The sequence below is a fragment of the Desulfoplanes sp. PS50 genome, from assembly GCF_053851535.1.
Genome location: NZ_JBSPZA010000009.1, coordinates 1 through 57,671 on the forward strand (window position 1 = coordinate 1; position 57,671 = coordinate 57,671).

At 50.9% G+C, this 57,671-nt stretch carries 53 protein-coding genes, 1 pseudogene and 2 riboswitches (1 of these 56 running past the window's edge); of the genes and pseudogenes, 23 read left to right on the forward strand and 31 right to left on the reverse strand.

Annotated elements, in window-relative coordinates; translation table 11 throughout:
* Positions 1–253 precede the first annotated feature (253 nt).
* Positions 254–445 (reverse strand): annotated as a pseudogene (locus tag ACTVJH_RS05655) (AAA family ATPase); the annotation flags it as partial.
* Between the two features lie 287 nt (positions 446–732).
* On the opposite strand from ACTVJH_RS05655, the gene ACTVJH_RS05660 reads away from it, so the two are divergent.
* The 3 genes from ACTVJH_RS05660 to ACTVJH_RS05670 all read left to right on the forward strand — a co-directional run bounded on the left by ACTVJH_RS05660 (position 733) and on the right by ACTVJH_RS05670 (position 3,250).
* A complete protein-coding gene (locus ACTVJH_RS05660) occupies positions 733–1,968 on the forward strand; it encodes an ATP-binding protein (RefSeq protein WP_455988352.1) in 1,236 nt (411 codons plus the stop codon).
* 861 nt (positions 1,969–2,829) lie between these two features.
* Entirely contained in the window at positions 2,830–3,054 is a 225-nt protein-coding gene (locus ACTVJH_RS05665; protein ID WP_455988354.1) for a type II toxin-antitoxin system HicB family antitoxin, read from the forward strand.
* Positions 3,047–3,250 (forward strand): type II toxin-antitoxin system HicA family toxin, encoded by a 204-nt coding sequence (locus tag ACTVJH_RS05670; protein ID WP_455988356.1) that lies wholly within the window; start codon positions 3,047–3,049, stop codon positions 3,248–3,250. Before ACTVJH_RS05665 ends, ACTVJH_RS05670 begins: the two co-directional genes overlap by 8 nt.
* Before the next feature lie 52 nt (positions 3,251–3,302).
* On the opposite strand, the gene ACTVJH_RS05675 is transcribed toward ACTVJH_RS05670, so the two are convergent.
* The 11 genes from ACTVJH_RS05675 to ACTVJH_RS05725 all read right to left on the reverse strand — a co-directional run bounded on the left by ACTVJH_RS05675 (position 3,303) and on the right by ACTVJH_RS05725 (position 14,093).
* Positions 3,303–4,220, reverse strand: coding sequence for a transposase (locus tag ACTVJH_RS05675; protein ID WP_455988358.1), 918 nt, complete (start codon positions 4,218–4,220; stop codon positions 3,303–3,305).
* 97 nt (positions 4,221–4,317) lie between these two features.
* Entirely contained in the window at positions 4,318–4,782 is a 465-nt protein-coding gene (locus ACTVJH_RS05680; protein ID WP_455988360.1) for a transposase, read from the reverse strand.
* A gap of 444 nt (positions 4,783–5,226) precedes the next feature.
* Positions 5,227–6,468: a replication-associated recombination protein A gene (locus ACTVJH_RS05685; RefSeq protein ID WP_455988362.1), complete on the reverse strand. Its 1,242-nt coding sequence runs from the start codon at positions 6,466–6,468 to the stop codon at positions 5,227–5,229.
* 158 nt (positions 6,469–6,626) lie between these two features.
* A complete protein-coding gene (locus ACTVJH_RS05690; protein WP_455988364.1) occupies positions 6,627–6,929 on the reverse strand; it encodes an addiction module antidote protein in 303 nt (100 codons plus the stop codon).
* A 114-nt stretch (positions 6,930–7,043) separates the two neighbouring features.
* On the reverse strand, positions 7,044–7,868 hold the full coding sequence (locus tag ACTVJH_RS05695; RefSeq protein ID WP_455988365.1) for an MBL fold metallo-hydrolase: 825 nt from the start codon (positions 7,866–7,868) through the stop codon (positions 7,044–7,046).
* A 255-nt stretch (positions 7,869–8,123) separates the two neighbouring features.
* Positions 8,124–9,752 (reverse strand): citramalate synthase, encoded by a 1,629-nt coding sequence (gene cimA, locus ACTVJH_RS05700; protein WP_455988367.1) that lies wholly within the window; start codon positions 9,750–9,752, stop codon positions 8,124–8,126.
* 41 nt (positions 9,753–9,793) lie between these two features.
* Positions 9,794–11,041, reverse strand: coding sequence for an aspartate kinase (locus ACTVJH_RS05705; RefSeq protein WP_455988369.1), 1,248 nt, complete (start codon positions 11,039–11,041; stop codon positions 9,794–9,796).
* 161 nt (positions 11,042–11,202) lie between these two features.
* Entirely contained in the window at positions 11,203–11,691 is a 489-nt protein-coding gene (tsaE, locus tag ACTVJH_RS05710; protein WP_455988371.1) for a tRNA (adenosine(37)-N6)-threonylcarbamoyltransferase complex ATPase subunit type 1 TsaE, read from the reverse strand.
* A complete protein-coding gene (locus ACTVJH_RS05715) occupies positions 11,688–12,137 on the reverse strand; it encodes a CBS domain-containing protein (protein ID WP_455988373.1) in 450 nt (149 codons plus the stop codon). The genes tsaE and ACTVJH_RS05715 overlap by 4 nt, the downstream gene beginning before the upstream one ends.
* Positions 12,124–13,722 (reverse strand): NAD(P)H-hydrate dehydratase, encoded by a 1,599-nt coding sequence (locus ACTVJH_RS05720; protein ID WP_455988375.1) that lies wholly within the window; start codon positions 13,720–13,722, stop codon positions 12,124–12,126. Before ACTVJH_RS05720 ends, ACTVJH_RS05715 begins: the two co-directional genes overlap by 14 nt.
* Complete coding sequence (locus tag ACTVJH_RS05725; RefSeq protein WP_455988551.1) at positions 13,719–14,093, reverse strand: holo-[acyl-carrier-protein] synthase; 375 nt, start codon at positions 14,091–14,093, stop codon at positions 13,719–13,721. Before ACTVJH_RS05725 ends, ACTVJH_RS05720 begins: the two co-directional genes overlap by 4 nt.
* A gap of 212 nt (positions 14,094–14,305) precedes the next feature.
* Positions 14,306–14,380: riboswitch (cyclic di-GMP riboswitch) on the forward strand.
* A 126-nt stretch (positions 14,381–14,506) separates the two neighbouring features.
* On the opposite strand from ACTVJH_RS05725, the gene ACTVJH_RS05730 reads away from it, so the two are divergent.
* From ACTVJH_RS05730 to ACTVJH_RS05770, 9 genes are all read left to right on the forward strand, one after another.
* Positions 14,507–15,094, forward strand: coding sequence for a GspH/FimT family pseudopilin (locus ACTVJH_RS05730; RefSeq protein WP_455988377.1), 588 nt, complete (start codon positions 14,507–14,509; stop codon positions 15,092–15,094).
* Positions 15,095–15,096: 2 nt separating this feature from the next.
* Positions 15,097–15,678: a PilW family protein gene (locus tag ACTVJH_RS05735; protein WP_455988379.1), complete on the forward strand. Its 582-nt coding sequence runs from the start codon at positions 15,097–15,099 to the stop codon at positions 15,676–15,678.
* Positions 15,675–16,040, forward strand: a complete 366-nt coding sequence (locus ACTVJH_RS05740; protein ID WP_455988381.1) for a type IV pilus modification PilV family protein — start codon at positions 15,675–15,677, stop codon at positions 16,038–16,040. Before ACTVJH_RS05735 ends, ACTVJH_RS05740 begins: the two co-directional genes overlap by 4 nt.
* Positions 16,033–16,536, forward strand: coding sequence for a pilus assembly PilX family protein (locus ACTVJH_RS05745; protein WP_455988383.1), 504 nt, complete (start codon positions 16,033–16,035; stop codon positions 16,534–16,536). The genes ACTVJH_RS05740 and ACTVJH_RS05745 overlap by 8 nt, the downstream gene beginning before the upstream one ends.
* A 19-nt stretch (positions 16,537–16,555) precedes the next feature.
* The gene (locus ACTVJH_RS05750; RefSeq protein ID WP_455988385.1) at positions 16,556–20,701 is read left to right on the forward strand and encodes a pilus assembly protein; all 4,146 of its coding nucleotides are present in this window, start codon (positions 16,556–16,558) and stop codon (positions 20,699–20,701) included.
* A 12-nt stretch (positions 20,702–20,713) separates the two neighbouring features.
* Complete coding sequence (locus ACTVJH_RS05755; RefSeq protein ID WP_455988387.1) at positions 20,714–21,007, forward strand: hypothetical protein; 294 nt, start codon at positions 20,714–20,716, stop codon at positions 21,005–21,007.
* Between the two features lie 569 nt (positions 21,008–21,576).
* Positions 21,577–22,035, forward strand: coding sequence for a septal ring lytic transglycosylase RlpA family protein (locus tag ACTVJH_RS05760; RefSeq protein WP_455988389.1), 459 nt, complete (start codon positions 21,577–21,579; stop codon positions 22,033–22,035).
* Positions 22,036–22,668, forward strand: coding sequence for a hypothetical protein (locus tag ACTVJH_RS05765; RefSeq protein ID WP_455988391.1), 633 nt, complete (start codon positions 22,036–22,038; stop codon positions 22,666–22,668). It begins immediately after the preceding gene.
* Between the two features lie 330 nt (positions 22,669–22,998).
* The gene (locus tag ACTVJH_RS05770) at positions 22,999–23,391 is read left to right on the forward strand and encodes an SAM-dependent methyltransferase (protein WP_455988393.1); all 393 of its coding nucleotides are present in this window, start codon (positions 22,999–23,001) and stop codon (positions 23,389–23,391) included.
* A gap of 93 nt (positions 23,392–23,484) precedes the next feature.
* Here the strand turns inward: ACTVJH_RS05770 and ACTVJH_RS05775 are convergent, their stop codons facing one another.
* Both ACTVJH_RS05775 and ACTVJH_RS05780 read right to left on the reverse strand, forming a co-directional pair.
* Positions 23,485–24,138: an alpha/beta hydrolase gene (locus tag ACTVJH_RS05775; RefSeq protein ID WP_455988395.1), complete on the reverse strand. Its 654-nt coding sequence runs from the start codon at positions 24,136–24,138 to the stop codon at positions 23,485–23,487.
* Positions 24,135–25,496: a M23 family metallopeptidase gene (locus tag ACTVJH_RS05780; RefSeq protein WP_455988397.1), complete on the reverse strand. Its 1,362-nt coding sequence runs from the start codon at positions 25,494–25,496 to the stop codon at positions 24,135–24,137. Before ACTVJH_RS05780 ends, ACTVJH_RS05775 begins: the two co-directional genes overlap by 4 nt.
* A gap of 514 nt (positions 25,497–26,010) precedes the next feature.
* Here ACTVJH_RS05780 and hysB point away from each other — a divergent pair.
* From hysB to ACTVJH_RS05815, 7 genes are all read left to right on the forward strand, one after another.
* Positions 26,011–26,943 (forward strand): NiFeSe hydrogenase small subunit, encoded by a 933-nt coding sequence (hysB, locus tag ACTVJH_RS05785; RefSeq protein WP_455988399.1) that lies wholly within the window; start codon positions 26,011–26,013, stop codon positions 26,941–26,943.
* 37 nt (positions 26,944–26,980) lie between these two features.
* Positions 26,981–28,480: a NiFeSe hydrogenase large subunit HysA gene (hysA, locus tag ACTVJH_RS05790; RefSeq protein ID WP_455988401.1), complete on the forward strand. Its 1,500-nt coding sequence runs from the start codon at positions 26,981–26,983 to the stop codon at positions 28,478–28,480.
* Between the two features lie 180 nt (positions 28,481–28,660).
* Complete coding sequence (gene hysD, locus ACTVJH_RS05795; RefSeq protein WP_455988403.1) at positions 28,661–29,131, forward strand: NiFeSe hydrogenase maturation protease; 471 nt, start codon at positions 28,661–28,663, stop codon at positions 29,129–29,131.
* Positions 29,132–29,151: 20 nt separating this feature from the next.
* Positions 29,152–29,700, forward strand: a complete 549-nt coding sequence (locus ACTVJH_RS05800; RefSeq protein ID WP_455988405.1) for a glycine cleavage system protein R — start codon at positions 29,152–29,154, stop codon at positions 29,698–29,700.
* A gap of 332 nt (positions 29,701–30,032) precedes the next feature.
* Positions 30,033–31,406 (forward strand): DUF711 family protein, encoded by a 1,374-nt coding sequence (locus tag ACTVJH_RS05805; protein ID WP_455988407.1) that lies wholly within the window; start codon positions 30,033–30,035, stop codon positions 31,404–31,406.
* A gap of 413 nt (positions 31,407–31,819) precedes the next feature.
* Positions 31,820–32,257, forward strand: a complete 438-nt coding sequence (locus ACTVJH_RS05810) for a hypothetical protein (RefSeq protein ID WP_455988409.1) — start codon at positions 31,820–31,822, stop codon at positions 32,255–32,257.
* An 83-nt stretch (positions 32,258–32,340) separates the two neighbouring features.
* On the forward strand, positions 32,341–33,237 hold the full coding sequence (locus ACTVJH_RS05815; protein ID WP_455988411.1) for a DUF362 domain-containing protein: 897 nt from the start codon (positions 32,341–32,343) through the stop codon (positions 33,235–33,237).
* Between the two features lie 351 nt (positions 33,238–33,588).
* Here ACTVJH_RS05815 and ACTVJH_RS05820 read toward each other — a convergent pair whose 3' ends face one another.
* From ACTVJH_RS05820 to ACTVJH_RS05870, 11 genes are all read right to left on the reverse strand, one after another.
* Positions 33,589–34,830 (reverse strand): dicarboxylate/amino acid:cation symporter, encoded by a 1,242-nt coding sequence (locus ACTVJH_RS05820; protein ID WP_455988413.1) that lies wholly within the window; start codon positions 34,828–34,830, stop codon positions 33,589–33,591.
* 116 nt (positions 34,831–34,946) lie between these two features.
* A complete protein-coding gene (gene cuyB, locus ACTVJH_RS05825) occupies positions 34,947–35,657 on the reverse strand; it encodes a cysteate racemase (protein WP_455988415.1) in 711 nt (236 codons plus the stop codon).
* A gap of 71 nt (positions 35,658–35,728) precedes the next feature.
* Entirely contained in the window at positions 35,729–36,745 is a 1,017-nt protein-coding gene (gene cuyA, locus ACTVJH_RS05830) for a D-cysteate sulfo-lyase (RefSeq protein WP_455988417.1), read from the reverse strand.
* Positions 36,746–36,769: 24 nt separating this feature from the next.
* Positions 36,770–37,162, reverse strand: a complete 393-nt coding sequence (locus ACTVJH_RS05835) for a RidA family protein (protein ID WP_455988419.1) — start codon at positions 37,160–37,162, stop codon at positions 36,770–36,772.
* Positions 37,163–37,203: 41 nt separating this feature from the next.
* Complete coding sequence (locus tag ACTVJH_RS05840) at positions 37,204–37,872, reverse strand: helix-turn-helix transcriptional regulator (protein ID WP_455988421.1); 669 nt, start codon at positions 37,870–37,872, stop codon at positions 37,204–37,206.
* Between the two features lie 237 nt (positions 37,873–38,109).
* The gene (locus tag ACTVJH_RS05845) at positions 38,110–38,799 is read right to left on the reverse strand and encodes a DUF2238 domain-containing protein (protein WP_455988423.1); all 690 of its coding nucleotides are present in this window, start codon (positions 38,797–38,799) and stop codon (positions 38,110–38,112) included.
* The gene (locus tag ACTVJH_RS05850; protein ID WP_455988425.1) at positions 38,786–40,177 is read right to left on the reverse strand and encodes a sigma-54 interaction domain-containing protein; all 1,392 of its coding nucleotides are present in this window, start codon (positions 40,175–40,177) and stop codon (positions 38,786–38,788) included. Before ACTVJH_RS05850 ends, ACTVJH_RS05845 begins: the two co-directional genes overlap by 14 nt.
* Positions 40,178–40,334: 157 nt before the next feature.
* A complete protein-coding gene (gene hypB, locus ACTVJH_RS05855; RefSeq protein ID WP_455988427.1) occupies positions 40,335–40,997 on the reverse strand; it encodes a hydrogenase nickel incorporation protein HypB in 663 nt (220 codons plus the stop codon).
* 123 nt (positions 40,998–41,120) lie between these two features.
* Complete coding sequence (locus tag ACTVJH_RS05860) at positions 41,121–41,474, reverse strand: hydrogenase maturation nickel metallochaperone HypA/HybF (RefSeq protein WP_455988429.1); 354 nt, start codon at positions 41,472–41,474, stop codon at positions 41,121–41,123.
* 137 nt (positions 41,475–41,611) lie between these two features.
* Entirely contained in the window at positions 41,612–42,625 is a 1,014-nt protein-coding gene (gene amrS / locus ACTVJH_RS05865; RefSeq protein WP_455988431.1) for an AmmeMemoRadiSam system radical SAM enzyme, read from the reverse strand.
* A gap of 250 nt (positions 42,626–42,875) precedes the next feature.
* The gene (locus tag ACTVJH_RS05870; RefSeq protein WP_455988433.1) at positions 42,876–44,912 is read right to left on the reverse strand and encodes a fibronectin type III domain-containing protein; all 2,037 of its coding nucleotides are present in this window, start codon (positions 44,910–44,912) and stop codon (positions 42,876–42,878) included.
* Between the two features lie 62 nt (positions 44,913–44,974).
* A riboswitch (cyclic di-GMP riboswitch) is annotated at positions 44,975–45,059 on the reverse strand.
* Positions 45,060–45,383: 324 nt separating this feature from the next.
* Between ACTVJH_RS05870 and ACTVJH_RS05875 the strand changes: the two genes are divergently transcribed.
* Positions 45,384–46,754 (forward strand): sigma 54-interacting transcriptional regulator, encoded by a 1,371-nt coding sequence (locus ACTVJH_RS05875; RefSeq protein WP_455988435.1) that lies wholly within the window; start codon positions 45,384–45,386, stop codon positions 46,752–46,754.
* A gap of 18 nt (positions 46,755–46,772) precedes the next feature.
* On the opposite strand, the gene ACTVJH_RS05880 is transcribed toward ACTVJH_RS05875, so the two are convergent.
* The 5 genes from ACTVJH_RS05880 to ACTVJH_RS05900 form a co-directional block, all read right to left on the reverse strand.
* Entirely contained in the window at positions 46,773–48,047 is a 1,275-nt protein-coding gene (locus ACTVJH_RS05880; protein ID WP_455988437.1) for an ExeA family protein, read from the reverse strand.
* Positions 48,048–48,063: 16 nt separating this feature from the next.
* A complete protein-coding gene (locus tag ACTVJH_RS05885) occupies positions 48,064–48,852 on the reverse strand; it encodes a polysaccharide biosynthesis tyrosine autokinase (RefSeq protein ID WP_455988439.1) in 789 nt (262 codons plus the stop codon).
* A gap of 233 nt (positions 48,853–49,085) precedes the next feature.
* Positions 49,086–50,795: a GumC family protein gene (locus tag ACTVJH_RS05890; RefSeq protein WP_455988441.1), complete on the reverse strand. Its 1,710-nt coding sequence runs from the start codon at positions 50,793–50,795 to the stop codon at positions 49,086–49,088.
* 42 nt (positions 50,796–50,837) lie between these two features.
* Positions 50,838–51,944: a hypothetical protein gene (locus tag ACTVJH_RS05895; protein ID WP_455988443.1), complete on the reverse strand. Its 1,107-nt coding sequence runs from the start codon at positions 51,942–51,944 to the stop codon at positions 50,838–50,840.
* 243 nt (positions 51,945–52,187) lie between these two features.
* Entirely contained in the window at positions 52,188–52,754 is a 567-nt protein-coding gene (locus ACTVJH_RS05900) for a polysaccharide biosynthesis/export family protein (protein ID WP_455988445.1), read from the reverse strand.
* A gap of 472 nt (positions 52,755–53,226) precedes the next feature.
* Here ACTVJH_RS05900 and ACTVJH_RS05905 point away from each other — a divergent pair, with 472 nt between their 5' ends.
* Positions 53,227–54,684, forward strand: a complete 1,458-nt coding sequence (locus ACTVJH_RS05905; RefSeq protein WP_455988447.1) for a sigma-54-dependent transcriptional regulator — start codon at positions 53,227–53,229, stop codon at positions 54,682–54,684.
* 127 nt (positions 54,685–54,811) lie between these two features.
* On the opposite strand, the gene ACTVJH_RS05910 is transcribed toward ACTVJH_RS05905, so the two are convergent.
* Positions 54,812–55,501 carry a VPLPA-CTERM sorting domain-containing protein gene (locus ACTVJH_RS05910; protein ID WP_455988449.1) on the reverse strand — a complete coding sequence of 230 codons (690 nt, stop codon included), beginning with the start codon at positions 55,499–55,501 and terminating at the stop codon, positions 54,812–54,814.
* Positions 55,502–55,832: 331 nt separating this feature from the next.
* Between ACTVJH_RS05910 and ACTVJH_RS05915 the strand changes: the two genes are divergently transcribed.
* Together ACTVJH_RS05915 and ACTVJH_RS05920 are read left to right on the forward strand one after the other, a co-directional pair.
* A complete protein-coding gene (locus ACTVJH_RS05915) occupies positions 55,833–56,606 on the forward strand; it encodes a hypothetical protein (RefSeq protein WP_455988451.1) in 774 nt (257 codons plus the stop codon).
* Between the two features lie 21 nt (positions 56,607–56,627).
* A protein-coding gene (locus tag ACTVJH_RS05920; RefSeq protein WP_455988453.1) for a DEAD/DEAH box helicase crosses the window boundary here: on the forward strand, positions 56,628–57,671 show its 5' portion. Its footprint extends 108 nt past the window's final position; 1,044 of the gene's 1,152 nt are visible here — the first part of the coding sequence; the start codon lies at positions 56,628–56,630; its stop codon lies beyond the right edge, outside the window.

Consider the following 57,671-nt stretch of genomic DNA (forward strand, 5'->3'; position numbering starts at 1 on the left):
ACTGATCAAGCAGATAATGGCATATATTCGCAACTATAACGAGCTGTGGGCCAAGCCTTTTAAGTGGACTTACACCGGGAAGCCACTGACTAAATAACGGTATAGAAATTTAGCGGACGCAACACTAGGCTCGGGTTCCTTCTTTCCTGCCATAGAGGTAAATTTTCAAAACTCCGTGAAAACAGTTCTATCAATCTACCCCTTAATCTTATAACCGCTTAAACTTAAAACCTAAAACTGTGGCTTGGTCATATTAGTCGTTGGATGGCGATTTTTTGCGCTGCGCAGGAGTAGGCTTGGCCCGTTTTCTGGTTTTGAGCCAGTTCTGCAGGCGGGGTTCTTCGCCCTGGTTTTTGGGCTGGTAGAAGCGTCGGACACTGACTTCTGCGGGCAGGTACTCCTGATCGATCCAGGAATCGGGATAGGCGTGGGGGTATTTGTAGCCTTTGCCGTAGCCTCATTTTTGTATAAAGGTGTGTTCTCTGTGTGGGTGGTAAATGACAGGGATGCCTGATTCTTTGTCATTGGAGCAAATGGACAGGCTAGCTGCTGCACGTGTCGGTCAGTAAACGCAGTGCCGAGCAGACGCTCGGCGTTCCCAGGAGGGAAAAACAAGGCTTGGACATCACGTCATACCAGGTGCGTTACCTTGAACAGCAGGCCCTTCGGAATCCAATAAAGGCCAAAAATTTCTTTGACATCCGTATTTTTTAAACATAGCTTTTAAATATTATGGATAAAAATAGATTTCTTGCAAACAAAATCAATGCCCTGCTGGAAATGTTTCCGCTTGTGGCTGTTATTGGACCCAGACAGTGCGGCAAGTCAACACTGGTCCAGAATCTGCGTCCGAACTGGAAATATTATGATCTGGAAAGGCCGGATGATTACCAGCTCATCACTTCTGATCCGCTTGGGTTTTTCAAGCGCAGACCTGAAAACATTATACTAGATGAGGCTCAGCAGTATCCGGAACTGTTCAAAATTCTACGAGCAGTTATCGATTCTGATCGCCGGGCAAGCGGTCGTTATCTGCTGACAGGTTCGAGTTCACCTGAAATAGTGAAAGGTCTGGCAGAAACCCTGGCCGGTCGTATGGTCACGGTGGAGCTGTGGCCTTTTAAGGCCGGAGAATTTTACGAGCGTCCTCTTTCAAAGCTGTATGGCGCTCTTCCAGACACAAACAAGCTGGAAACCGTGCTTGCCAGTAAGCCGGAATTAAGCAGTGAACACGTTTATAATCACTGGTTGTGGGGAGGTTATCCGGAGCCGCGTATCAAAAGTCAGCTCCTGCCGGAATTTTCAGGATTGTGGATGGATAGTTATTTCGGTCAATATCTGGACCGGGATATAAGCCGCCTTTTTCCCGGCCTGAACAGGCATGCCTTCAGGATGTTCATTCAAGCCTTGTCGTTTCATTCCGGACATATCCTGAATCAGTCGGAACTGGCCAGAGCTATCGAGGTCAGTTCACCTACAGTCAAACACTATCTGGAAATTCTCCATCATACCTTTGTGTGGAGAAATGTACGCAGTTTTGAAAAAAACAGCCTCAAAAAAATTCAAAAAATGCCCAAGGGCTTTTTTCGGGACTCAGGTATTTTACATCACCTTCTGAAATTAACAGAACTTGATACATTACTGATTCATCCTATGGCCGGATATTCATTTGAAAGTTTTATCATCGAAGAAATCATCCGTGGCTTTCAGTCAACCCTCACTTCCGGTATGGACTATTATTTTTATCGCACCAAAGATAAATCTGAAGTAGATCTTGTCATCGAAGGCAGCTTTGGACTCCTACCCATTGAAATCAAATTGGGACATACAATTGATCAGCGAAAACTGACAGGTCTTAAAAATTTTATGTCTGACACCAACAGCAGATTAGGCATCGTCGTCAATAATGCCGACCGAGCTGAATATCTAACAGATACTATTATCCAAATTCCGGCAGGTTACTGGTAGGCACCTGCAGGTTTAGTACCTTACTCGTGAAAGTCTGCCATAAAAAACAAGAAAATTTGATTCGCTATCAAAGGCATTAGACGCCCGTTCGCAAGCTCACTCGACGGGGCTTTGCACAAGGTCTGCTAAGGCTCGCAAGCTCGCTAAGCATTCACTTCCCCAGACAAAGGTCTGGACAAAGACATCGGACGGAGTTCTTTTCCCTGGCGGACAGTCGCCAGGGAAAAACAGCCGGTGCTGCGCACGAGAACTACAATTTTTCTGATCCACGAAGTGGTGACGCTTTCCGGCCGGCGACAGTCCGGCGGCCGGAAGATCAGTTGTCCAGGGTCGTTGTCCAATCCTTTGTCTGCGAATGTCGAGGAAGTGAATGCTTAGCGAGCGCAGCGAGGTTAGCAGACCTTGTGCAAAGCCGCAGCGGGCGTCTAATGCCTTTTTTGGGTTGTGGGCGCTAGCCCGCATTGGTACCTTACTCCGATAGCAGAAAAGCTCGAACCGTTTCAGCTCGAAATTTTTCTTCCGCTCCTTCTTCACGATCTCAAGTGGACCCCAAGAGCCGGACATGCGGGATATTTGACCTCATTCAGTGGTTAAGCTGCTTACATAATTAAACTCGCTACATAATGTCCCTTATGCTCGTCGCTGAATAAATCGTGAGACGAACCTTGACCTTGTGGAGATTTCACATAAATATGAAAGAATAATTGATGATAAACGAATTTTATATCGTATAAATGTGCTGATAGATATCGAGATACTCAAGCATTCCGAGTATGCGGAAGAATATGAAGCTCAGGATGAAGAGGTCCAGCTTGCAGGGTGCATCTCGCTTTAGCGGTTCACAAAAATTGGAGGAAAACCATGAATCAGGATTTTTATGTTGTAATAGAAAAAGACGAGGATGGATATTATGTAGGCGAAGTTCCAGCCCTGAAAGGATGCTATTCCCAGGGTCTGTCTATCGAGGAACTGATGCACAATATGCGCGAGGTTATTGAAATGTGTCTTGAAGATGAGCAGGTAGTTACAAATGAGTTTATTGGAGTTCAGAAAGTGAGTATTGGAAATGAACCTGCCAATGCTTAAAGCTGATCATGTAATCAAGGCTTTAAAAAATTACGGTTTTGTTGTTATACGCCAAAAAGGAAGCCATGTCAGACTTCGCCATGAGGATGGCAGGGTGACATCTGTACCTGATCACCCAGGACACGATATCGGTAAAGGTCTGCTCAGAAAAATACTGCGGGATACAGAACTCACATTTTCAGATTTGCTTGAGTAATTTGTCGCAATTCCCACCCGTTTCATACTCCACAACAACAAAAAGTGTTCCCTCACACCCGCAATCGCTTCATGGAGTACACCCCATCCGTCCCACCCAGCGAGGTGAATTTCCGCTCATCCTTGGATGTAAGCAGATGTTTCACCTGGTCAAATACCTCCTGCACGAACTCCTTTGATCCCAATATCCCCGCATCGCTGAAGTATCTGGTCCGATAGCAAAAGAGTTCGAAGCGTTTCAGCTCGAAATTCTTCTTCCGCTCCTTCTTCACGATCTTCGAGTCCATGGGTTTGCCCTTGCCCGTATTCATTGCTCCGGTTTCGTAGACGAATTGTCTATATGTGCGAACGATTTCAGATGGATCGAACTCGTTCCACTCCTTCATGCCGAAATCTATGGACAAGAGATCGTCCTTGTTTGCGGTCTGAACATGGTAGCCCAGGGAGCACCACCTGTAGGCCTCAGGACGTTTGACAATACCTGCACGTACGGGATTGAGATCCACATAGGCCAGTAGATTGACCAGGGAGAAACCATTCTGCACGATCAGGGATTTGAAACGGTCCCCCCAGAAATAGCCTTTTCGGTTGTGGCGTTTGTTGTAGAAACGCGTGAACCCCTGTTTGATGTCCTTGATGAATGTGGAAAGGGATGACCACCGAGTACGGAATCGTTCAATGGTCGTATCGCCAAACGCACGTCCTTCGGGAAACCATTTCTCCAGACGCTCCCGCATCTCGTCATCAGTAAGATGATCGGCAGGATGCATACGGACTACCAGATGAAAATGATTGGACATGATACAAAAGCCAAGAACATCAGCAAAATAGAACCGGCTGAGCATCTTGGTCAAATTGAGCAGATAGTCCTTCTCGGGAGCCTCAAGAGGATACCCGGGCAAGGCTGTCCGGGAGATTACATGGTAGATGGTTGGAACGTCAGTGCGAATAAACCGGGCTATACGTGGCATATGGCGTACCTCCGGGATGAAGGGAGGAGGATGAAAAAAAGGGGTGGAGTGGACAGACTGGGGGTGAAAAGAGCCGTATCGAAAAATTCAAAGCGGATCAAGTGCAAATAGCCTGTCCCTTAGCTCTTCTCTGCACGATCAGGGATTTGAAACGGTCCCCCCAGAAATAGCCTTTTCGGTTGTGGCGTTTGTTGTAGAAACGCGTGAACCCCTGTTTGATGTCCTTGATGAATGTGGAAAGGGATGACCACCGAGTACGGAATCGTTCAATGGTCGTATCGCCAAACGCACGTCCTTCGGGAAACCATTTCTCCAGACGCTCCCGCATCTCGTCATCAGTAAGATGATCGGCAGGATGCATACGGACTACCAGATGAAAATGATTGGACATGATACAAAAGCCAAGAACATCAGCAAAATAGAACCGGCTGAGCATCTTGGTCAAATTGAGCAGATAGTCCTTCTCGGGAGCCTCAAGAGGATACCCGGGCAAGGCTGTCCGGGAGATTACATGGTAGATGGTTGGAACGTCAGTGCGAATAAACCGGGCTATACGTGGCATATGGCGTACCTCCGGGATGAAGGGAGGAGGATGAAAAAAAGGGGTGGAGTGGACAGACTGGGGGTGAAAAGAGCCGTATCGAAAAATTCAAAGCGGATCAAGTGCAAATAGCCTGTCCCTTAGCTCTTCTGGTGCTCCGCGCAGAAAGAGAACGGGCGAGTCAGCCAGTGCCTCAAGAAGTTCATGGGTGATATTTCGTCTAAACATGGTAAAATATTTACCACAAAGTGGTAAAATTTCAACCTAAATTTCACTGTCAATTTTTACATTCATTCTACGGGGGGCTACGCAGTTTGTACCCTCTGGGTTTGTGCGCCGTGCGCCAAGCGGCGAAGCCTGTAAAATTGTCGTCGCAAGAAAAGCCCTCCTGCCTGTAGGCTCTGGAAACGTTGGTGAGCTCTATCGCTGGATTATAGCCGGATCAAACCCCCAATCTACTACTAATTACGAATCATTCGAATCTGGTAGTTTCCGGGAAGCTGTGGCCCGTTTTCTGGTTTTGAGCCAGTTCTGCAGGCGGGGTTCTTCGCCCTGGTTTTTGGGCTGGTAGAAGCGTCGGATACTGACTTCTGCGGGCAGGTACTCCTGATCGATCCAGGAATCGGGATAGGCGTGGGGGTATTTGTAGCCTTTGCCGTAGCCCCATTCCTTCTGCAATTTGGTAGAGGCGTTTCTGAGATGCAGGGGAACCGGTTTGGGGCCGTTTCTGCGGATTTCCTGCATAGCGGCCAGGTAGCCTGCGTAGGCGGAATTGCTCTTGGGGGCCAGGGCGAGATAGATGGTTGTCTCGGCCAGGGGGATGAATCCTTCGGGCATGCCCAGAAATTCGATGGCCTGCTGGCAGGCCACCGCCATGGGCATGGCCTGGGGGTCGGCCAAGCCCACGTCTTCCGAGGCAGAGAGAATGAGCCGCCTGGCAACGAATCTGGGGTCTTCTCCGGATTCCAGCAGACAGGCCAGGTAATACAGGGAGGCGTCCGGATCGCTCCCTCGGATGGATTTGATGAGTCCGGATACGAGTTCGTAGTGGGAATCCCCGTCCCGGTCGCCCCGGGCCACGAGTTCGGGCAGGGCCGCGCTCAGGTTTTTGGGGTCCCGGTCCGGCTGGTCGAGTTTCCCTGTGTACTCCACCAGATTGAGCAGGGTTCGGGCGTCGCCTCCGGCCTGCCGTCCCAGGAGATCAAGGCTTTCCTCCGGGATGTACTCGTGCAGATGTTCGGCCCCTTTTTTGGCGATCTGGACCATCTCGGCCAGGTTGAGTCCCCGAAGCCGGAGCACATGGAGCCGGGAAAGGAGCTGGTTGGTCACGCTGAAGGAGGGGTTTTCCGTGGTCGTGGCCAAAAGGGTGATCTCCCCGTTTTCAAGCAGGGGGAGAAAGAAATCCTGTTGGGCCTTGGAATAGCGGTGGATTTCGTCCAGTACGACAATGTCCAGATTGACAATCTGCTTGCGCAGGGCGGCGATCCCTGTTTCCGGCGCGCTGAACCGGGCAAAGGATTGCCCGGTATGTTTGGCCAGAAGCAGGGCCAGGGTGGATTTGCCGCATCCCGGGGGGCCGAAAAAAAGCAGGCTCGGCAGGCGCGTCGCAGCCATCATCGCCCGAATGCGCTGTTTGATATGGCTCTGGCCCACAAAATTGTCCAGACTCTGGGGGCGCAGGGATTCGGCAAGGGGTGGGGTGGGCATGGGGGAAGTTTTAAGGGTTAAGGGTTAAGGTTTAGGTTTGAAGTTTTAGGAGGATAGAGGGCTCAGTGCGCAGTTCGCAGTACGCAGTGCACAGTACGCAGTGCGCAGGGAAAAAATTGGCAATCGTCTGGTGGGTCGATTGGGGGTAAACAATGGCTTCAGGCTTGAGCTTCAATCGTCAGGCGGACTCCGAGGGCCTTGCAGACCCGCTGTATGGTTTCGAATCGCGGATGACTTTGAGGGCGTAACGCTTTGTACAATGCCTCGCGCTTTATGCCACTGGCTTTGGCGATTTCTGTCATCCCTCGTGCCTTGGCAATGTGACCCAAGGCCGCGGCCAATTCTCCGCTGTCTCCATCATCGAGAACCTGACGGAGATACTCGACGATATCGGCGTCACTTTTGAGATATTGCGCCATATCAAATGTTGGAAGTTCGCGAGCATCTATTGCGTTATCCATTATCAGCCTCCCTGATATGATCGGCCACGGCCCTGGCGGCCTCGATATCCTTACTCTGGTTGCTTTTATTACCGCCCCCCAGCATGATAACCAATTCTTTTCGTTCGATTGTGTCTAGAACTTGACGAACAGCCCCGAACCCATGGGGCGGATGATTTCGGGGAGGGTCGCCTGGAGCTGGGTGAAGGCGTGTTCTCCGGTGCAGTGACCGGCGAAGACTGTGGTGAAGCCGTAGCGTTCGATGGTTGCGCGGGTTTCTTGTATGGCCTTGTCCGATGCTCCACCCAGGTGGAGGCCGCCGATCAGGGCGTGGAAATGGTCGATGCTAAGACGCTTGGCCACGTGGTCGCAGGTGTTGGCCAGGCCGCTGTGGCAGCATCCCAGCACCAGGACCGGGCCGTTGGCGGTTTCAAGGACCAGACAACCGTCATCCGGAATGGTGTCGGGCATGGTGCATTCCGGGTCGAGATAGAATCCCCGGATAGGTTCATAGTTCCCGGGCTGACGGGTGATGTTCGTGTACATGGTCAGCCCCGGGGCGAGTTCCAAGGTGTCGGCAACGGACACGAATTGGTGGCGCAACCGTCCCGGATCAACCGTGCGCAGGCCGATGGCCCGGGGCGGTGTTCCCGGATGGCAGGCATACCGGTCCACAAAGACGGAAGGATGGCCGTGGATGGGTCCTGAATAATCGGTCATCTCCCAGAGCCGGTCGAGTCCGCCGGTATGGTCGTAATGCCCGTGGCTCAAGGCCAGGCCTGCGGCCCGCCCCGGATTGATGCCCATGGCAAAGGCATTGTCCATGAACGCACCGGTCTGCCCGGTATCCCAGATCCAGAGGTCTCCGGAATCCAGAACAATCCCCATGCTCAACCCGTGTTCACAGGTCAGATGGGGATTCAACGAAGTATTGTCGATAAGAATGGCGAGTTGGGGCATAGGGGATAAGTGCGCAGGGTAAGAAGATGTTAGAAATGTTAGATAGTTAAGAAATTTGTAACTATTCAGGTGGTTATTCAAAAAATCAGAATTTCGAATTCAAGATGTTTAAGATATTTCAAAAATTATAAGGGGATGCGGGCGGGACGCCCGCGCTCCCAGCAAAACGTACGCTCGAATCCGCACCTGCTTAAAGCGATACGGTGACATTCCAAAATCTGTGCACTGCGCACTGCGTCCTGCGTCCTTTTTTTCCTATTTTTCCCTTTCCCTGATGGCTCGGGTCAGTTTTTCCTGGTCGTCCTTGAACAATTTGTAGTTGACCGAATCCTCCAGGGCCTGGCGGCTGGCCTCGAGGATATTGTAATGTACGCCCACGGTGACCCATTGGGAATACTGGTCACGGGATTCGATGAGCACCCGGACCTGGGAGGCCGTGCCGGCAAACTGGCCGTCGTCGTTTTTCAGATCCCAGAGTACGCGGACCTTGAAATCGACCAGGTGCATGTCCGCGATGTTCGGATAAAAACGCTGCAAGGCCTTGCGCAGGGCGTTGTCCAGGGCGTTCACCGGTCCCATGCCCGTTGCCGCGGTGTGTTCGACCATCCCTCCCACCTTGACCATGACCGTTGCCTCGGTAAAGGGGATATCGTCTTCCCGGTTCTGGGAATCAAAGACCCTGAAGGCGATAATCCTGAAATAATCCCGTGACCTTCCCATGATCCGATTCAGGAGCAGCTCAAAGGATGCCTCGGCTGCGGAAAATTCATACCCCTTGTTTTCCCGGTGCTTGAGTTCTGAGAGCAGCTCCAGGACAAAGGGATCGTTCTTGTCCAGATCAAATCCGTACCGTTTGGCCTTGAACAGGATATTGCTCTGTCCGGCAAGGTCGGAGAGGAGAATGCGCTGTTTGTTGCCCACTGTTGCCGGGGGGATGTGCTCGTAGGTCTTGGGATTTTTTTGTACTGCGCTCACATGAACCCCGCCCTTGTGGGCAAAGGCCGACTTGCCCACAAAGGGCTGTCTATGAAACGAGCGCACATTGGCGATTTCCGAGACCACATGAGAAACATTGGTCAGCTTGGCCAGGCAGTCTTCCGGCAGACAGGGGATACCCATCTTGATTTCCAGATTGGGGATGATCGAGCAGAGATTGGCGTTGCCGCACCGTTCCCCGTAGCCGTTGATGGTCCCCTGGATATGGGTGACACCGTGTCGCACCGCCTGAAGAGAATTGGCCACGGCCAGTTCTCCGTCGTTGTGGGCGTGAATCCCCAGGATGGCTTCAGGAAATGTTGAGTGAACCAGGGCAACGATTTCGGCAACCTCGTGGGGCAGGGTGCCGCCGTTGGTATCACATAGGACGAGTGCGTCCGCCCCTCCGGCCATCGCCTGTTGCAGACAGGCCATGGCAAAATCCTTATTTGCCTTGAACCCGTCGAAAAAATGCTCGGCATCAAAGAAAAGTTCGGCTGTCTGGGGTTTCAAAAAAGCCAGGGAATTACGGATGATCTCAAGATTATGTTCCAGCGTGGTCCGCAGGGCCTCTTCCACATGGATGTCCCAGGTCTTGCCGAAAATGGTTATAACATCCGCTTTGGCAGCGATCAGGGAGTGAAGATTCTTGTCCGATTCCGGAGAAGACTTGGCCATATGGGTACTGCCGAAGGCGGCCACACGGGCGTTGGTCAGCTCGTAATTTTTGATCTCCTTGAAAAAGGCCATGTCAGTGGGATTGGAGCCCGGCCAGCCGCCTTCAATGTAGCCGACCCCGAGATCATCGAGTTTGCGGGCGATCCTGACTTTGTCCGCCGTTGAAAGGTGGATTTCTTCGGATTGGCTACCGTCACGCAATGTGGTGTCGTAAATGGCTATTTTGGGCATGGTTTTTTTTATTGTTTAAGGTGATGGTCGGACTGTGAATGTCAGGCCAGAGGCTGTTCTTTGGCAGGTGATTCGTCCTTATCCAGTCCGAATGCTTCATGCAGGGATCGGACGGCCAGTTCCGTGTATTTTTCCTTGACCAGACAGGATATCTTGATCTCCGAGGTGCTGATCATCAGGATATTGATATTTTCCTTTTTGAGCGTTGCAAAGGCAATGGAGGCAATACCCGCATGGGTGCGCATGCCCACACCGATGATTGATATTTTGCAGACATTGTCGTCATGCAGAATATCCTGCGCTCCAATCTGTTTTCTGATCCGTTCAAGAATGGTCAGGGTGTCTCTGACGCTTTCCCGGGGAACCGTGAAGGTCAGATCCGTTCGATCGTCCCTGCTCGGGTTCTGAACAATCATGTCCACGACAATATTGGCGGCGGCAATGGGTTCGAAAATTTTGGCTGAAACCCCGGGCTCGTCATTGACGCCTACAAGGGTGATTCTGGCCTGATTCTTATCGTATGCAATACCTGATACCAGGGCTGCTTCCATGGAATTTTCCTCCTGTGTGACAATGGTCCCGGGCTCTTTGGAAAAGGTGGAACGAACATGGATGGGCACATTGAATTTTTTGGCGAATTCGACAGATCTGATCTGGAGAACCTTGGCGCCCATGCTGGCCATTTCGAGCATCTCTTCATAGTCGATGGTGTCGATCTTTCGAGCCTTGGAACAGATATTGGGATCGGTTGTATAGACGCCGTCGACGTCCGTATAGATTTCGCAGAGCTCCGCGTTGGTTGCTGCGGCAAGGGCCACGGCACTGGTGTCCGAACCTCCACGGCCCAGGGTGGTGATCCGCTGGGTGCAGTCACATCCCTGAAAACCGGCCACGACCAGAACGTCATAGCGATTCAGGAGTTCCAGAGTCGCCTTGCGGTCGATATCCAGGATGCGGGCCGAACCATAGGTCGAGTCCGTGCGGATGGGCAGATGATAACCCAGGCAGGAGCGGGCCTTGATCCCGGCTTCCTTGAGCAGCATGGTGAAGAGGGCCACGGACTGCTGTTCCCCGGTTGAGATGAGAACGTCGAGTTCGGCCCGATCAGGCTGTGTTGTCCACGAATGGGCCGTCTGGAGCAGATCGTTGGTGACCCCGTGCATGGCCGAAAGGACCACGATAACCTTGTAGCCCTTGTCCAGCTTGCCCAAGACCTTTTCTTTGACCTTGAGCATGCATTCGCGGCCGTCAACCGATGTGCCGCCGAATTTTTGGACCAAAATACGCATGGTTTCCTCTGTGATTCGTTGCAGATGGATGGTTGAAAAATATTGCGATAAAAGAAGTCCTCAGTGCGCAGTACGCAGTGCACAGGGGGTATGCCCGGCATCAGTACGCTGTCCGCTATCCGGCGGATCCATACTATGAATCGCTCCTACGGAAACATTGTTCAGCTGCTGGCAGTCTGGTTCAACCTGCTGAGATATGTGAGCAGGTGTTTGCCCTGGGGACCTTTTGATGTCAGGGAAAGGTGTCTGCTCGTCCCGTCCATGGACCATCTGATGAGGAGGTGGTCATCAGGCCAGAGATGGTCGGGCAGGTAGTCGATCCATTCGGCAATACAGAGCCGATCGGTATCGTAGAAATACTCCTCCATGATGCCGTCGAGTCCCATGCCTTCATTCCGGTAGAAATCGAAATGCACGGTTTCCGGCTCTGTAGGATAGACGTTCATGACGGTGAAACTCGGACTGCTCACCTCGGCCTGGTCACCGCCCGGCAAAAGGGGAATCAGCATGGAGGTCAGAGTGGTTTTTCCCGATCCCAGATCTCCCTGAAGCAGAATAGCCGGAAACGTATCCATCTTCGCAAGGCAGGCTGCCAGTTGCCGGGCCAGGCGGGATGTGTCCTCGAGGGACGCAAGAACAAGCTCCATCATTTGGTCACAGTTTTCAGAACATCTTTCATCCCGACCACCCCGACGAGTTTGCCGTCCCGAACAACCGGCAGGGAGTGAAATTTTCTATCCACCATAAGTCCGGCAATTTCATCAACCGGCGTATCAACCCTGACGGTCACCGGGTCCGGAGTCATGGCATCTTCGACAGTAGAGGCCGAGATCTTCTGGATCTCTCTCTCCATGGCCGTCATGGAACTCAAAGGGAGAAAGCCGTCTAAAAAAGTGAACACCGAAGGCAGAGGAAATTTTTTCTGCAGGGAAACCAGGTCGCTTTGGCAGAGAATGCCGATCAGCTTGTTGTTCTGGTCGACGACCGGGAGTCCGTTGATGTCGTGTTCGAGCAGGGTTGCCGCAGCCGCGGAGATATCCGTGTCGGGTTTCACGGTCAGGGGGTTGCGGGTCATGATATCTTTAGCAGTGAGCATCGTTCCACTCCTTGAGTGCCTGAGGCAGCGTATGGGCTATTTCCTGGGGCAGATTCCCCCGGAAAGGAAAATCTCGGGCCAGAATCCTTCCGCAGAGACCATGCCAATAGACTCCGAGTTGGGCGGCCATGAGGGTTGCAACTCCCCGGGCCATGAGTGCGGCAATGATTCCGGAGAGGACATCTCCTGATCCTCCAAGGGCCAGGTTGGGGGTGGCAAAGGGAGAGATATATACGGGGTCTGCACCATCGGAGATAATGGTGGCTGCTCCCTTGAGAAGGATGTTTGTTCCGAATTTCCGGGTGAATTCTCTGACATATCCGGCCCTGTCCGCATTGATGTCCTGGGATGTTACATGGAAAAAACGGGACATTTCGCCCGGATGGGGCGTGACAATCGAGGTCGTGGGTACCTTGTTCATCAACTCGGTATTCTTGGCCAGGAAGTAAAGTGCATCGGCGTCGTACAGGGTATTGGGATGAGGATTATTCATATACGCCGTGAGAAATTCCAGGGCTCCCGGGGTTCTTCCCAGACCAGGGCCCAGGACAACGGCATGAAACCGGGAAATGTGCTCCTGAAGTTCCTGGGCGCATGTGGCATTCCACTCTTCGGTTCTGCCCAGAGGGAGACTCATTATGTCCGGCCAGCCGTTCTTGATCTCATGGACCAAGGTTTTGGGACTACCTATGGTTACCAGTCCTGCACCGCTGCGCATGGCCCCCAGAGCGCTGAGCAAGGGCGCACCGGTGAATGGGACCGATCCCCCCAAAACGAGGACATGACCTGCCTCACCCTTGTGCATGGTCGCCTGGGGTCTGGGCAGATAATGGAGGATATCTTCGGTGAGAGCCACATGTGTCGCGGGAAGGTCGTGAGGAATGACTTTGGGAATACCGATTTTCTTGATTTCGAGCTTGCCGATGTATTCCTTGGAAGGGGGAAGAAAAAGGCCCAGCTTGGCGGCCTCGAAGGTGATCGTGACATCTGCATTGACGGCCGCAGGAGAGGGAGAACCCGTGGTTCCGTTGATGCCTGAAGGGATGTCCAGGGAAAGGACAAAGCTGTTTGTGCCGAGTTTGTTGATCGCCTGGATCCAGGTTTGGAATTCTTCGCGTAAATCTCCCTGAAATCCTGTGCCCAAAAGACCATCGACCACGATATCGACCTTTTTCAGGAAATCAAGATGGTAGTCAGGAAGATACAGGCAGGGGATGTCCAGGCGCAGAGCCAGGTCCAAATGATAGGCTGTGGTGCCGGAATATGTATCCCTCTCCTTGGTGTGCAGGATCATTACCTTGACGTCGTGATTCCAGAGCTGTCTGGCCAGGGCAAAGGCATCCCCGCCGTTGTTGCCGGAGCCCGCAAAGACAACCGCGCTGCGCCCCTTGAGGTCGTCAAAATTTTTGGCCAGGACGTGAAAGGCCTCCCGACTGGCGTTTTCCATGAGAATGGCACCGGAAGGACCATAGCTGTCCATGCACACCCTGTCCCAGTGGGTCATTTCTTCGGGGGTGGGAAGAGGGGCGTAGATGGTTGGCAGACCATCAATAAAGTTGTTAGCAGAAGCACGCGTTTTTGTCATTTTCCCTCCAAAATGACTACGGCCGAGGCAATATCGCGGCCATGCGTTATACTGAGATGAATGTCATGAACATCAAGAGATATGCTTTTCTCCAATGCAGGACCGTTCAGAACGATGTGTGGCTGTCCGGACTCCAAAGAGACGATATCAATATTCCTGAAGCCTATGCCTTGGGAAAAACCAGTGCCAAGGGCCTTGACGCAGGCCTCTTTGGCAGCAAAACGCCCGGCCACATAGTTTACGGGTCGAGAAGGCAGACGCTGCCGTTCTTGCGGGGTGAGGATTTTTTCCAGGAAGCGGTTGCCGAATTTGTCGATGCCTGATTCAATCCTTTCGATTTCGACAACATCGGTGCCGATTCCAATGATCAAGAGAAACCCCGTTTGTTGGAGATGAACGTCCGGATCAGATTCAATACTCCACAGCATACATAAACTTTTTCGACATGAAATGTCGGGATTGGAAAGTCAACCCATGAGAAAAGAATCACGAAGTTTCGTCACCTTTTATCGTTAGACTGTTTTCCTTCAAATCTGATTGACGGAAGCCTGGTTCTGCCATATTAAAAATTCAATTAAGCACTCTCGCACAACGCCAAACCTGTCGCGAGGCAGGGACGGAAAGCCATGGGTCTCCCGGAGATCGCCAGGTTGCCGGATATGAACGTGCTTCATTTTTCTGTGCTTCCTGTTTGTTGCGTACTCCTGCCTTGCGATTCGCCCCTTCTTCCCACCCCGCCTTTCTCCGACGACGTCTTTGAGTGCTCGAGACAAGGATGTGGCTCATGCTCCTTTCTTTTTTCTTCACAAAAAAAGACCAGCCAGATAGTATCTCCTCCTATGGATTTTCGATAATCGAGGCTCTCGTCACTCTGGCGATCATCGCCATTCTTCTGGCTATGGGAGGTTCCTATCTCATTGCCAACCTGGATGATTACAGAATGAATGCGGCCATTCGCGATTTGATCACTACGATGCAAAAGGCCCGAATGACAGCTGTTCGCAATAATGCAGATGTTGCTGTTATTTTTGATCCGGGCAATAGTACCTATTCTATGTGCACGGATGCTGTAGATGGCGACTGGTCCACTTCAGGGGATAATGTCTGCCCGATAACCGTTCGCCTGGAATCGTACGGAAGTGGTGTCGCCTATGGACACGGATCAGCAACGCTACCCATTGGCGGCAGTTTCGGTACCGATGAAATTTCCTATATATCGAATAGAGTCGTATTCACACCACGCGGGACGGCTAAGCATGCCGGGTACGCATATATCGAAAACGAAACTGGAAAGACCGGTGCTGTGGGAACGATAACGATTGGAACCATTTTATCCAAAAAATGGAATGGCAGCAGCTGGATAGAGTACTGAATATGCGAAAATCAAAAGACATAAATGGTTTTACCCTTGTGGAGCTTATGGTTGCCATGGTGGCCGGGGCGCTTCTGGTTGCTTCCGGATATGTTTTGTTTCGTTCGAGTAGTGAAGTGTACGTTTCTCAAGAACAAATGGTCGATGTCCGGCAGGATATCAGGGCAACCTTGGCTATGATGACTCGTGATCTTCGCATGGCTGGTCTTGATCCCGGCAGGGGTGCCGCATGTTCGGGAATGACATCCGCCAATGCGACATCATTGCGGTTTCAATACGATTATGACGGAGATGGTGTCTGTGAGAGGGATTTCGATTATTTGTATGATGCCGGAAACAAAGTGCTCAAGATGCAACTATCCGGAAGTGGCGGATATCAACCCGTTGTTTATGATATTTCATCTGTACAATTCTCGTATGTTGTAAGCGACAATACGACGCCGACCACCCCTGCGGATCCCAATGACGTCAGGATGGTGAATATCCGGATATGTGGCAAGATCAGTGGTCCGTACTCTGAAAAATACGACACACCGCGTTGCTTTAACAGCACCGTTCGATGCAGGAATATGGGGCTTGAATGAGAAATTCGGAACTTGTTGATGGATTTACTCTTATTGAGGTTTTGATAGCGCTCCTTATTCTGACTTTTGGGGTGATCAGCTTTTCGACTCTTCAAGGACGTAATGCGACACATAATAGAAAATCGGAAACGATTTCCATGATGACGATGATCGCTGATTCAGAATTGGAAAAAGTTATAAATCTTTCATATGCAGATTGTTTAAACTATAACAGCTCGGTAGTTATGGATGGTAAAACCTATATAATTAATTGCAATGTAAACGAAAATGCAACATTTTCTTATAAAGATGTTATTATGAATGTAATTGTCGATAACATGAATGCAAGTTTTGAATATGTAAAAACAAAAAATTATGAATAGTGAAATAGTCAGAAATACTGAAGATGGTTCTGTTCTTGTCATTACGCTGGTCATCCTGGTTTTGATGATGATCATAGGGATGGTCGCGTCAAATACGACAACAACGGAGTTGATGATTGCCGCGAATGACCGAGAGTACAGAAAAGATTTTTATATCGCCGATGGTGCATTGAATATCGAATCGGAGTTTGTTTCTACCTATCCTGTTGTGCTGACTATTGCCGAACAAAGAGATCACCAGGAATATTATATTGTTAAAAGCTCTGAATCTGGTTTTTCCGAAGATAATAGTACGGATACGACAACTCAAAATGCGACAACACATTACGTAGGAAGCCAGGAATATAAGTATGCAATCAAGTTTATTAAAAGAAAACAAGCTATTATGAAAGGTGAAGGTGCGAGAACGGTCGATATCCTTTACAATCAAATTGAAACAAAGAAATCTGATTCGGTAAGTCTCATGTGCCAGGTATACAGGCGCGTTACCAATTAAAGATTTAAAGAGGTGTTGTATGTGCATTTCACGACGAATGATTGTGTTGATTCTTTTTGTCATGACATGTGTTTGCGTGCCAAAATTATCATTGTCGGAAGACATCGATGCCTTCGCTCCATCAGTAAAAAGCAATGCTATGCTTGTTGTGGATACATCAGGAAGCATGCGTTGGCCTGTTTATAATCACAATATCGATTACAAAAGTTTTTTTGAGTGGGCTGTTTCAAGTGGATATGCCATTGATGATGGAGGATTAGGAATTTCTTACGAGAGTATTCCATGGGTTAAAAACAAGGTCTATCTTGTCAGTGCCTATCTTGGATACAGTGAAATAACCGGATCTCAAGGAGAACCATATTCTGTATTTGGAGATCCTATTTATGAAGGATCAAATCGACGGCAAAAATGGGTGACGGGTGGAATCATCGATACGGGGTGGTCCATAACTGACTGGAATGATGTGGCTAACAATACAATCTCGACAGATGTAAGCGGATATGTGGTCTATCCTGATCTGTCGGGTCAAACATCAATCGGTTCCAACGTTCATACTGTCGGGTATGCATCTTCCGATATTACCGGGCATAGATTGTTCAACAACCAGAACAGATTGATGACTGATGTTCGTACTGATCCACGGACGAATATCTCGAAAGACTATGGCATGATGGGATATTTGAGGTCGGCTGGTTTATATTTTTCCGGTTTGTTTGAGACCGGGGCTTGGTATACCCTGACAAACGATCCGGATGTCGCAACCACAGATGATGGCCGTCATAGAGTTTATGCCTTTGTTACCGGTAATTTTTTGAGCTTCATCAAACTCATCGAGGACATGGAAGACACCGGGGTTTGCAATCTGTCCGGTTCTGGATGGGAAAACATCTGCTACCAGCCGTCTGCCACACCATGGGCTATCACAGATGTGGGGCCTGTTAGGAATACGCAATATCCTTATGATTACAGCTCAAACCGAAATGAAGAACATTTTCTCGTTAATTTGAATCAATTTTCCGGCATTAAAAGAGTCGCTTTTTACTTCAGTACCTTGGATATTGAAAACAATAGTGACGGAAGTGGATGTTCCTGTTGGAGTTCGAACTCGAATAACGATGGTGTTCAGCTTGTCACAAATACGGGGCGTATTCTCAAGCAGTCTTCTCAGTTGTTGCCGGAAACAGGTGATGGAAAATTATTTGGATGTGATAAATCTGGATGGACTGGATATTATGATGTCTCCGATCAGGATAGTGTCTATGCAAAATTTTACGTTGGACCAGATGGTGGGAATGTATGTTCTGGATCTGACAGTGGTTTTAGGATAACAAAAATAAAATGGACTACAGAGTCTGCAGATACGAATGCCAGCGTTGAAGGATCCTTTAGCTGTTGTAATGGGGGCGATGGAGTAGGGCAAAAAATCTTTTCCCGCCTGGAAGTGGTCCAGCAGGCAATGAATCAGGTCGTTGAGGATACCGCGGATAAGATCAATTGGGGCGTTTTTCGCTGGAGTGGTAGCAGCATTGAGGGGAAGGCCCAGTTTGGCTCTTCTGTAGCAACGATCAAATCGGCCATGAACAGTCTGACTCCGGACGGGGGGACTCCCATGGGTGAAGGGATGCAGGAAGCCTATGACTACGGCTATGATTATCTTGCAGCACACACGGATCTTTCAGAGTGCAGCAAAAATTATCTTCTGGTTCTGACAGACGGTTTTCCCTCAGGTGATGATTCCTGGAGTCGTATCTCCAAGGATGATGATGACCCGAATTTCAGCGATTCCGCCTATCACGACAGCGATAGCTGGGGAGGGGACCCGACCCAGGGATATGGGAATGTGGCTAACTATTCAGATGATGTTGCCCGTTGGCTGTACAACAGCACCGAAGCCGACTTTAACTACACGTCTCATACCATCGGATTTGGACTTGAAAACCCCTTGCTCCAGGATATCGCCACTGAGAGCGCTGGGCTTCATTTGACAGCATACGACCAGGAACAGCTGGTCAACGCCTTTTACAGCCTCGGCCTGTCTATGACCGATGCCGTTTCGTTCACAGCACCAGCTATTTCCGTGGACCAGGCCAATCGTGCACAATCCGGCAATGAATTATACATGGCCTTTTTCAAACCCGTCACGGATGACTATTGGCAAGGCAATCTCAAGCGTTACTATCTCAAGTGGTACGCAAATGGGACTGAAGAGGTTCTTGATGCAGGTAATGCTTCAGCGACGACACCTGAAGGGCTCTTCAAGGATACGGCGAGATCATACTGGTCGGTTGTTCAGGATGGAGGGCAGGTGGATAAGGGCGGTGCTGGCGCATTGCTGAAAAATCATGCTGACTCCTGGTTTACTCTGGGCAATTATTATCAGAGAGCGATCAAGACATGGAAAAATGGTCAAATGGTTGATTTTACGGCCGCGACGATGAATGCCACTGATTTCGGAATGGAAAACGTCAGTGATGTCCATGAGATAGTCAATTTTATGCATGGGTATGCCTTTGACGCGGATACAAATGGAAATCCCGTTGGACCCCGTCCCTGGATTCTGGGGGATATCATTCATTCAGAGCCGATTGTCTTGGACTATGTTGATAGCACAAATGCCCGGAGTCTCATCCGCCGGCATGTCATTGTAGGGGCCAATGACGCCATGTTGCACGTGTTCGACAGCCAGACCGGCTTGGAAGAACTTGCTTTTGTGCCTCCAGATTTGTGGTCGGCCTTGCCGGAATTTTCGGATTTGAGTCAGCATGTATATGGAGTTGACGGCTACCTGACAAAATATCAAGTTGGCAGGAATCCTGATTTGTTGCTTTTTGGAGAACGAAGGGGTGGGTCAAATTATTGGGCACTTGATTGCTCAAACAGCGATCCCGCTTACTGGACCGTCGCCTGGAGTATAGCCCCGACTGGTGAATTTGCCGAGTTGGGACAATCGTGGTCGGAAATGGTCGTTGCAAGGGACGTGGTCATGGAAAATGCTACAGAAAGCAGGTTTGATCTAGGAGTTTTCTGTGGTGGCTATGATCCAACCGAAGATGATTACAATGGGACATTGCCTGCTGCGGACACAAAAGGCCGAGGGATTTTCGTCGTCAATCTGCTGGATGGATCTCTCGTTTTTAAAGCCAGTTACGGGGTTTCAAATGCCACAAGCAGCAACGGTACCTCTACCTCGATCACGCGAACCGACATGAATTTTTGCTTTCCTGGTTCACCAACCGTTATTACCCATCCGGAAGCCCCCGATGGCCAGCATCTGGTTATCTATGCCATCGACATCGCCAGTCAGGTCTGGAAAGTCGCACATAACGGCTCATCATGGTTTGTGTCCAAGCTTTTTGCCTCCAATGGACCGGAAATGGCCGGAGGTGCTTCGGCCCCGAGTGGGCTTGTGGATAAACTGGATGGATTTCGCGACTATGATTCGAGCGACAGGTTCCGGAAATGTTTTGCAACGCCCGAAGTATCGTATGCGGGTGACTGTTCGACTGACAGGCCAGTTATTTATTTCGGTACAGGCGACAAGGCCCAGCCAAAATCCAGTGCGGTCAGCAATCGATTCTATGCTGTTTTCGATATGAGTCATAATGCTTCTATGCTCCCTTTGGATGAAACAGATTTGCTGAATATCACGTGCGATGAGCTGGACAGTAATGGAACGTTGACTGCGGATGAAAAAAATGTCCTCAAGGCCACGTTGGGTGATGACTATAAAACCCAGGCCCAAGGATGGTATATTGTATTGGATGGGCAGGATGATTGTCCTTTGTATTATGGAAATATGAGCCATGACGGTGAAAAGATCACCAACGCAGCCAGGTTGTTCAACAAGAAAATATATTTTAATTCGTATATACCGACAACCGATGATCCCTGTAACCCCAAAGGAATAGCACTTTTCTACGCATTGGGCTATTGCTTTGGGGAGTCGGCTTTTGAACTCGAACCCAACAATTCGGGTAAATCGGTCAGTGATCGTTATTTTTCTGTGAGTGAAAGCACTCCTCCTTCTCCCATCAATCTCATCTCAGGACCTGGAGGAGGAGTGATACTAAAGGCAAGTGCTGGTAGTAAAATCATTAACAGATATCTTGAGTCAGACCTGGGGACACATTTATATTGGTGGAAATATGCTGATGAGAATCAATAAAGGATCGGAAAAATGAAAAGAATACTTTGTTTTATCATTTTTTTTATTTTTTTTAGCTGTAATAATATTTGTGCAGGCAGTTTGAACATATCATCTGGTATTGTCCAACAAATAGAAAACAGTGTGATCACTGTAAATGGAAAAAAATATTATCCATTTGTTGAAGAGGTGTCTGTTGGAAATATAGCTGTTGGCGATCGGGTCAAAATTCTTTATGAAGCCAATCCAAAAGGGCGACGGTATTATCATGCCATTGTAAAGCCTGAAGAGGATTTTCCGCCACAGGAAAAAATCTCTCCTGCCTGATTCGATGGGTTTCTTGAGAGCAATTCAATGGTGCTGATTGACGTTGAATCAATGACAGGGAGTTTTGAAAAGCTCTATTTGCACCTGTATGAAACATTGACTAAAATTTAATAATTGGACGCTCCTGATTTTTTCGGTTCCTGCGTTGCATTTGGTAAGGATACGGTCGCTTCATCGTTTGATGATTTCAAATTAATTGGATAGATGGGTTCTTTTGCTGTATTGTAAAACTTATAGACATGAAGGGTGAACTCGTAGCAACCATAGAAAAGGCTTCGGAAGGCGAATGTTGGGCCTTTTGTCGTGAGGTCTTAATGTTCGGAGAAAACGGCCAGACGGCTACGGTCGAGGAGGCCACAGCGAGTTTGAGAAAAGATTTTGAATTGTCGGTTGCTACCCGAAGCAAGGAAAGGGGGCCCACTTTTTGTGGACCAATTTTCAATCCGCCCTTGTAGAATCCGTTTCAATGCACAAGGATAACCAAGAGGCTTAGGCTTTTAAAATACGCAAAAATATTGAAGCGTTGTAACTGCCAGTCTCATGACCACTGAAAGAGGTTTTTATTTGCGATGCATTACTATTTATTGCGTTTGATTCCAGGCCTTTTTTTTCTTCTTTTTGTCGTTTCCGCCTGCGCCAAGAAGAGCATTCCGCCCGATCCGGTTGTGCCGTACAAACAGTCCTATTCGGTCCACGGCAAGCGGTATCATCCTGCTGATCATGCTGTCGGATACAGGGAACGCGGGCTGGCTTCGTGGACCGGGAAAGCAGCCCAGGGGCGCATGACCGCCTCCGGGGAAAAATATGATTACCGGGCCTTGACCTGTGCTCATAAGACAGTGCCTTTTGATACGATTCTGCGGGTGACCCGGATCGATACCGGCAAGATTGTTCTGGTCCGGGTGAACGACAGGGGACCCTTCAAGTACGGGGACGGTAGGATTGTTGATCTCTCCTGGGCAGCGGCCAGAAAGCTGGGTATCCTCGAGCAGGGCGTCACAAAGGTTTTTGTGGAGGCGTTGCAGTAGATGATACCCTTTCCGGCAGTCTGCGACCAATGCGGAAGATCCTTTATCGATGCGTTCGGCGGAACCCTGGAAGGGCGTATCGCCCTCAAGGGGCAGGACCGTCCCGGTTGTCCGGGGTGCGGGGGCAATGTTTCCCTGCCCAACGGACGCTATGGATTTGCCGGCCATCTTATCCGGCTTCTGTCCCGGCCTTGTGTCCAGGAGGCGGATCTTCGGAATCTGGATGGTCTGATGGCGGATCTGGAGCAGGGCAATATAGCTCTTGCCGAGTGCATCACCGGCATTGGCTCCGGGCACCAGAAGTTTTTGTTTTTGTCTTCGTTATATGCCTGGTACGCCAGGAGTTCGGAGCCTGGTGTGCGTATGCTTGCCGGGCTTTTTCGGGATATGATCGCTGCAGTTCTGGCATATTTTCCAGGCAGGGTCACGAATTTCGAATCCTTTGAACACGCGGCCAACGAGCATTTCATCCTCGCCTGGGACAGTAAAGGCGAGGAGCAGAAAGCAGCCCTGGAAACGCTGGTATTGGCTTCGATTGATGATCAGCAGTCAGAAGATGGACGGCTGAAGATGGATAGGCTCAAAAAGGCCCGCCAACGGTTGAAACAGCGGAAAAAGAAGGGAGTGAATTAAAGTGCGCAGTACGCAGTCCGCAGTGCGCAGGGAAAAAAAGAAGGGAGAAGGGAGACGGGAGAAGGGAGACGGGAGAAGGGAGACGGGAAAGGCGAATGGAAGGTGAATGTTTGTAGGGGCGAACCTTGTGTTCGCCCAAACCGGAACGAGCAGGAGGAAAAGAAGGGAGACGGGGAGATGGGAGACGGGGAGATGGGAGACGGTAGGGGCACGGCGTGCCGTGCCCACTGGTGAAATGGAAACTGGTGAAATGGAAACTGGTGAAATGGAGACTGGTTCATTGCGCAATATATTGATGTATACCATCTGTTGATTTTCAAGGAGTCGTTCATGTCGGTTGTTTTTGAACCCATTGGTCGTGTCGAAACCGAGGCTACAACGCTGCCGCGTCATTGGTCGGTATCTGACGTAGAGGGTGAATTGATTATCGATGAACCCTATCTTGCCGGGCTCGAGGGGATCGAACCGGGCAAGCGCATTGTGGTCTTGTTTCATTTTAACGAGAGCTCGCCGTTTTCACTTACCTCGCTCAGGCAGCGTCCTCCGCATGCAGGCGGGGACAAGAAAGGGGTCTTTGCCACCTGTTCACCCCATCGGCCCAACGGTATCGGACTTTCCGTGGTCACGGTGCTTGAACGAACGGGTACCGTTATCCGGGTCAAGGGAATCGACATGCGCAACAATACCCCTATCCTGGACATCAAACCGGATGTGCGTCCATGAGTTGATCTTTTTCGTGCTCCACAATTCAAAAGGCCCCTGCGCTTACTAGCGCAGGGGCCTTTTGAATTGGAGAGTATGTGTCAGATGATGTGACTATTTGTGGAGCAGGGTGGAGACCTCTTCCCAGAGCAATGCATTCTGATCTGTGAGTCGATGATCGGCATCAATTTCCACAAGGCGGACCATGTTCGGATAGGTTGTTGCATAGTCGCGACTATGTTCAATAGGCACCGTCTGATCCTGTCTGCCGTGAATGATGGTCGTTTGTGTTGCCGGGGGAATGGGGTCGGTATACCCGAGACCGTCTTCATGAAAGGTGTACTGCAAGGGTATCTCCTGCTGGAAACCTTTATGCATCACCGGCGCCACCCGCATTTGTTTCCAGAGTGCGATTTCATCCTCTGTGGTCCCCCAATGATGGTAGAACAGGGCCGGGGCGAGAAGAAGCATGGTATCGATCCCACCAAATCGCTCTGCATACCGGGTGGCCACGAGACCTCCCAATGAACTGGCAATAAAGGTCATCCGGTCTGATTTCTGGTCCAGGATGTATTGCCTGAGCCGATTGATCATCCCCGTAATAGTCAAGTATTCAAAATCTTTGGGTGTTGGATTGAAGTCAAAGATGGTGAAGTCGACACCGGGCAGGGCAGAGCATTGTTCCTTCAGAAACATGGCCTTGCCTGATTTGGCCGAAGAGGTGAATCCATGCAGGAAAAGCACGTGTTGTGACGGTATCGGGTTCATGGGGTGGACTCCGAGGGATTGGGCGATGGTGAGAGCTGTCTGAGGATTTCACGCTTGGAGTCGATGTTGTCCGTGATCCAATGGCTGTCCCACCATTCAACCGGATTGACCGGGATTCCGGAGAGGATGATTCCCAGGTGCAGATGATCACCGCCGGCCATGCCGGTGGCACCTGTCAGCCCGATGATCTGGCCGCGCTGTACTTCATCACCCGTATGCGCGAGCATCTGGCTCAAATGGGCGTAGAGGCTCTGCAATCCCATGCCGTGGTCGATGATGATGACATTACCGTAAATGCCCATGAATCCGTCGAAAACAACCCTGCCACTATTGCATGCCTGGACCCTGTCTCTGGCGACAGAGGCCAGATCGACTCCAAGGTGGCGTTGATGATCGATGACCTTGCCGTTGTAGGTGTAGGTCCGCTTGTCGCCAAAGGTCGCTCGGGTGGCTGCACCGGGCTGGCGGATAAATGACTTCTTCCAGAGCATTTTCGGCTGGGTCTGCCGGGCGAATTCGTGCAGGCTGGCTCTGTTTTTGGTCCGGCTTTCATTGTTCACCTTGAGAAAGACATCCAGCAGACTGGCTTCATTGGGGTATGCAGTGGTGAATTGCGGCATCTTCTGTTCCAGGAATCTGTCGGAAATGCGTATGGTATCCTGGCGAAACTGTTTGGGGATGAGATGGTAATTGAATCCGCTTCTGCCTGTATTGCCCGCTTCGTCCACAGCAATGACCTCGGGCACATCTTTTTGGGGGTCGGCGTTATAGGGAAACGTGAACAGTGCGAGATAATTTTCTGTTTTTCCCTGCTTGAATCCAGGAAAAAACTGTTCTCCAACCATGACCCCTGTCTGATGACTTGGTTCTGAAAGGGTGTAAACGACCATACCGCATCCACCCGTGGCAACGTTATGCTGTCTGGAAATGACGCTGACTACAGGCGGATGGTTGTCCAGTTCACGGTTTTGTTTGATCAGTCGGGTGTTTCCTTTGCCAAGATGATTCCACGATTTGTCGGTACTGGAAATCAGCAGTTCAAACGGACCTTCCTGAAGTCTGGCCTTCTTGAGATTAAAGGTTGCCGACCACTCATACTGCTTGGCCGCAAAGCTCTGACTGAGGACTATGGATTGTCGATCCTGTTGCTGAACCACGACCTGAACCATTTTCAGCCCGGAATCACTATCACTGGATGTCAGGCTGAATTGGGTTTCGTCAGTCACAACGCTACGTTCTGGTGTCAGGCAAACATCCGGTATGCCGGATTCGAAGAATTTCAGGTAGCCGAGAACCAGTCCGGCGATGATTGCAGCGGCCAGTACGATCCAGCTCATGGGTTTGAAAACACTTTTCATAGATAAGGCTCCTTGGTGTTGCGAGAATACGGTGTGCAGGGTTTTGGTTCGATCCCCGGGCCAATCTGTGTTCCTTTGGTCCGGGGATAGACAAGGAAAGTGATGGTCCGCCAGGGTATCTGATCATCGAGCCCCTTGGCTGCAGCTGCGTATTCATCGAAAAAACGTTTCTAATGGGTCGTATCCAAAATGGCAAGGTTGCCTTGAAGGGTGACTTGATTTGCGTTCAGGCTGAGGGTCACGAAAGGTAGGGGGCGCATGATTCATCCCCCTTGTCCTTTTTTGAACGAGGGTCTTGCTTGTGGTGTGGTGATTCGAAAGTATGCTCTATGGTTGATACTCATGCTTCGGTGAAAACACCTGCGGTTTTTTGTGAGCCGTGTATCTACCTTGTCAATATAAAAAAAGAATCTTGTGAACATATTGACAAGATAAATCGATAGGTTTACCAAATTAAAACCTGAATAACGATGTGATGCGTCTATGTATCGAACATCTTAATAAGGAGGAGGGTATGGGTTTAAACAGACGTGAATTTGTCAAACTTTGTTCCGGCACGGTGGCCGGCCTTGGGATATCGCAAGTTTTCAATCCCAAGGTTATCCAGGCCATGGAAGAGGGTGCCAAAAAGGCTCCGGTGATCTGGATCCAGGGGCAGGGATGTACCGGTTGTTCGGTTTCCCTGTTGAACTCGGTTCATCCCAAGATCAAGGATGTTCTTCTCAAGGTCATCAGCCTCGAGTATCATCCCACCATCATGGCCGCGGAAGGTGACCTGGCTCTCGAGCACATGTTTGAAGTTGCCGAGAAATTCCAGGGCAAGTTTTTCCTGATCATTGAAGGGGCCATCCCGACCAAGGCCGATGGACGGTATTGCGTTGTCGGTGAAAGAGATGGTCACGAGATCACCATGAAGGATCTGTCTCTGGAACTGGGCAAGAAAGCCTTGGCTACCGTGGCTGTCGGTACCTGCGCTGCCTATGGCGGCATTCCTGCCGGGCAGGGTAACCTCACCGGTGCTGCAGGTGTCAAGGATGTCTTTGCTGCCAACGGACTTGGTGACAAACTGGTCGTTAATGTACCGGGTTGTCCTCCGCATCCCGATTGGATGATCGGAACGCTTCTGGCTGCCTGGCAGTACGCCCTGGGCAAGGGCCCCCTGCCTGAACTCGATAGCGACGGCCGTCCCACGCTTTTCTTTGGTGAAAACATCCATGAAAATTGTCCGTTTCTGGAGCAATTTGAAAACTATGATCTGGCTACCAATTTCATGGAAAAGGACAAGTGTCGGTATCAGCTTGGCTGTAAAGGTCCCAGCGCCTATGCAGATTGCTTCAAGAGGCGTTGGAATGGCGGCGTGAACTGGTGTGTCGAGAACGCTATTTGTATCGGGTGTGTTGAGCCGGGTTTCCCGGATGCCATGTCCCCGCTCTACGAAGAAGGCTAATCACCACGAATCGAAATTCTGAAGAAGGAGTTACTATATGTCAGGATGTAAGCCAAGCAAAGCTCCCGCTGCAGCAGGGGTTTCCTCCAAAAAAATCAAGATTGCCGTTGATCCGGTGACCAGGATCGAGGGGCATCTCAAGGTCGAGGTCGAGGTCAAGAACGGTAAGGTTGTGGATGCCAAGTGTATTGGCGGGATGTATCGTGGTTTTGAAAACATTCTTGTGGGCCGCGACCCTCGGGATGCCTCCCAGCTGACCCAGCGTATCTGCGGTGTCTGTCCCACCGCTCATGCCACCGCCTCGGTTCTGGCCCTGGACGATGCCTTTGGAGTCAAGATCCCCACCAACGGACGTCTGGCTCGGAACCTTATCCTCGGGGCCAATTTTTTGCAGTCCCATATCCTCCATTTTTACCACCTGGCTGCCTTGGACTATGTCAAGGGCCCGGATGCCGCACCTTTTATCCCCCGGTATGAAAATCCGGATCTTCTGACCAACAGAATCAAGGACCCCAAGCAGGCCGAAGCCGTCAACAAGTACGGTCTGGATCAGTATCTGAAGGCTCTTGAAATCCGTCGTATCTGTCATGAGATGGTCGCCCTTCTGGGTGGCAGAATGCCCCATGTTCAGGGAATGGTCGCCGGTGGTACAACCGAATCCCCCTCAAAGGAAAAGATCGCCAAGTACTATGCCCGTTTCAAGGAAGTTCTTGCCTTTGTGAAGGATGAATATCTGCCGCTTATCTATACCCTTGGTACCGTGTATCCCGATCTTTTTGAAACCGGTGCCGGTTACAAGAATTGTGTGGCCTGGGGTGTTTTTCCCATGAGCGACGATGATCCCCTGGATCTGCTGCTCAAACGCGGTGCCTTTGTCGACGGCAAGGATGTCAAGGTCGATCCCGCCAAGATCAAGGAGTATGTCGGTCATTCCTGGTTCAACCAGAGCAAGTCCGGCCTCAACTTTTCCGAAGGCGAGACCGTTCCCGATGTCGACAAGGCCGGTGCCTACAGCTTCATCAAGTCTCCCCGCTATGCCGACAAGTCCTGTGAAGCAGGTCCCCTGGCCCGTTTGTGGGTCACCAATCCCGAGCTCAGCGACGTCGGTCAGAAGATGCTCAAGGAAAAATACGGCATCAAGGCCAAGATGTTCCGTGACCTGGGCGACAAGGCCTTCTCCATCATGGGTCGGCACGTGGCCCGCGCCGAAGAAACCCTGATCGTTGCCAATGCCATGGCCGATTGGCTCAAGGAAATCGTCCCCGGCAAGTCCACCTACATGGAATACGAACTGCCTCAGACCGGTGAAGGGCTCGGCATGACCGAAGCTCCGCGCGGCGCTCTGCTGCACTACATCGATGTCAAGGATCAGAAGATCAGCAACTACCAGATCATCTCCGCGACCATCTGGAACGCCAATCCCATGGATGACATGGGTCAGCGCGGTCCCATCGAGGAATGTCTGGTCGGTGTACCTGTTCCCGATTACAAGAATCCCGTCAATGTGGGGCGGCTGATCCGCTCCTTTGATCCGTGACTGGGCTGTGCCGTGCACGTGTTGCACGCTGAGACTGGTGAAGAGAACGTCGTTACCTACGACTGCATCTAAACCTTGTGCTGGACTTCAGCACCTGATGACCATAAAAGGCCGGATCTTGTCCGGCCTTTTTTCTTGATCTGTCCCACAATGGCGGCAATCCAATCTTGGAGAAAGACGATGAAAGAATTACTTGTTCTTGGGGTGGGAAATCTCCTGCTCATGGATGAAGGCGTAGGGGTCTATGCGGTTCAGGAACTTCAAAACGAAGAAGGCTGGCCCCTTGACCGGGTCGACTTCATCGATGGCGGGACCTTTACCCAGGATATATTTTACCTGTTTCAGGAATATGAAAAACTTCTGGTTCTTGACGCTGTCCGCGGGGGGCGTGAGCCCGGGACTATTTATCGCCATGAAGAAAAGGACCTCCGGGAAAACAAGGAACAGGCCCTTTCCCTGCACGACATCGATCTGCTCGATTCCTTGAAGATGGCCGAATTGCTGGGCAATAAGCCCGAATTGACCGTCATCGGGATCGAACCCCTGGAATTGTGCGTCTGGAAAATGGAGATGACCCCCCCGTTGCAGAAGGCCTTTCCCCGGTATATGGATATCGTGCGCAAGGAGATCCGGGCCCAGCTCAATCTTTGATTGCGAAAAGGAGCAATACATTGGAAAAAATTGTCGTATCTGTTTTGGGACAGGATCGTCCGGGAATTGTCGCTTCTGTCTCGAGCATCCTCTATGATCATGGATGCAATATCGAAGATCTCACCCAGACGATTCTACAGGCCGAATTCGCCGCTATCCTGCTTGTTGATTGCCCAACATCCTGTTTGAAAGCCCTTCAGGAAGATCTTTCCCAGGCCCTCGAACCGCTGAATTTGAGCGTTTTTGTTCGCGCAGCCGCTTCCTCCGCACTGTATGAGCCACAAGAATCCACCCCACTCGTGGTGACTACGAGTGGCACCGATTGTTCGGGACAGGTGGCCAGGGTTTCCGAGGTCATCAAACAGGCAGGCGGCAATATCAGTGAGCTCAAGGCCGTCAGACACACCGAGACAGATCATGTTCGTTTCATCATGATTTTTGAAATCGATTTTCCTGGTTCCTCGGACCAGGCCCTGTTCAGAAAGCATCTTGGAGTTGCCTGCCGGGAGCTTGGACTTGATTATTCCGTCCAGCATCGGGAAATTTTTGAATCCATCAATCGGATTTGAGAAATTTTAGAAATTTTAGAGATTTGAGAAATTTTAGAGATTTGAGAGATTTAAGAGATTTTAGAGATTTAAGAGATTTGAGAGATTTTAGAAATTTAAGAAATTTAAGAAATTTTAGAAATTTGAGAGAGTTGAGAAATTTGAGAGAGTTGAGAAATTTGAGAGAGTTGGGAGATTTTGAGAGTTGAGTGAGTTGAGAGATTGGGGAGAGGGGGAAAGGTGGTTTATGGGTTTTTGGCATCGACTTTTTTCAATCCCGGCATTTTTTATTAAAGGCTGCACAGGTGTCTTTCCATGGTCTGCCATGGAGGGGCATATAACAAGGAAGAAACATGCTTACTGAACGTGAAGTCCTGTCGACCATCGCGATGGTCAAAAACGAACATCTGGATGTTCGAACCGTCACCCTGGGGATCAATCTTTTTGATTGTGTTTCAGATGACCTGCATCGTTTTCAGGACAAAATATATCAACGGATCACCGGGCTGGCCGGAGAGCTGGTCGAGATATGCGATGAATTCGGCGATATTTACGGTATTCCCATTGTCAACAAGCGTATTGCCATCAGTCCCATCGGGGTCGTGGGCGCACCCTTTTCCACCTCTCAGATGGTATCCATCGCCAGGACCCTGGATCAGGCTGCCAAGGACGTGAACATCGATTTTATCGGTGGATTCGGGTGTCTGGTCCAAAAGGGAATGGCAACAGGTGATATCGCCCTGATCGATTCCATTCCCGAGGCCCTGACCGTGACCGATCGGATCTGTGCTTCCGTGAATGTGGCCACGACCCGCGCAGGGATCAACATGGACGCTGTGGCCAGGATGGGTCATATTATCAAGCAGGCCGCGGCCATGACCTCGGACAAGGACGGGCTGGCCTGCGCCAAACTCTGCGTTTTCGCGAATATTCCCCAGGATGTTCCCTTCATGGCCGGGGCCTATCTCGGTGTCGGAGAACCCTCGTCGGTGATCAATGTGGGCGTGAGTGGACCCGGAGTGGTCAAAAAGGCCATTGACCGCGCCCTGGTAAGCAATCCCGAGGCATCCATCGGCGAAATTTCCGAGGTCATCAAGCAGACCGCTTACAAGGTTACCCGGGCCGGACAGCTTATCGGCAAGAAGGTGGCTGAGAGATTGGGCGTGCAATTTGGGATCGTTGATCTTTCCCTGGCCCCGACCCCCAATGTGGGTGACAGCGTGGGCGAGATCTTTCAGGCCATTGGACTCAGAAATATCGGGGTCCCGGGCTCCACGGCCATTCTGGCCATGCTCAACGATGCCGTGAAAAAAGGCGGTGCCTTTGCCAGTTCCCGTGTTGGAGGACTCAGCGGTGCCTTCATCCCCGTGAGTGAGGATCTGAATATTGCAGGTGCTGCCAGTTGCGGAGATCTCTGTCTGGAGAAACTCGAGGCCATGACCGCGGTGTGTTCGGTGGGTCTGGATATGGTCGCCATCCCCGGAGATACACCGGCGGAAACCCTATCAGCCATTATTGCCGATGAAATGGCCATTGGAATGATCAACAAGAAGACGACGGCAACGCGGATCATCCCCGTACCCGGCAAAAAGGCCGGTGACTTTGCCCGGTTCGGCGGGTTGCTCGGAGAAGCCGAAATCATGCCTGTCCGTTCCCCGGGTGCCTCGGATGTTTTTGTGCGTCGGGGAGGGCTCATTCCGGCCCCGCTGCAGAGCATGATCAATTAGGGGCTGGGGTTGTACGTTTTTGGAGTGTGAATGAGTATGTAGTGCGCAGTACAGAGTATATAGTGCGCAGTTCGCAGTGCGCAGTGCGCAGGAAAAAAGTGAATCATCGGGGCGGACACACGGGTCCGCCCAAAGGCCTTGAAGTGCGCAGGAAAGGCACGGCAAGATTCGGCATATCCAGATGCCTCAAGAGGGTTATCATGGATGATGTGGTACGAGGCCGGCGAGGGAGTTTCAAATCGATTGAAACGGAGCAAACCAGCCATGCTGTCCCAGGATCCTGAAGAAGACAGGTTTGCCGTAAGTGGGACGTGTCGTGATCTTGCCTCGCGGACATATTTTGTATATCTCATCCTTATATTTGTCTGATGAGAAAATCACTGTTCAGTATGATAGGTACCAGGGAGAACCAGATGGAAGCACAGGAAAAGGATATGCAGGCGGAAAACCAGTCCCAGAATGTCAATTACGCTGAAGAAGTGCAAAAGGATCTGATCGACACCCGCAGGGATTCGGGCAAGGTGGCCATCGCCATATCCATCATGTCCATCATCCTGCTGGTTGTTTTCTATTTCGGGTTCAGACAGAATTTTACCGAGCTTCGGGAACAGGTCGATGCGCTGAACGGTTTGCAGACACGCGTTGTCACCCTCGAGGAAGATGTGGCCGGTCTCAAGACCCTGCCCGAAAAGACCCGATTTATGCTCATGGGCACCATGACCCAGGAGATGGCCAACAAGGCTGATTATCTCGGGACGCAGGCGGCTTCCCAGGAACAGGCTGACAAGATTCGCGAGGCACAGCGGCTGCTCGAAGAGATCCAAAAGGAGTTTGCAGCCGCTGCCAGATAAATTGTTTTGCGCAAAGCCATTTTAAATCCCGGGGATCTTTTCCGGGATTTTTTTATGGGAATGGATACAGACCAGGAGTGGGCATGGATGTTTTTTTAGCCAGGGCTGATACGTATGAAGGTGCACAACATGTTGTGTTCCATCTTTTGGACAGCCTGAACCTGTCTCTGCCTCCGAGCGGTCATGTTTTGATCAAGCCCAATCTCATCTCCTCGCGCAACGCGACGCTTGCCTGCACCCATCCCGCCATAGTTGCTGCCACGGCCGGATATTTTCTGAACAAAGGCTGGACTGTTGTTGTGGGTGACTCCCCCGCCTTTGGCTCGGCCCGCGCAGTGGGGAGGGCATCCGGGCTGACCCGTCTTCTCGATGATCTGGGCCTTGATCTGGTGACTCTGGACCACCCTGTTGCTACATCTTTCGGTCCCTTCAGGGCCGGGATCTCTGCAACTGCCCTCAATGCCTCCCTGATCGTCAACCTCCCCAAACTCAAGGCCCATTCACAGATGCGTGTATCTGCCGGGGTCAAGAATCTTTTCGGCACGGTCTCGGGTTTCCGAAAACCCCTGATTCACTTCAGGCATGGCGATAGAGGGAGACGATTCGCAAGTTTTTTCGTCCACCTGATGCAGGCCCTTCCTGAAACCATCTCTCTTGTGGACGGGATCACGGCCATGCACGAAACCGGCCCGACCTTTGGGAAGCCCTTTGCCGGTCATTTTCTTGGTGCGAGCAGGGATACCGTGGCCCTGGATACGGCGGTCTATGTCCTGCTCGGTCTCAAACCCGGGGATGTGCCCCTCTGGCAGGAAGGCATCCGCATGGGACTACCCGGCGCGATTGCCGACAATCTGAACTATCCCCTGAAATCTCCAGCAGATTTTGATTTCTCTTCCTTTGTACTTCCCCACGAACTGCATCCCCAGATTTTTGGTCCCAAACGGTTGATCCGCAGCATGATCAAGCGACTGATCCGTTAGTACCTTACTCGTGAAAGTCTGCCATAAAAAACAAGAATATCGAAAGATGTAAAACTGCACGCAACGCCCGGCATATTAGATATGCCTCGAGGATCAGAGGATCAGAGAAAAAACCAGAGGGAAAATGTCTTTCTCTGTGCCGTTCTCTGATCCTCTGATCCTCGAGCGAGCGTGCGAGCGGGCGTTGAAACCTTTGTTGGGTTGCGGGCGCCAGCTCGCATTGGATTTGCCAATGTATTGCATTGGTTGATTTTCCCGATTGGTCGAGACGTAAAATCCCCCGCCCTCACCTGTGTGAGAACGGGGGATTATGATTGGTGAAGATTCGTTGGATCAGGCTCGATCCTTTTTTCAGGCCACTTCAGCGGCTTCGACCGCTTCTGTATCCAATTCACCTTCCAGTCGCGAGACGACCAGGGCGCCAGTTGCATCACCCATGACATTGAGCGTGGTCCGCGCCATGTCGAGGATACGGTCCACACCGGCGACCAGGGCGATACCTTCCATGGGCAGATTGACCTGGGTGAAGACCATGGTCATGACAACCAGGGCTGCCGAAGGGACACCGACCGAACCAATGGATGCCAGGATGGCCATAAGCAGGATGCTCACCTGGGAACCGAGACTCAAGTCGATTCCATAGATCTGGGCCACGAACATGGAGGCCAGACCGAGATAGAGTGCCGCGCCGTCCATATTGATGGTTGTACCCAGAGGAATGGTGAAGCTGGAGATCTCTCTGGGGGCACCGAGCTTTGCCGTGGCTGTCAGATTCGCCGGCAGGGCCGCGGCACTGGAGCAGGTGGAAAAGGCGATCAGCAGCGGCTGGGTCATGATGCGGAAGTAGGTTTTCAGATTTACTCGGGCCACACCCTTGAGCAGGGGCAGGTAGACGACGCAGATCTGGATGACTGCAGCAACATACATAAGCAGGATGAGCTTGAGCAGGGGAAGCAGTACCTGCAGACCGCTGTTGGCTACGGTATAGGCGATGAGCGCGAAGACACCGTAGGGAGCATAGCTCATGACTGCGTGAGTGATCTTGATCATGACATCGTTGGTGACCTCAAAGACCTTGAGCAGGGGGCGTCCCTTTTCACCCAGTGCGGACAGGGCGAAGCCAAAGAAAATGGCGAAAAAGATGATCTGCAGCAGATTGCCATCGGCAAAGGCCTGGGCCGGGTTGAGAGGAACGATGTTCAGCAGGGTGTCCACGGCGCTTGGCGGAGCGATTTCTCTGGCCGTGAGTCCTTCCGTGGCGAGATTCAACCCGACCCCCGGCTGAAAGATGTTGGCCACCAGCAAGCCGATGAATACGGCCATCCCGGTGGTAAATAAATAATAGATGATGGTTTTGACAGATATCCGTCCCAGCTTGCTCAGATCACCCATGGACGCTGCACCGGTGACCAGGGATGCAAAGACCAGGGGAACGACGATCATCCTGATGAGTCGGATGAAGATGTCACCAAAGGGTTTGACCCATGAGGAATCCCAGTTGACGAATTGGAGGAAGAGTCCCAGTAGGATACCCAACCCAAAACCGATACCCATTTTGGCCGGCAGACTCATCTTCTTTGTGGTTGTAGTCATAGAAATACCATCTCCCTTTTCGTTTGGGGTTGATGCCATATTGCCCGATACGACGGACAATCATGGCGTGCTGGTGTTTGGCCGATATGCCGTATTTTCTCCTGATGCCGGAAGGCTCAGTCCGCCTGCCCGGTTCGAGCGGTTTGAACGATTGCCTCGGCAAGAATCTGTGCCGAATCATAGAGATCGACCGGTGAATCGAGCTGCGAGGTGAGGATGGACAGCTCGGTACAGGCCACAAGCAGTGCCTCCGCGCGATGTGCAACGAGCTGTTCGGCCGCCTGTTGCAGAATTTTTACCTCTTCCTGTCCATAGGATCCGGTCTTTATTGTCTTGATCGCGTTCATGACTTCGTCCTGAATCGCAGCAGCGGGCGTGATCAGTCGGACATCGGAGGAGGCGAAGCGATCTGTGTACAGACCAAGATCGAGAACCGCTGTGGATGCCAGCAGTCCCACCGTTTTGATACCGGGGGTCTGCTGTGTCACGGTCGTAACGGTCAGCTCGATCATGTCCAGAACGGGTATGGAGACGGCAGCCTGGACATCCGGGTGGTAATAATGAGCTGTATTACAAGGCATGGCCAAAAAATCCACACCCCATACAGCGAGTTTGCGTGCCATTTCCTGCAGACAGAGAATCGGACTCTCTCCTGTCTTTTCGATCAGGGCCTTGATGCGTGAGGGCACCTTGGGGTTGTTGTCGACCACCATGCGGATATGGTCGATATCATCGCGGGCGGGAGTCGCCTTGATGATCCGGGCCATGAGATCGACCGTGGCTTCCGGACCCATGCCTCCGAGGATTCCAACTGTTTTTTCCGACATTTCGTACCACCTGTATACGACAAAGCCCCAACAGCCGCTGTGGGACCATGCGCGACTGTTGGGGCTCATTGTTATTCGGCAACGTCCTCCATGCCGAGAATGGGATTGATGTAGGCATACAAAGCCGGTGATCCACCGGTATGCACGTAGAGAACCTTTTCACCTTTCTTGAAATAGCCCTTGCGACAGAGATCGATCATCCCGGCCATGGCCTTGCCGGTGTAGACCGGATCGAGGAGAATGCCCTCGGTCTTGGCCATGATGTTCACTGCCTCGACCATTTTTTTGTTGGGCACGGAATACTTGGGACGCCAATAATCTCCGAATGTCACCACGGCATCACGGGGAATTTTCTGGTTGACCCCGACCCGAGCTGCGGTTTCCACGGCCACCTTGTGGACTAGGGGATCCTGGTCTTCGGGATCGCGACTTACCCCGATGCCGACAATGGGAATGTTCATGTTGCATCCCAGAAAGCCGGTCAGCAGGCCGGCATGCGTTCCTGCGGAACCCGATGCCACGCACAGTCTGTCGATATTGAGGCCTTTTTCGAACAACTGGGTCTGAATTTCCTGGGCACAGGAAACATATCCGGTGGCCCCGATGGCATTGGATCCTCCACCGGGAATGATGTAGCCGCGTCTGCCTTCCTTGGCGAGATCGTCAGCAACCTTTTCCATGGCGGATCCCATGTCACTGCCTGCGGCAACGATTTCAATCTTTTCCACCCCCAGAAGTCGAAAGAGGAAATTGTTACCCGATGCGTCAGGATTGTAACTGCCGGGAACCCGTTCTTCCAGAACCAGACGGCATTTCAGTCCTTCCTTGACGGCCGCGGCCAATGTCAGACGGCAATGGTTCGACTGAACGGCCCCGCAGGTAATCAGGGTGTCGGCCTTCTGCTCCAAAGCATCGGCGACCAGGAATTCGAGTTTGCGGGTCTTGTTGCCGCCTGCAGTCAGCCCGAGCAGATCGTCACGCTTGATGTAGATGTCGGGGCCTCCGATGGCCTCGGTGAATCGGGGCAAAAATTCGATGGGAGTCGGTCCTTCGGTGTAGCGGCGTCGAGGAAATTGTGCCAAGTTCATGAGAAAACCTCCTGTGGGTTGGAATTAGAGTTTGCAAATGGCTTCGATTTCGATTCGTGCATTCTTGGGCAGGCCGGCCACCTGAAAGGCAGAGCGGGCTGGTGCCGGATCCGTGAAGTACTGGGCATAGACCTCGTTGACTTGGGCGAAGTCAGCCATATCCGTTAGAAAAACGGTCATCTTCACGGCCTGTTCCAGCCGGGTACCCGCAGCAGTGGCAACGGCTTCGACGTTCTTCAGACATTGATGGCAGAGGGCCTGTATGTCCCCGGTTACAAATTCCCCGGTTGCAGGATCGACCGGGAGCTGTCCGGAAATGAAGAGCAGGTCGTTGGCGATGATGCCCTGGGAATAGGGACCAATGGCGGAAGGGGCTTCTTTGGTAACAACGGATTGCAGGGTTTTGCCTGGCAGCATGAACAAACCTCCGTGGTTGGTTGTGGTGAGCTGATCAACAATCAGATATGATTGAGGTTCTGTTGTGATTGGATCTTTTTGAGATAATTGTAGATGGTGTATTTTGAGACGCCCACGAGCAGGGCGACGTGATCCACTGCTCCCTTGACCTGAAAGGCGCCGGTTTCCTTGAGTTCGCGGACCAGTTCCACCTTTTCGTCGGTGGTCATGGAAGCGGGCTGTTTACCGATGGCCGCAACGGCCTGATCGAAAAGGGCCTCGATCGTCTCGGATATGGAGGTTGAAAAGGTTTCCACTTTTTCCTGGTCCTTTTCCGCAGCCATCGAGGTGAACATCTCAAGGGCATGGATGGCGTTGCAATAATCCGTGGTGTCGAAGTTGATACAAAAGGCGGCAATAACCTCGTTCTGGGTATTGCGAATGAAACTGGTCGTGGATTTCAGGCAGCGGCCGTCGCTGGTCGTGGTCTTGTAATTATATCGGTCCTTGATGGCAGATCCCTCCCGGTGCAGGGTCTTGACCACCAGATCCGTTATGGGACTGCCGATGGTGCGATGCGTGACATCGCCGGCGATATATCTGATGGAATTCTGGGGCTGGGCAAGATCATGGACGACCACCTCGAAATTGCGGGGAAATGTGGCCACAAGAGAGTCGGCGAGTTGGATCAATGTCTTGAAAATCAAATCGTTGGTTGCGTTGTGGGGCATGATGTCTCCTGGAGTGTCGCTGTGATAGTTTCAGCTTATTGCAAGCTGGGTTGGTCATGTCAACTAAAATTTGTGTAAATCTTCAACAAAAATTTTAATACCAGGTAAAAAATTAAAGAGCCAAAAAAGAGCCTTTCGCCTCCATCTGAGATGGAGGCGAAAGGCTCTTTTTTTGGCGATGTACCTGACAGATTAAAAGGTATGTCCGGAAATATGAGTCGTGGCGCACAACCCGGTTTACGAAGGAGATGAAAAATGCGGCGTCTCGTGGTCCGGGGGGGATTGTGTCACTGTGTGGGCTTTTCGGGCGTTGTGCATCCAGAAGAGTATCAGGGCCACGACCGCCCCCAGGGCATCGGCGAGCATGTCTTTCTGCGCATCCCAGGGATCACCCTGGACACCGAGAAAGGCCATGCCCGCGTCAGGGGCCATGATCAGGACGAAGATCCATTCCAGGATCTCGTAGCCTGCAGCCACGAAAAAAATGAAAAACAGGGGAAAAAGCAGCAGAATGGTTCTGGAACGGACCAGCCGGTAGCGGAGAAGCAGCTCGGCAGCTGGATAGGCGTAAAAACCCACGCTGAAATGGGCGATGCGGTCGAAATGGTTTCGGGTAAAGCCGAAGGTGTCGGTGATCAGGCCGAAAGGAACCCGGGCAAAGGTGTAGTGGGCCCCGATGGTGTGCAAAAAGACCAGAACGGCCATGAGCACATAGGCGGTGTCCGAGAATCGATGTTTCCTGAAGGTCATCCCCAGTCCAAGGACAATGAGTACGATGGGAAGATTTTCCGCTATCCAGACGCCCCGATCGTACGGAGCATAGCCGAGAAGGATGAAGACCAGGACATATATTCCCAGAAGAAGATGAGGAATGCCCAGAGGACAATGTTCCGTCAGGGTGGAAAGATTCTTGTCATTTGTGCTCATGGTTACGGCCTACAGGGTGATTGCGGCCCTGATCGTTTCGAAGGGAAGATTCAGAGCAGCGCGCAAGCATTCGCCGCAAGGTGTCTTTGGAAATGCCCAGCTCGCGGCAGGTCTGCATTTTTTTGCCCTTGTTGCGTGCAAGGGCATCCACGACCGCCTTGCATTTGATTTCTTCGAGGGTACGAGGCGGCGGGGGAAATCCCGAAGAGGGAGGAGCTGCCTGGTTGGGCTGGAGATATTCCGGCAGGTGCTCTATCTGGATAAATCCCGAAGAACAGAGGATAAACGCGTATTCGAGGATGTTTTCCAGTTCCCTGATGTTCCCGGGAAACTCGCACCGCATGAGCAATGCAAGGACGTCCTCGGAGACACCCAGGATCTCCTTGTTCTGAAGCAGATTGAGCCGCTGAATGAAATGATCGATGAGCAGGGGAAGATCTTCCAGGCGATCCCGAAGGGGAGGAAGTTCCAATTGGACGACATTCAGCCGATAGTAGAGATCCAGGCGGAACCGCTCTTCCTGAACCAGATCCATGAGATTTTTGTTCGAGGCCGCAATGATCCTGACATCAGCGGTTTCGCTTTTGGTTGCACCGAGAGACTCGTAGGTTTTTTCCTGAAGGACCCTGAGGATCTTGACCTGGATGGGAAGGGGCATATCACCGATTTCATCCAGAAACAGGGTTCCTCCTTCAGCGAGTTTGAACCGTCCGGGCTTGTCTTTTTTGGCGTCGGTAAAGGCACCGGCCTTGTATCCGAACAATTCCGACTCAAGGAGATTTTCCGGTAGAGCCCCGCAATTGACGCTGACAAGGGGTCCGGATTTCCGGTCGCTCAGGTTGTGGATGGCCCGGGCAAAAAGCTCCTTGCCGGTTCCGGATTCTCCGGTCAGAAGGACTGTTGCCGGGTTCTTGGCAATTTGGGGGAGAATGGCGAAGATCTTGGAAACAGCCCGGCTTTTGCCGACAATATCCTCAAAGGTGTACGAGCCGCTTATGGTCCGGCGCATCAGGGCGATGGCGCTCAAATCCCTGAATGTCTCGACGCCTCCGATGATCCTTCCCTCATGGTCGTGCAAAGGGGCTGCGCTGATGCTGACCGGGATCTTTTTGCCGTCGGGGCGGATGATGAAGATCGATTTGTTGGCAATGGGTTTTTGTTTTTCAAGACTGCATTCAAGGGCGCATGCTCCGTCACAGATGCTCGATCTGAATACCTCCCAGCATTTCCTGCCTATGGCATCCTTGGGGGCTATCTGGGTAACCTTGGAAGCTGCCGTGTTGAAGTAGGTGATATTCCATTCCAGATCCACGGTGAAAACCCCGTCACCGATACTGTCTAAAATGGCCTCACACGGCAGTTCCCTTGGAAAATGCATGCATGTTTCCCGATCTCAAAAAAAGGACGATTGCTGTGATGTCTGGAAACATTCAGTCCCTCACGTATGATGACATACGCTTTGGTCCCGGTTTGTCCCTGCATCTTGCACTCGAACCCTTTTGAACAAAACCCTGTTGGAATGAATGTATAACAGCCTATTTCGCTTTTTTCTTGGCTGCAACTTCCTGGCGAAGCCAGTCATACCAGGATTCCATGCCTTCTCCTGTCCGTGCGGACAGACAAAAGACCTGGATATCCTTGTTCAACTGTCTGGCGAACTTGGTTGCCCGTTCCAGACTGAAATCCACGTACGGGAGCAGGTCGATCTTGTTGAGAATCATCACCTTGGATTCCGCGAACATGAGCGGGTATTTCTCCGGCTTGTCGTCGCCTTCAGTGACGCTTAAAATGGTCACCTTGTAGTCTTCTCCCACTTCGAATTCGGCCGGGCAGACGAGGTTGCCGACATTTTCCACGAACAGGATATCTGTATCGTCGAGCTTCATCTGATTACATGCCTGCAAGACCATGGAGCTGTCCAGATGACAGCCGCCGTCCGTGTTGATCTGCAGGGCCTGGGCCCCGGTTGCGGCAACCCGCTTGGCATCATTGGAGGTCATGACATCACCTTCAATGACCGCCATCATGAACTCTTTTTTAAGGTCGGTGAGTGTCCTTTCAAGAAGCGTGGTTTTACCCGATCCAGGTGAGCTCATGAGATTGAGCGTCAGAATGTGCATCTGCCGGAACATGTTTCGTAATTGTTCGGAAATGCGATCGTTGGCTTCTAGAATGTTTCTGATGACGGGTATTTCCATGAAAATGATCTCCTTGCCTTGATAATCTGAAAAAAGATGATGATTCGTGAGTTGGATGACGGCCGGCTTGAGACACGTGATTCATCTCACAGTAACCGTCTCCGAAAGGTACAATCTGTATGGTTATTCAGCCTCGATGCTATCTATATACAACTCTCTGCCGCTGAGGATCTCGTGCCCAAACTCCGTGCCGCATTCGGGACAGGTCATGAGGTAGATATCATCCTCAACCGGCGAAAATTCGCATTTGCAGTCCCGGCAACGAACTCTGGTCGGGATTTCTTTCATTTCCAGATTGACCCCTTCCATAGGTGTGTCCACGGTCAGTGCCTTGAAGGCCATGTCCAACGCCTCGGGTACCACGGACGCCATCTGCCCGTGAACGATTTTGATGGATAACAACTTGGTTACATTGTTCTTGGCCATCTCTTCCTTGATAATGCCCAACAACCCTTCGGCAATAGAAAGTTCATGCATGACAGACTCCGTGGATGAAATTGATAAACAGGGCAGGGATAGTTATTTTTTGCCTGAGAAACAAGCCTTTTTTGCCCGGAAACCCTTATACACCTTTTGAAGGCGCATTCTTTGACTGTATGATAGGTTCGTAAGTTTCAAATGAGAACGCCGTGAAGTTTGGCCTTGCAAACGGGACATCTGCCATCGGTGATTGAATTGGCAACAATGCCGAAACCCGACCTCTCCACGCAAAGGGCCCCGCACTCGGGGCAATAGGTATTTTCATCGCCGCCACCCGGAATGTTTCCTTCATAAACATAGACCAGCCCTTTGGAACGACCGATATCCCTGGCTTTTTGGAGCGTGGCGGTCGGGGTGGGCGCGATATCGCTCATCAGATAGGCGGGATAAAATCTGGTTACGTGCCAGGGGATATACGGATCCACAGAGACGATGAAATCGGCAATCTGTTCCAGTTCCTTGTCGCTGTCGTTGTAGCCCGGGATGATCAGAGTGGTCACCTCTGTCCAGATTCCCAGCTCACGCATGGTGCTGACTGTTTCCAAAACCGGGGCAAGCCTTGCCTTGCACACGTCCAGATAAAAAGATTCTGAAAACCCCTTGATATCGATATTGATGGCATCAAGGAACGGAGCGATATACTCGGCTGCCTCTCGGGTCATGTATCCGTTGCTGACAAAAACGTTGCCGAGCCCCTGTTTGGCGGCCAACTCCGCGGTGTCATGGGCAAATTCCATGAATACGGTCGGTTCATTGTAGGTATAGGCGATGGATGCGCATCCGGACTCAAGGGCCCTGTCCACAATTTGCCTGGGGGTGCGAGAATGGCCGATGATCGCCCCTTCATGTTCCTGGGGATATTGGGAAATGTCTGCGTTCTGGCAGTGTTTGCAATGAAAATTACATCCCACGGTTCCGATGGAAAAGGCCTTTGTGCCGGGCAGGTAATGGAAAAGCGGTTTTTTTTCAATGGGATCGACATGTTCGGCAATGATTTTCCCGTAGACAAGGGACATGAGCTTGCCGTCCCGGTTTTCCCGCACCCCGCAAATCCCGCGATGAGTATCCTTGATAACACATCTGTGGGCACACAACCCGCATCGGACCTTGTTTTCTTCTTTTTTTTCGTAAAGTACGGCTTCCTGCATGATGACCTCCATGCCGAACAGTCACGGCAAAATGGTGAAGGGTTTTTAAACGGGATTCAACATATCCGTATCTTCATTCTTGTGTCCAGTCTGATCTGAAAATCGATTTTGGCCCCTATCTCAATCCCGGTATCTTCCAGAGTGTTGTGGAATAAATGTCCTGACGATACGAGCCCATTTTTTTGATAAAAAAAGGTCCTTCAGGGAATCTACCCTGAAGGACCTTGTTGGTAAGGAGATCCTCGATCACCTAGTTTGTGTCAAATGCGATGTATCCGACATTTTCATGGAGGTGATCCATTTCGTGATCTGCAGATTGTTCCTCCTCGATCATCATCTCGACCTGGTGGGGTGTGAGTTGATCGTAGCGTACGGTGCAGGGGTTGTCCCCTCGTGCTGTCTGCATGGTTGTGACAAGGGCCGGTGTCTGATCAAACGACGAATCAAAGAGAAAGGGGGAGAAGGTACTGTCGATGGTACTGCCCGTAGTTCCCACTTCAAAGGTCTTCTGATCAATGATCCCGGATGATGGTTCCCATGCGATGTAGGAGACGGTTTCTGGTGCATGTTGCTGATCACTCTTTTCCTGTTCCTGGATGCTGGTTTCAAACCCGGTTGTGGAGATGTTCTGGATTCTCGTGGCAGCAGAGGCCTCGTCATTCGTTGATGTAATACCTGCAAGGACAACGGGAACCGTGGACAGGGAATTATCAAAGGCAACGCTGATGAACTCATTGCTGACCTGAATGTCCGTGCTTCCCGCGCTGATCATCGTACCATCCTGTAAGACATGGGTGCCGCGCTCGGCCACAATGTATCCCAGGGTTTCGACCTTGTGCCTGCCATCGAGATAATCCCATTCCTGGACCCTGATCTCACACCCCTGGGGTGAGAGATTTCGGATTCTGATTACGGAGGGATGGTCACCTACAAAGGATACGCCTGAAGCGACGACAACAGGATCTGTATAGGTCTTGGCAAAGCGGATTGATGTCCATGTATGATCAGCAGAAACTTCGCCCAGTTCCAGGTTCATGGTCTGAGGGTCACTGGTCCCTTCGTCAGGATTGGTCGGATCTGCAGGTGTTTCTTCATCATTTTCGTCTGCACCCTGATCCGGTGATTCCAGGCTGACCGAACCTGCGCTAAAGGCCATGTACCCGACATATTCGCCGTAATGGTCCATTTCGCTGTCTTTGGATTGTTCTTCATGGACCAGAAGTTCAAAGGAGACGTTGGTTTTTTCCGTATATCTGAGCGTTGCCGGGTTGCTGCCGATGCAGGTCTGCATATCCGCTACAAGAACCGGGGGGACGGTGAATGCGGTATCCATATACTGGGTTTGAAACCCGTCTCCAAAGAGATTGTAGGAATTCTTGACCTCAAAGGAAATGTCTCCGCATGTTCCCTGTGATTCTTCCCAGGCTATATACATGACGGTTTCGGTTTGATGGATCTGGTCGGCATTTTCTTCTTCCTGCATCATGTATTCGAATCCGACACTGGTGACATTATCCATTCTTCCGGTGACAGCTGCACCGTCTGCAACGCTGACAATGCTTGTGGCAACGACAGGGGTGGAGGAGAGTTCCGTACCAAATCTCACCGGCTTGAGGGATGTGGTTTCACTGGTTGTAAAGCTGTCGGCAAGAACGGTGGAGCCATCAGCAAGAACATGGGAGCCGCGTTCGAGCACCAGGTAGCCGATCTGTTCGCTTTTGTGAACGCCATCAAGATAATCCCACTCCTGGACACGGATTTCAAATCCCGAGGAATCCACGTTGCGCACACGCACGACAGAAGGATGGTCTCCTGCAAAACCCAGGATGTTGGCAATGACGATGGGGTCGGAAAAATTCCGGCTCAATTGAATCCTGGTCCAGTTGTGGTCCACGTCAATTTCCCCGGTTTCCATCGTGAAACTGCCTGCCGGGATCGGATCGGGCGTCGGTTCCGGGTCCGGAGTCTGGGCAACCGGGACCGTGTAGCTCACTTCTTGTGAATACGTACTTTCATTTCCATAGAGATCATACGCGGTAGCGGCGAAGAAATAGGTCTCTCCTTCGCCCAGATCATCGATGACGTAGCGGGTGATATTGCCGACATCATCGATGCTTTGATAATCACGGCTTTGGGTACCGTAGTGAACACGATACCCGGCCAGTGTTTCCTCGCTGTTGGGAGTCCAACTGAGCGTAATTGTAGCTGCACTGACTGACATTGATTGTAATACACAGAACATCCAGAAAAAGATGAGAATCAGGGGTGTTGTACGACGTGATGACATGACTGCCTCCTAAAATGATGTTTGCCCGGGAGATGCAGCTGGTCATTGTACACCTGATCTGCCCTGGCAGCTCCACTGCCTTGTTCGTGATGAATGTAGGCGGTAGCTTTGCGTCCCAATCTTTCGAATGGTTTGCCCTTTCTGGGTCCCCTAAAGCAAAGCCTGGACCAAATGTGGTACGGGATTGAATGACAGAGATGATTTGTGGTATATTATACTGATATATAATATTTTTTTTAAAATTTTCACCCATGGGTAATTGAGTCGATGAACCGGATTTCGAATCAGAATTACGAGGGCGGGTTACCAAGGCGTAACGCTGCATGTAAGTGGAGAGGGGGTTGGATTATTTTTAGCCTGATTTTTGCAACAGCCCTGTGATGTGAGCCATTCGTTTACAAACAATGTTCGGTATGATTCAGCAACCGATTGGGAGCTCAGCTCAAGCGAGGGATAATGGGGAGCGTATTGGTGATAGATCCCGCAGGTCAGCAGGAAGCGTTTTTGCGACAGGGGCTGGAAAGAGAACATGCGATCGATTACCCCGGATCCATGGATGCCTGTACGAAAGTCTTGAAAACCCATGGGTACGAGGTGGTGATTATCTGTTTTCAGGATCGTCAGCAGCCTGATATCGAGATGCTTGTAAAGACCCGTGGACTGATCCCACATACGCCGATCATTGTTCTCGGCACGCGGCTCGAACCGGATATCATTGTTGCCGCTGTCAAGGAGGGGGCCTTTGATTTTGTGGTTGTACCCACGTCCGGGGAAAAAATCAGGCTGGTTGTGACCCGGGCCCTGGAACACAGAAAACTCAAGGATGAAATCGATTACCTCAGACATGATCAGGGATTTATATATGATTTCAATAAGATAATTGCAAAAAGTCCGAACATGCGCAGTGTAATGACCACACTCAAGAAATTTGCAGTAACCGACGCGACCATCCTCATGACCGGAGAAACCGGAACCGGAAAAAGTTTTCTGTCAGGTTCCGTGCATTTCAACAGTATAAGAAGAAAGAACTCGTTTATCACCATCAATTGTGCCAACATCCCGGAAACCCTGCTTGAAAGCGAATTGTTCGGCCATGAAAAAGGAGCCTTTACCGGGGCCGACAAGATGCGTGTGGGCAGACTGGAACAGGGAAACGGGGGTACGGTTTTTCTGGACGAAATCGGTGAAATGGATCCAGCACTCCAGGCCAAGTTTTTACGGGTACTCGAAGAGAAACGTTTCGAGCGATTGGGGGGAAACAGAACCTTCAGTTCGGATGTCCGGATTATTGCTGCCACGAATCGTGATCTCGAAGAATTGATCCACATGGGAAGTTTTCGTCAGGATCTGTATTACCGACTCAATGTGTTACGGATTCATCTTCCCCCCCTGCGGGACCGCACAGAGTGCATTATCCCGCTTTCTGAATTCATGCTCGAGAAAATTGTTCGTGATCTGAAAAAAAAGATTTTCGGATTTTCACCCGCAGTCATGGATGCCTTTATGGGATATTCGTGGCCCGGTAATCTCAGGCAGCTCAAAAACGTCATCGAACGGGCCGCCATTCTGGAGGATTCCGAGCATATCCGGATGGAAAACATCGCGCTTTCGGAAAGTTCTCCTGTGCCGATGCGCCAATCCTTTCCCTCGGTTTCTCCCGGTGACAAGCCGGAAAACTTCTCTTTGGTTCATCAGGAACGTGAAATGATCCTCCAAGCGCTTCGCGAAAACAATTGGGTGCAAAAAAATGCGGCAAGAAGTCTGGGGGTCAGTCCCCGGGCCCTCAATTACAAGATCAAGAAATTCGGCATTACCCATCAGGGGTGGCGTATCCACCGCTGATTCAATGATGGAAGGTTCTCAATACGTTCTGAAGAAGATGATTCCGGCGATGGCCATGACAAACATGCAGGCAGAACCCATACACCATTGCCAGCCTGTGGGATGGGAGAGATGCGTTTGAGGGGGGGGGAGAGTTTCAGAGGGGAGTGCAGACGTGGTGGGTCGTGGTGGGCGATGTGTGATTTCCGGTTGGTTTGTAATATTCAGCAATTCCCGTTTGAGAATCAGATAGCTTTCCTTGACCTTGAGATATTTGGCCTCGGCCATGTCGGTTCTCGAGCGTTCCTGGACGATTTGCTCTTTCAGGGAGGTGATCAGACTGTCCTTGAAAGATGTCGCCCTGTCTTCAAGTTCGCGAATCTGCCATTGAATCTGAAGAGAAAGTTTTTCCACCTGCTCTTCAAGGGTGTTCAGGCGATGTGTCCCTGCCGGATCTACCTGGATGTCCCTGCCGGATTGTTCTTCTGGTTGACCCTTTGGGGCGGCGACACCGATACCTCCCTTATCGGCTACAACCTGTTCGATAATCGACGCTTCGATGCGTGTGAGTTCATCGGCAAAGCCATAGACCAGTGCTGCATCGCAAAGAAGGTTGATGGATCGGGGCACACCTGCCGAGTATTCATGGATTATGTCCATGGATTCAGGGGTGAATAATTCCGGATCTCCATCGGCTTTGTGAAGTCTGAACTCAATGTATTGGACAGTTTCCTCCCGAGAGAGGGGCCCCAAATGATAGTTGACGGCAATACGTTGAGTTAATTGAGCCAGTTCCGGACTTTTGATTTTCACCTTGAGTTCGGGTTGTCCGACAAGCATGACCTGCACGAGCATCTGGGACTCGCTCTGAAGGTTGGAGAGCATGCGAACTTCTTCGAGAACTTCCCTTGACAGGTTCTGGGCCTCGTCAATGATGATGATGACCTTGCGGTTCTCCATGTACCGGGCAATGAGAAAATCATTCAGTATATCGAGATTTTTTGATTTATTGTCCGATTCAGCTTGCAGCTCGAATTCCGAGAGGATCATCTCGATGAGCTGGCTGGGCGAGATCTGGGTGTTGAAAATGACCGCCACTTCCATGTTTGTCCCGATTTGACGGAGGATATGACGGATGAGGGTGGTCTTGCCCGTACCGATGTCTCCGGTGAGCAGGATGAATCCAAGATTCTCTGAAATGCCGTATTGCAGATAAGTCAGGGCCAGCTGATGCTTGGACGTCATGTACAGACAGTCCGGATTGGGGACGATGGAAAACGGTTTGGAGCTGAATCCGTAGAATTCTGTATACATATGAGTTTCCGTCAGTCTAAGATGCCTTGTTCATGACCAGACCGACAAGTTCTTTTCCGTTGAGCATTTCCATGGCTTTCTGGATTTTGTTTTTCGGGGCCCTGCCTTCCTCGACTACCAGAATGATGGCGTCGACATAGGAAGAAAAAATAAGGGCGTCGGGATTGTCCACCAGAGGGGGGCAGTCGAAAATGACATACCTGTCCGAATATCTGTTCTTGAGTTCCCGTACCAGAGATTGCATTTTCGGAGTACTGAGCAGTTCCGTGGATTCAGTGGTACAACGACCGGCCGGAAGCACGACAATATCTTTCATGTCTTCAGGGTGGACCAGAACCGTGTTCAAAGGATGATCGCCGATCAGATAATCCGTGAGACCGATTTGTTCCTTAAGCCCCAGATAGGTGCTGATGTCAGGGTTTCGAAGGTCGAGATCCACGAGCAGAGATGTTTGCTGAGCATGTCGGGCAATACTTATGGCCAGGTTGATGGCTGTGGTGGTTTTGCCTTCTCGCGGGGTTGAACTGGTGACCATCAGGGTATTCAGGCCTCTTTTTTTTGTCCGAGCCATCACCTGGGTACGGAGGAGACCGTAATAATCGATGACCTCGGTGTCCTGGATGGCGGTCATGACCCTGAACTTTTCTAGATCCCGCGGGCAGATGGAACTCACCCGGGTGTGCGTGTAAACAATGGGTTCGTTCTGCGCGGGTTTTTCTTCCCGTTCAAAAAAAGATGGCTGCGAAATCTCACGGGAGAATTGGCTGCTTTTTGCTTTTTCCAGGGCTTTTGCGATTTTGCTCATGGCGGACTCGTTGGTTGAGGATGGGTGTTCTCCCCGGGGAGATGTTGGATATGCATGTAAAAAATTTCAAATAATTGAGAAATTACAAGGTGTTGGTAAACGCTTCCCCCGTTTCTTCAATTTTGTGCATGAGTACCTTACTCGTGAAAGTCTGTCATAAAAAACAAGAAAATTTTATAACCGCCTGAACGTAAAACGTAAAACCAAAAACCTAAAACTGCGGCTTGGCCGCATTAGAACATGATGGACACTTTCCGGCTCAATTCGACCCACAAGACATCAAGCGGACGATAGAAAAAGTGGACGGAAACGACACCGATGACCAGGAGCATGACCACGCTTGAGGGGATCGCTATCAATCTCATTTTCTTGAGCATTTTTTCCCGGGCCGTGGTGATCATGGGAATGACTGCTATGACCGGTTGGCCGGCCAGCTTGGCCAGCTCCTGGGGGTCGTGGACAACAAGATCCATGTTTTCAGCCATGGCGACCATGCCCATTCCGCTGCCCAGCGCCAGGGCGCACCCCAAAAAGAGGATGCCCAGGCGATTGGGGCTGGCAGGTTGTTCAGGGATGAATGGCGGTGAGATGATGGTCATTTTTTCCGCCATCTGATCTTCTTCGAGCATGAGGGCCTGTTCAGCAACCATGAGGCGTTCCGAAGTGGTTTCAAATTGTTGCTGGGCATTGGTGTAGCCCCGGATGAGTGATTTGTATTCCTGCTCGATTTTGGGGGTGTTTTCAATGCGTTTTACATATTGAGCGTAGTTTTTTTTCAAGGCCCCAAGTTCTTTTTTTCCCTCCCTGATGTCGATGTCTGTCTGCTGAATCTGATGGCGGATATTGATATAAACCGGGTTGTTGGGGTGAACCCGAGCTTTGGTCGCAGATGAACCAGGTTCCTGGTGATTGGCCATTTTGAGCTCAAGGGTTTCAATTTTTTTATTCAGGGCGATCAGGTCCGGATGCAGGTCTGAATATCGTTTTTTGAGAATCGTTTTCTGTGTCGTGAGTTCGTTGCGTTCTGCCTGGAGGTCCGCCATGCTCTCAAAGCCGATTGAACCCTTTTCAAGGGCCTCTATCTTGTTTTTGAGCATGAGCATGTCCGGATGCTGTTCTGACAGGGTCGCCTTGAGAGCTGTATAGCGTCGTTTGAGTGTTTCGAGGTCCGTGTCCGAAGCCTCGTCAAAGGTGTAGGGAGGAATGGTCGTCAATTGGCTTTCGAGCAACGCTTTGTGGCCGGTGAGTCTGCGCAGTTCGCTCGCCTTGAGTTCTATTTGCTGGGAAAGTCGTTCCATTGTGTTGCGATTGCTCTGAAGCATTTCCGGAAGTTCTGTGGGGTGGTTGTTTTTGAACATGGCCATGGCGGTTTCCTTGTCTATAATCTCCTGCCTGAGAGATTTTTGCTGCCTGGTCAGGAAATCGACCGTGGTTTGAGCCTTGGCCTCTCTGTCATGAAGGTTGGCTTCCAGAAATATGGATGTCAGTTCGTTGGTAACCTTGGCAACGGTGGTAGGGTCCTTGCCCTCGAATCCGACCTCAAAGGCCGTTATGGCAACCTGATCTTTTTTGTTGCCCCATTTGGTTGTAATGGGGGTCAATTCGATCTCCTGACGCAGTTTTTCTACAAGTTCCTGATTGGTATGGTTGTCACGGATATCCCTGTACAAATCATACTTCGTGATGATTCGGGAGAGGTTTGGAACACTGAGCACCCGTTGTGACAGGGAGTGGAGTCTGGCCTCCACGAGTCCGGTGATCGTGGTCCGCACAAGATCCTCGGGAACAACCTGTGTTTCAATGAGAATGGTTGCCTTTGATTTGTACTTGGGAGGAATGATGAATGCCGTGACTACGGAAATGATGAGAACTGAAATCATCGGGATCACAAAATACCATTTTCTTCGAACAAGAATTTTTTTAAAATTTTTCATGTTGTCCATAATGTGTTCACCATTGATTTCAGAATGATCGATTGGGGAAAATTAATTTTCGTACGGAAACATCATTGTATACATGATATATATCTGGTTACGAGTTATGTTTTGGTTTTCGTCTCGGTCCATATATACACCATAATTATACCCTGTTTTGATAAAGGAATTCTCGAAAACTTCATACTGCAAGTATGGTTCCATGCTATAATATGTATATTTTTCCTCGTCATCATCGTCACTGTCCGTCTGATCGGAATAGACATAAACCCCCTGGAAGCCGCAGCGCCATCGTTCACTTAGAAGATATTCGGCCATGGCATGGACTTTGTCCCGTTTCAGATCATACCCCCGTGCCCCGGATGTAATATCCTTTTTGTACCCTCCAGCCACTTTCCAGGTTTCTCCCTTCCAGGTCACGTCAAGACCCAGAGTCCCGCTTTCATCAAATGTTGTCTGGTCCCCAGTGCCGATAAATACATCAACGATGAGCCGCTCGCTTATGGTATGGTTGATACCTGCTGAGACATTGATCGATCTGGATGTATCGCTGTCGTCATTGACTTCGTTTTCGTAAAATTGATTGCCGGAAACACTGAATCTCACGGTGGTGCGTTCGGACAAGCGATACCGGGTCAGTGCCGAAAGTTTGTATTGATCTTCGTGATTCTTGCCCCCTTCCTTGTCATAGGACCGCAGATCGGCACTCGCGGTCACTCCCAGGCTCAGCAGTTCCGTCAATTTTCGTTCAACGCTTGCTCCAAAGCTGTGCGTCCTGCTGTCGCTGTAGGTGTCGTCGTGGCTATATCCCTGATAATCGGATTCGTTGATTCTATAGCTCAGACGCATCTCGGTGAGTTCGTCGAGATCATAGGTGCAAAAGGGGGAGACAGTATAGAGAATTCGATCTGCAGCGTGAAGGTTTTCCCCGGTCTCTTCAAATGAGCGTTTGGAATTACTGTCATAGGTAAAATTGGATTTCATGCCCAGAGAAAACCGATCCGTAGCATTATGGGATAGATCGAGCAGATAGTCCTGATCGAATCCGTCATAGGAACTTTCCTTCGAGTACCATGAATAATCGACAACTCCCGTGAAGTGCGCCTTGGATCTTTCCGTGGTCGCATCATATATCATCCCGGGAATTATTGAATGCACAAAATCTTCATCTTCGGTATATCCCACTTTGCTGTCATACGTTTCTTTTACGCTGATAGATGGTATTATCTTGTTTTTGAAAGCAAATGATGGATATACATTTAGTAAAGTAGCTGTAATTGTGACCAGTACATAAGAGAATATTGTTTTTTTCATACCTGGCACCTTGTCACTACGTGATTATATTTCATTAAAGGCTGTGACATCTTCCGCAAAATGAATTGTCACAGCCTTTATATGCTATTATGGGACAACAACGGTATCTCCCGGTTCGAGGATGATATTTTTTTCCAACTCCCTGCCCTGAGTGATCTTGTCATAATCTACGAAGATGGCGATCTGTTTCCCGGATGATTTTCTGAGTACATGGATTTCATCACCTGCTGCAAAAGGGGTCAATCCACCCGCCAGGGCAATAAGCTGGACAACCGACAGGGGGGAGCCCTCCATGGTGAACGTACCCTGTTTGTTGACCTTGCCCACGATATATACCTTGGGGCTTTTGATCTGTTCCATGATCACGCTTACGGGAGCGTCTGGAACAAATTTTTTGATTTTTTCCTGAACCATGTCCCGGACTTCATTCACTGTATGTCCACTGGCCTGGATGTCGCCGATGAGAGGAAAGGAAAACGTGCCGTCCGGCATGATCATGACCGTTCTGCTCAGGGTTTCATCCCTCCAGACAGAGATTTCCAGGACATCCTCCGGTCCCAGAACGAATCGGGGCAGAGGCGTGGTCAGTCCGTTTTGAGGGAGGGCAAGAAGCAGCAGGCAGAGCAGGGGGAAAAGGAATCGGAGGGTGGACATGGGAAACTCCTTGTATTCCAAAGGTGGATACGGATGTGTCTTGTTGTCTTTGTCATCAAAAATTGCCTTCAAATCCTACAGGCATCTCGATAACTGATGATAAAAACACGTCAACACGGACTTTTTCGATTAAAAGACTATCTATGATAGACAAACTTCGTGTCAGCAAGGAACATACCTATATGCAGTTCATCTTTTTTGTGGATGGTGAAAATTCGGTTTTTTTGCGGGAAGTCCTTTATCTCTGTACGTTAAAAGGCATAGTGGTTTGTGGAAAATAGGCTACTGAACATACGCGCTCATGATAGTTGGTCTCTATACAGGGAGTTCTGTCTAACAAACCCGGAAACAGGGGCTCATGGTTGGTGGTATGATTCATGCTTTAGTTAAGGATTGTGATAATAGTAAACATGGATCATATGTATGGGTGATGTGGATCGTTTCATTAACCTCAGAGAACCATTCCCTTTTTATGTCACGACTCCTTATTGTAGATGATGATCAGGAATTTTTGAACGCACTTGGGCGTGTGCTCAACCATATGGGTGAGCATCATGTTGGGATGCGGTCCCTTTCAGAGGGGATGGATGAGGTCTTGGCGAATGCCTATGATCTCGTTTTATTGGATGTGATCCTTCCGGACGGTAACGGGCTCGAGGCGATTAAGCATTTCCAGATGGCACCCTCTTCTCCGGAGGTTGTCGTTGTAACACAATATGGAGATGGAGAAGGGGCCGAACTGGCACTTCGCAACGGGGCCTGGGATTATATTGAAAAGCCTATCTCCATGACCACATTGCGTAATATCCTGAAGCGTTCGCTCGATTACAGGGGAAAGAAAAGGGAGTTTCTCAATCACAAGACCGTTCGTCGCGATAAGATCATCGGAACAAGTCGCCAGCTTCTTTCTTCACTGGAAAAATTGGCCAGAGCTTCCCGGAGCAAAGGAAACGTCATCATAACCGGGGAAACCGGTACCGGAAAGGAGCTTTTTGCACGGGCCATTCACGAAAACAGCGACCGCAGGGAAGGACGGATGGTCGTCGTGGACTGTACGAATCTGCCCAGAGAGTTGCGGGAGTCACTTCTGTTCGGACACGTCAAGGGAGCCTTTACAGGTGCCCACGAGACAAAAGTCGGATTGTTCAAGAACGCCGACGGAGGGACCATTTTTTTGGACGAAGTCGCTGAGCTCGCCCTGGCCCTTCAGAAATCCATGCTCCGGGTTTTGCAGGAAGGACGGTTTCGTCCGGTTGGATCCAGTGTCGAGGTCTCGAGCAGTTTCAGAGTCATCGCCGCCACCAATCAGGATTTGCAGAAGATGGTCGAAGAGGGGGCGTTTCGGAAAGATCTGTATTACCGACTCAATGCGCATTGTCTGCATCTGCATCCCCTGCGGGAACGCAAGGACGACATCCCCGTGCTGACCGGCCATTATGTTGAAGAGATCTGCGATGAGTATGAAATCCCCGCAAAAACGGTTTCCCGTGAATTGCTGCGTGTCCTGTGCCGGTATGTATGGCCGGGCAACGTGCGCGAACTGGTCAACACGCTGTATGCGGCTATTGACAATGCATTGAATGAAAAAATTCTCTATCCGCACCATCTTCCTCTTGATGTGCGGGTAGCCGTGGCCAAGTCCTCTTTTTCCGGCAAGGGCAATGGCCATTGCCTCCAGGAAAAAGAGGATGACGTCACCAACCCACATGCCTATCTACCGGATCTGGAGCCGGAAAATCTGCCCACGCTCAAGGAAGTGCGCAACAAGACCGTCTCAACGCTTGAAATTTCCTATCTGAGTGCCCTTGCCAGGGTTTCATCCGGCAACGTCACCAAGGCCTGCAGCATTTCCGGACTCTCCCGTGCCCGTCTGTACGAGCTTTTCAAGAAGCATGACCTCAATATCCGTCATGGCAGGGCTTTCATGTAGGATACCCGGTGGCGGGCGGAGAAAGATACGTGCCTTTTGCCCGGAAACGTGAACGGGAGACCGGGTTATCCCGGCCTCCCGTTCACGTTGAATCTTTGTATCCTCCATGAAACAATGTGCCACTCGCTTACCGCCTGAATCGCTTTATCCCGAAAAGTCCGACACAACCTGCTCCGAGAAGCCAGATGCCTGCTGGAAGGGGCGTTACCTGTGTGTCTGTATCGGGCACCAGAACCCATGCGTACTCGTCCTGTCCGGCATTGCCGTTTCCAATGACTGCCGATGTATCCATGCCGAATCCCGAGTTGTACGCATAGCCCGTTTGAGCGCCTTTGGCATAGAAATCTCCCCACATGGGGGATTTGTCCGTGACAATGGTCCAGGAGGACTGATTTTCAAACTTGAGTCCGTAGATATCTCCGGGAATACCGGGATTGCTCCCTCTCTGGGCGTGGGCATTGTATGTGGTGGGACTGCAGCCTGCACAGGAACTTGAACCGGGTCCCAGATTACCGCCCTCATCGATGGGGTCTCCTGAAAAACTCGAAGAGACCTCAAGGATCGCGTGGCTGATGTCCGGTTTGGATCCTGTGAACGTATAGGCATACTCCCAGAGTTGTATCTGATCATCGAAACTGACCGTCCATGAGAGCGTGGTCGGAGAAGGGGAGCCGTTGGGAGTTTTCCAGTCGGAGACAAGTTCTCCCAGCGTCGAGAACAGGTGACCGCTGTACATTGTCGATGCCCCGGCGGGAAGACAAAGGGCCAGCATCAGAACGGGGACAAGAAGCAACGAGCTAAAAGAACATGTTTTCATGGAGACCTCCATTGTGGTGACGGATCATGGGCATATCGGATGATAGGAAGATAGATCCCCTGGCATCAGAAAATGGTTTCTAAAGATCACAGGGATCAAACCACCATTGTCGTAGTATCCGTTTGGATTATGAAAACTATGTGCCAAGTATAAAAACTTTTAAAATCAGTGTATTGGTTGTGAACTCTCCGCCGGATCCAGATTTTCCGGAAATCCCTCTCCCGGGTTCGGGTTTGACCATCGGCCGGATAGGAGGCACAAGTGGTCGGCAGCATGTGTCAATCAACCGGACGATCAGGGGATGAGGGCTTTGGTTTCAGATGAAATAGCAGTGATTGGACCGACCCGATTTCACGGCGAACCAGCCAGGGGATGTTCCGGCTTTTGCAGACGCTGTGGTCAGGAGCACGCGCTGGGTCCAGGGAGAGCCCGGGAGCATTGCCGCGAACTCATGCGCATGCTTAAGCGAGAGGGGCGGATTGACTGGATCCTTCCCCCTGACAAAGCGGACCCGCGTTTTAGGACGGAGTATCTTTTTGGTCCGGCCCGAGGACAGATGTTCGGCATCATGGAGTATGTGGATGCCCGGGGAACTCCCGGTATTGCCAGGGCTTTTTCCGGTCAGTATAATGGTATATGGCATGTGGAAGGATGGGTCGATCCCCTGGTCGATACCATGGCCATGGATCGGATCTGTCAGCCGGTGGAACGCAGGATCAAGGCATTGGGAAGACGGATTGCCGGGCTTGCAGAGAGTTCCTTGCTGTACAGGGAGCTGGTACGGGAGCGAAGATCGCTTTCTCGCAATCTCATGCAGGAGATTCACGGATTGTACACCCTCTCCAATTTTCGTGGAGAAACCCGTTCGCTGCAGGACGTTTTTCTTGGTTCCGGGAACATGCCGACCGGGACGGGTGACTGCTGTGCCCCCAAATTGCTCAACCATGCCGTGAAAAACAGACTCACCCCCCTGGGGATTGCCGAATTCTACTGGGGGCGTACAAATCGTTCGGCAAGCAGGCTGCATGGTCGGTTCTATCCGGCATGTGCTGAAAAATGTCGGCCCATTCTGGGGTTCATGCTTTGCGGCCTTTCTGGAACCTGATCGGGTTCACAACAAGAGAAGATGATGAAATTTGAAGAACTGGGACTTGTCCCGGAATTGATACACGCTTTGAGGCAGGAAGAGATTGCCGAGCCGACCCCCATCCAGGAGAAGGCTATTCCTGTCCTTGTGGAGGGGAAAGATGCCTATGTCAGCTCGGCCACAGGTTCAGGAAAGACCCTGGCCTATCTGCTTCCCATATTTCAGGAAATCGATACCACGCAGAAATCTGTACAGGCCATGGTTGTTGCCCCGACCCATGAGCTGGCCATGCAGATTTTCAATCAGGCCAGGGATCTGTCCGAACATTCAGGTATGGGTGTGCGTACCCAGGTTGTGATAGGCGGTATTGCGGTCAATCGTCAGCTCGAAGGGCTCAAGAAAAAGCCGCATCTGATCGTGGGATCGGCGGGCAGGATGCTGCATCTGATCGCTTTGAAGAAAATCAATCCCCATACAGTGACAACAGTTGTTGTGGATGAAGTGGACAGGCTGCTCTGCGGTGACACTGCCGGAAATGTCCTGGACTTGATTGCCAAGACCTCCCGCAACAGACGACTCGTTTTTGTTTCTGCCACGGTTCAGCCGGCAAGTCTGCGGGAAGTGAAAGATTTGGCTCCGTCCGTGGTCAAGGTCCATGTGGACGCCAATCAGGTCAGCCCGACCATTGAGCACCAATATATCGTTTGCGAAGAACGGGATAAGCCTGATATTCTGCGAAAACTCATGCACGCCCTGGAACCCGAACGGGCCATTGCCTTTGTGCATAAAAATCGGACTGCAGAAATCATTGCCGAAAAACTCATCCATCACAATCTCCCGGTTGCCGATATCCACGGGGCTCACGACAAACTCAGCCGTAAACAGGGACTCGACAATCTGCGGACCGGCAAGGTTCGACTGCTCCTTGCCTCGGACATTGCTGCCCGAGGATTGGACATCAAGGATGTGTCACACATTTTCAATGTGGATATTCCTTCAAACAGCAAGGATTATCTGCACCGGGTCGGCAGAACCGGGCGTGCCGGGGCCTCGGGGACAGCCCTTTCCCTGGTCACCCCCAAG

Bases quoted from the DNA above. Each gene is read 5' to 3' on its own strand.
- ACTVJH_RS05660 (WP_455988352.1), top strand. From the start codon at position 733: ATGGATAAAAATAGATTTCTTGCAAACAAAATCAATGCCCTGCTGGAA.
- ACTVJH_RS05665 (WP_455988354.1), top strand. From the start codon at position 2,830: ATGAATCAGGATTTTTATGTTGTAATAGAAAAAGACGAGGATGGATAT.
- ACTVJH_RS05670 (WP_455988356.1), top strand. From the start codon at position 3,047: ATGCTTAAAGCTGATCATGTAATCAAGGCTTTAAAAAATTACGGTTTT.
- ACTVJH_RS05675 (WP_455988358.1), bottom strand. From the start codon at position 4,220: ATGCCACGTATAGCCCGGTTTATTCGCACTGACGTTCCAACCATCTAC.
- ACTVJH_RS05680 (WP_455988360.1), bottom strand. From the start codon at position 4,782: ATGCCACGTATAGCCCGGTTTATTCGCACTGACGTTCCAACCATCTAC.
- ACTVJH_RS05685 (WP_455988362.1), bottom strand. From the start codon at position 6,468: ATGCCCACCCCACCCCTTGCCGAATCCCTGCGCCCCCAGAGTCTGGAC.
- ACTVJH_RS05690 (WP_455988364.1), bottom strand. From the start codon at position 6,929: ATGGATAACGCAATAGATGCTCGCGAACTTCCAACATTTGATATGGCG.
- ACTVJH_RS05695 (WP_455988365.1), bottom strand. From the start codon at position 7,868: ATGCCCCAACTCGCCATTCTTATCGACAATACTTCGTTGAATCCCCAT.
- cimA (WP_455988367.1), bottom strand. From the start codon at position 9,752: ATGCCCAAAATAGCCATTTACGACACCACATTGCGTGACGGTAGCCAA.
- ACTVJH_RS05705 (WP_455988369.1), bottom strand. From the start codon at position 11,041: ATGCGTATTTTGGTCCAAAAATTCGGCGGCACATCGGTTGACGGCCGC.
- tsaE (WP_455988371.1), bottom strand. From the start codon at position 11,691: ATGATGGAGCTTGTTCTTGCGTCCCTCGAGGACACATCCCGCCTGGCC.
- ACTVJH_RS05715 (WP_455988373.1), bottom strand. From the start codon at position 12,137: ATGCTCACTGCTAAAGATATCATGACCCGCAACCCCCTGACCGTGAAA.
- ACTVJH_RS05720 (WP_455988375.1), bottom strand. From the start codon at position 13,722: ATGACAAAAACGCGTGCTTCTGCTAACAACTTTATTGATGGTCTGCCA.
- ACTVJH_RS05730 (WP_455988377.1), top strand. From the start codon at position 14,507: ATGCTCCTTTCTTTTTTCTTCACAAAAAAAGACCAGCCAGATAGTATC.
- ACTVJH_RS05735 (WP_455988379.1), top strand. From the start codon at position 15,097: ATGCGAAAATCAAAAGACATAAATGGTTTTACCCTTGTGGAGCTTATG.
- ACTVJH_RS05740 (WP_455988381.1), top strand. From the start codon at position 15,675: ATGAGAAATTCGGAACTTGTTGATGGATTTACTCTTATTGAGGTTTTG.
- ACTVJH_RS05745 (WP_455988383.1), top strand. From the start codon at position 16,033: ATGAATAGTGAAATAGTCAGAAATACTGAAGATGGTTCTGTTCTTGTC.
- ACTVJH_RS05750 (WP_455988385.1), top strand. From the start codon at position 16,556: ATGTGCATTTCACGACGAATGATTGTGTTGATTCTTTTTGTCATGACA.
- ACTVJH_RS05755 (WP_455988387.1), top strand. From the start codon at position 20,714: ATGAAAAGAATACTTTGTTTTATCATTTTTTTTATTTTTTTTAGCTGT.
- ACTVJH_RS05760 (WP_455988389.1), top strand. From the start codon at position 21,577: ATGCATTACTATTTATTGCGTTTGATTCCAGGCCTTTTTTTTCTTCTT.
- ACTVJH_RS05765 (WP_455988391.1), top strand. From the start codon at position 22,036: ATGATACCCTTTCCGGCAGTCTGCGACCAATGCGGAAGATCCTTTATC.
- ACTVJH_RS05770 (WP_455988393.1), top strand. From the start codon at position 22,999: ATGTCGGTTGTTTTTGAACCCATTGGTCGTGTCGAAACCGAGGCTACA.
- ACTVJH_RS05775 (WP_455988395.1), bottom strand. From the start codon at position 24,138: ATGAACCCGATACCGTCACAACACGTGCTTTTCCTGCATGGATTCACC.
- ACTVJH_RS05780 (WP_455988397.1), bottom strand. From the start codon at position 25,496: ATGAAAAGTGTTTTCAAACCCATGAGCTGGATCGTACTGGCCGCTGCA.
- hysB (WP_455988399.1), top strand. From the start codon at position 26,011: ATGGGTTTAAACAGACGTGAATTTGTCAAACTTTGTTCCGGCACGGTG.
- hysA (WP_455988401.1), top strand. From the start codon at position 26,981: ATGTCAGGATGTAAGCCAAGCAAAGCTCCCGCTGCAGCAGGGGTTTCC.
- hysD (WP_455988403.1), top strand. From the start codon at position 28,661: ATGAAAGAATTACTTGTTCTTGGGGTGGGAAATCTCCTGCTCATGGAT.
- ACTVJH_RS05805 (WP_455988407.1), top strand. From the start codon at position 30,033: ATGCTTACTGAACGTGAAGTCCTGTCGACCATCGCGATGGTCAAAAAC.
- ACTVJH_RS05810 (WP_455988409.1), top strand. From the start codon at position 31,820: ATGGAAGCACAGGAAAAGGATATGCAGGCGGAAAACCAGTCCCAGAAT.
- ACTVJH_RS05815 (WP_455988411.1), top strand. From the start codon at position 32,341: ATGGATGTTTTTTTAGCCAGGGCTGATACGTATGAAGGTGCACAACAT.
- ACTVJH_RS05820 (WP_455988413.1), bottom strand. From the start codon at position 34,830: ATGACTACAACCACAAAGAAGATGAGTCTGCCGGCCAAAATGGGTATC.
- cuyB (WP_455988415.1), bottom strand. From the start codon at position 35,657: ATGTCGGAAAAAACAGTTGGAATCCTCGGAGGCATGGGTCCGGAAGCC.
- cuyA (WP_455988417.1), bottom strand. From the start codon at position 36,745: ATGAACTTGGCACAATTTCCTCGACGCCGCTACACCGAAGGACCGACT.
- ACTVJH_RS05835 (WP_455988419.1), bottom strand. From the start codon at position 37,162: ATGCTGCCAGGCAAAACCCTGCAATCCGTTGTTACCAAAGAAGCCCCT.
- ACTVJH_RS05840 (WP_455988421.1), bottom strand. From the start codon at position 37,872: ATGCCCCACAACGCAACCAACGATTTGATTTTCAAGACATTGATCCAA.
- ACTVJH_RS05845 (WP_455988423.1), bottom strand. From the start codon at position 38,799: ATGAGCACAAATGACAAGAATCTTTCCACCCTGACGGAACATTGTCCT.
- ACTVJH_RS05850 (WP_455988425.1), bottom strand. From the start codon at position 40,177: ATGCATTTTCCAAGGGAACTGCCGTGTGAGGCCATTTTAGACAGTATC.
- hypB (WP_455988427.1), bottom strand. From the start codon at position 40,997: ATGGAAATACCCGTCATCAGAAACATTCTAGAAGCCAACGATCGCATT.
- ACTVJH_RS05860 (WP_455988429.1), bottom strand. From the start codon at position 41,474: ATGCATGAACTTTCTATTGCCGAAGGGTTGTTGGGCATTATCAAGGAA.
- amrS (WP_455988431.1), bottom strand. From the start codon at position 42,625: ATGCAGGAAGCCGTACTTTACGAAAAAAAAGAAGAAAACAAGGTCCGA.
- ACTVJH_RS05870 (WP_455988433.1), bottom strand. From the start codon at position 44,912: ATGTCATCACGTCGTACAACACCCCTGATTCTCATCTTTTTCTGGATG.
- ACTVJH_RS05880 (WP_455988437.1), bottom strand. From the start codon at position 48,047: ATGTATACAGAATTCTACGGATTCAGCTCCAAACCGTTTTCCATCGTC.
- ACTVJH_RS05885 (WP_455988439.1), bottom strand. From the start codon at position 48,852: ATGAGCAAAATCGCAAAAGCCCTGGAAAAAGCAAAAAGCAGCCAATTC.
- ACTVJH_RS05890 (WP_455988441.1), bottom strand. From the start codon at position 50,795: ATGGACAACATGAAAAATTTTAAAAAAATTCTTGTTCGAAGAAAATGG.
- ACTVJH_RS05900 (WP_455988445.1), bottom strand. From the start codon at position 52,754: ATGTCCACCCTCCGATTCCTTTTCCCCCTGCTCTGCCTGCTGCTTCTT.
- ACTVJH_RS05905 (WP_455988447.1), top strand. From the start codon at position 53,227: ATGTCACGACTCCTTATTGTAGATGATGATCAGGAATTTTTGAACGCA.
- ACTVJH_RS05910 (WP_455988449.1), bottom strand. From the start codon at position 55,501: ATGAAAACATGTTCTTTTAGCTCGTTGCTTCTTGTCCCCGTTCTGATG.